The following is a 56,739-nucleotide window of genomic DNA, read 5'->3' as shown; positions in this document are numbered from 1 at the left end:
ATCAGGGCCTCGTACGCCGCGCCGGTAGCCAGGGATAGCCCAAACTTCTGGTCCTCGTGGCTGGTGGCGATGTATTCGTGACCGCCGGCGTGTACGCCCGTGGTGACCCGTACCATCACCGGCGCGACCACGGACAGCTCGCCCGCGAGAGCGTCGAGCACCGCGATCTCGGTGAAGGAGTCGACGATGATCCGCCCCACGCCCACCTCGAGGGCCCGACGCAGTTCGGCGTCAGACTTGTTGTTGCCGTGGAGCCCGATGTGCGCGGGGCTCACCCCGCCGCGCAGCGCGATCTCCAGTTCGCCCAGGGAGGCGACGTCAACGCACAGGTCCTCCTCGCGCATCCAATGGGCAACCTGAGAGCTCAGGAACGCCTTGCTGGCGTAGTACACGTCGACCTTGGCGCCCTTGCGCCCGAAGGCCGCGGCGAAGTGGTCGCGAAAGGCCGCGGCACGCGCGCGCATGTCCGCCTCGTCCACCACATAGAGGGGCGTCCCGTACTCGGCCGCGAGGGTGCGCACATCGACGCCGCCCACGGAGATTGCGCCGTCGCGGGACCGCTCTACCGAAGCTGACCAAATGCCCGACATGACTACATCCTTTCCGGTGCGCTCACACCCAGCAGGTGCAATCCGTTGCGCAGTACTTGGCCGGTGGCGTCGTTGAGCCAGAGGCGCGTGTGGTGGAGGTCGGTGACCTCCTCGTCCCCCAGGGGGGTGACACGGGTGCGGTCATACCAACCGTGGAATGCGGCCGCGACGTCCTCAAGGTAGCGGGCGACGCGGTGCTGCTCACGGAACTCCACCGCCTGCGTCACGATCCGCGGGAACTCGCCCAGGATGCCCAGCAGCTTGGCCTCGGCCTCGTGGGTCAGCAGGTCCGGGTTGAAGGCCTTGCGCCGTTCGATGCCGTACTCGGCCGCGTTTCGCGCCACTCCCGCGGTGCGGGCGTGCGCGTACTGCACGTAGAACACGGGGTTGGCGTTCGACTTGGAGGCCAGCAGGTCCAGGTCGATGTCGATCATCGAGTCGGCGCTCGAGCGGGCCAGGGCGTAACGCGCGGCGTCCACCCCGACTACGTCGACCAGGTCCTCCATGGTCACCACCGTGCCCGCACGCTTGGACATCCGTACGGGGGTGCCGTCCTTCACCAAGTTCACCATCTGACCGATGATGACTTCGACGGACTCGGCGTCGTCGCCAAACGCGGCCGCGGCCGCCTTGAGGCGCGCGATGTAGCCGTGGTGGTCCGCCCCCAGCAGGTAGATGCAGAGGTCAGCGCCGCGGTGCCGCTTGTCGCTGAAGTACGCGAGGTCGCCCGCGATGTACGCCGGCTGGCCGTCAGACTTGATGACCACGCGGTCCTTGTCGTCGCCATAGTCGGTGGACCGCAGCCACCACGCCCCGTCCGCCTCGTAGAGCGCGCCGGTGGTCTTCAGGTGCGCGAGGGCCTTGTCCACCGCGCCGGACTTGTGTAGCGAATCCTCGTGGAAGTAGACGTCGAAGTCGACGCCAAAGTCGTGAAGCGACTGCTTGATCTGCGCGAACATGAGCTTCACGCCGCGATCGCGGAAGAACTCCTGCGCCTGGGCGCGGGGCAACTCGAGCGGGTCCTGGTCCTGCGCGGCCACGGCCTCAACCATGACCTCGTTCGCGATGTCCTGGATGTACTGCCCGGCGTAGCCGTTCTCCGGAGTCTCCTCGCCGAGCACCACCGCGAGCAGCGACTTGGCGAAGTTGTCGATCTGGCCGCCGTGGTCATTGAAGTAGTACTCCCGCACCACATCGGCGCCGTGGAACTCGAGCAGGCGCGCGAGCGAGTCGCCGACGGCGGCCCAGCGCGTGCCTCCCAAGTGGATGGGTCCGGTGGGGTTCGCGGAGACGAACTCGATGTTGACGGTCGTGGCGGTCAGCGACTCGCCGCGGCCGTAGTCCTTGCCGTACTCCACGATGCCCTTGGCGAGTTCCCCAGCGGCGCCGGCGGCCAGACGGATGTTGATGAACCCGGGGCCCGCGACCTCGGCGGATTCGATTCCGTCCGCGTCTACCAGGCGTTCAACAAGCGTCGCGGCGAATTCGCGCGGGTTGGTTCCCGCCGTCTTGGCCAGCTGCATCGCGATGTTGGTCGACCAATCACCATGGTCGCGTTGGCGCGGACGATCCACCCGCACCTCGGGCACGTCGAATGGCGACAGCTGGAAGTCGGAGTCGTCGATACCGCTGAGCAGCGCGTCGCGAATGGTCTGAGAAAGTTCTTCTGGAGTCACCCCCTCAGTCTATCGGCGCTGCGCAGCCGCCGCGCTCAGCCAAGTTGGGCCTGGACACGCTTGGGCAGCGACGCGCGGACGATCGCGTAGGCGGATTTCAGCGCCTCCTCGACCAACTCCCGCGGCACTGAACCGTCCTCGATGCGCACCGAGATCCACAGCCGCTTATTCGCGTAGTACCCGGGTGTCACCGCCTCGTACTCCTGGACGAGGGCGGCGTTGTCGTCGGGGTCCCCTTTGAGAGTCAGGATGCGCTGCCCCTGGGGGTCGCTACCCACCCGCCCAAAGTGCTTACCCGCGACCTGAAGCGTCTGCGAGCCCCACTCCGGATACGCGATCACCTCCGCTCCGGGCAGCTCACTCACTAACGCCGCAATCCACGGCTCCACTGGCCCCAGCTGATCTTCTGTCATCACCTCACCATAGGCGCCGGGGCCGACAAGAGCGGGGCCGGCGACAGCACCGCCTAGGGAACCAGGAGCTGCTGTCCTCTTTGCGCCATGGCCAGGCGCGAGACGGGTGCGAAGCGAACCCACTGTGCGAGGAAGGCCTCACGCGGCTGGGTGAAGTGCGCCCAGTCGTCGATGTGCACGGGCACGATGCTGGCGTCCGGCCACAGCGCGGCCACCTGGGCGGCGCGCTCGGCATCCAGGGTCAGCAGCACGTCGCCGATGCTCGGTGCCTTCGCCCCGCCCGCGAACAGCACCGCCACCGCTACGTCGGGGAACTTCTCTGCCACCTGCGCCGCCTTCTCGACCGAGGCGTTGTCGCCGGAGACGTAGACCGTGGGCCAGTCCTCGGCCTCGAGCACAAAGCCCGTCACCTGACCGGCGAGGTGCTTGACCGCGCTCGAACCGTGCCTGGCCGCCACGGCGGTGATGGTGACCACCGCATCGGCGCCCTCGACGGTCACCGACTCCCACCTGGCCATCCCGCGCGCGTTCTTCACCCGTTCGCCCCCCTCTGGAGTGGTGAGGACGAGTCCCGCGTCCGCGAGCGCCGCGCGGCCGGAAACGTCCAGGTTGTCCTCGTGCTCGTCGTGCGAAAGCAGCACGACGTCCACACTGCCGATGCCGTCGCGAGGGACAGCGGGTCCGGTGAGCTTGGTGAGGTTTCCGCTTGGGCCGGGCTGGTCGAAGGTGGGGTCAGTGAGGAAGCGCAGGCCCGCGTAGTCGAACACGACGGTGGGCCCGCCGACCAGGGTCAAGGAGATGTGGTGAGTCATGCTCCCATCGTGCCAGGCCCCGCCGCTCTCGCGCCTGCGGCACAATCCCGCGCCGGGCTCGCCTAGTTGTCCTCGGATTCGGGCGCGATGCGCGCGAGCGGGTGGTCGCACCTCACCGGCTGCGACTCCTCGCATTCGCCGACCCAGACCTCGATGTGGTCCCCCACAGCGAGGTTGTTCGGATCCGCGGCGAGGCCGTCGGGATCCTCGAGGCCGCCCGCGGTAGACAGGTCGAACGTCGTCTTGTCGAAGTACTCGTAGCCCTGGTCCGCTGTGAAGCCCACCGCCACCGTGGTGGCGTCCTTTGACACTGACGTGACGACGCCGATCGCGTCCGGCGGCTCCTGGCTGCGTACATCGTCGCCACCGTCACCCGACTGACCCACGCACGCCGTGACCAAGATGAGGCTCGGGATGATCGCTAGCGCCCAGGCTGCCCGCCGTTTTCGCTTGATTGCCATACTCGTTCAACGAGCGATGGGGGCAAAGGGTTTCTACCTAAAGTCGCCAATCCGAGCCGCCGGGCCGGCGCCCGCGCGCAGCGGCGCTCGGGACCTCGCGCCACCCTGGTATTCTCGACTGTCGCGGCATCACCGCGTCACGCCCTCGTAGCTCAGCGGATAGAGCACCGGTTTCCGGTACCGAAGGTCGCAGGTTCGACTCCTGTCGAGGGCACTCTCACCGTTTCACCCCCAACTCGCCGAGCAAATCCCCGGCCGGCGACTTGTTCCTAGCGCCCCAGCACCGCGCTCAGCTCGCGGATCTCGCCCGCGCTGAGTTCCAGCTCCGGAGCCTTCGCCGAATCCTGAATCGACTGAGGCCGCGACGCTCCGGGAATCGGGATCACGACGGGCGACAGCGCCAAGTGCCACGCAATGGTCACCTGCTGCGGGCTCGCGCCGTGGGACCGGCCGATCCGCGCGAACACCTCGTGCTTCTGACCCAGCCGCGCCGCGTTGCGGATCCCGCCGAGCGGGCTCCACGGCAGAAAGGCGATACCCATGTCCTCGCAGAGCTCAAGTTCCGAATAACTCGACACGAAGGCTGGCGAGAACTGGTTCTGGACGGACACCAGCCTGCCTCCCAGCACCTTGTCCGCAAGGCGGATCTGGTCGCAGTTCGCGTTCGAGACACCCGCCATCTGAATGACGCCCTCGTCGAGCAGCTCCGCGAGCGCCCCGATGGAGTCCTCGTACGGCACCGATGGGTCCGGGCGGTGGAACTGGTGCAGGCCGATGGCTTCGACGCCCAGTCGCGCCGCGGACGCCTTGACCGCGTGCTTGAGGTAGTCCGGACGCCCGTTCAGGGTCCAGGACCCGTCGCCGGGACGTAGGTGCCCGGACTTGGTCGCCACCAGCACCTCGGACGCATCGCCCTCGTACTGCCGCAGCGCCTTGGCTATCAGTGTCTCGTTGTGGCCCACGTCGGTCGCATCGCGGTGGTAGGCATCCGCAGTATCGATGAGGGTGACGCCCGCGTCGAGCGCGGCGTGGATGGTAGCCAGCGCCTGGTCCTGGTCTGGACGGCCCTCGATCGACAGCGGCATCCCGCCTAACCCCACCGCGCTCACGGTGACCTTGCCGATGCTGCGCTGCTCCATGCGTTTCCTCCGTGTGCGGGGGTGGACGCGGGGGTCTTTCGCCTCAGCCCGCGGGCTTCCGGCAAGACTACGACGCATCCCCGTCATGTGCGAGTGGACGTGCTCATACCGCGCATACGTCGCATTTCTCCCTCCGTGTCTCTACGATGTGAAACATGATCAGGCACGACGACCTCCGCTACGAACCGCACCTCGCCCTCGCGCTGGGCGGCGGGGGCGCCCTGGGCGCCGCGCACGTTGGCGTGCTGCAGGTACTTCACGAGCGCGGCATCACGCCCTCGATCGTGGTCGGCACGTCGATAGGCGCCGTGATCGGAGCCGCGTACGCCTCGGAGCTCGACCCCTACGAGCTCGAGCGGCTCGTGCTGGACGCCGAATGGGGCAACTTCGGAACGTTTTCGATGGCCCCGAGCCTCGGCCTGCTCAACACCGAGGGCCTGCGGGCGAGCATCGAGTCCGTGATCGACGAGGAACTCATCGAGAACCTGCCCATCCGCTTTGGCGCGGTGGCCTCCAACCTCGCAGAAGGCCGGTCGGTGCTGCTCGACCACGGACCGCTGTACCCAGCAGTGGCCGCCTCGATCTCGGTGCCGGGCATCTTCGCGCCGTCCAAACTCGATGGCCACCTGCTGCTGGACGGCGGGATCTACGAGAACCTACCGCTCGAGGCCGCGTTCGAGATGGGCGCGCGCCACGTCATCGGGGTGCGGCTAGCCCCCGAATGGGACGGCCCGGGGACCCAACGCTCGTCTGTCAAGGTTCACGAGCTCGAGATCCGGTCGGACGTCACCCTTGTCAGCCCCAGACTCCAGCACCGCTCGCAGTGGGTAAAGAAGGACATCCCCGGCCTGATCCGTGACGGCCGTGAGGCCGCTGGCCGCGCGCTGAGGGACTACGCCGTCGTCAACCCGCGTCCGACCGACCCGCACCCAACCGACCCACGGCCCGCCGCTGTGGTCTCGCAAGAAACCGCCGCGTCAGATTCCCCAGCGCCGGAAGCCGCAGCCACAATCCCGCCTCTACCCCCGTCATCGCCCACGGGCGTCGAGGGCACCGGCACGGCCAAGCCGGACGATGCCGCGGAACCTGCTCCGGACAGCGGGCTTGCCGCGTTCTTCCGCAAGCGTTAGGGAGCGCCTCGCCCCGCGCTGGATTGCCGGCGTTCCCGCTGGCCGTCAATGTCAGCCAGGGCACCACCGCGGCTAGGTCCCCAACGCCGCTAGGGCGTCAGCACCACGCTGAGCTGCTCGATCTGACCGGGCGTGAGTTCCAAGTCCGCGGCCTTCGCCGAATCAGTGATGGACTCGGGCCGAGAAGAGCCGGGAATCGGCAACACCACGTCGCCGAGCGCCAGTTCCCAGGCGAGGGTGACCTGTTGCGGGGAGACTCCATGCGCATCGGCCACCTCCTGGAACGCAGCCCGCGAACCCAACTTGCTTGCGTTCGATATCCCGCCCAGTGGGCTCCAGGGCAGGAACGCAATTCCCTGCGCCTGGCAGTACTGCAGCTCGTTGTAACTTGACGTGTAGCGCGGCGAGAACTGATTCTGAACGGACACCAGCCTGCCGCCAAGCACCTCCTGAGCGAGCTTGATCATGTCGGCATTCGAGATTCCCGCCATCGCGATCACGCCCTCGTCCAACAGGTCCCGGATCGCGCCCAAGGAGTCGACGTACGCCACCCGCCAGTCCGGGCGGTGCAACTGATACAGCCCGATGGTGTCCACCCCCAGTCGCAGTGCGCTGGCCTTGGCTGCGGCCTTAAGGTGCTCCGGTCGACCGTCCTTGAGCCAGGTGCCGTCGCCCGGCCTGACCAGACCGCCCTTGGTCGCCACCATCACGCCGGAGGTGTCGCCGCCGTACCCCGCGATTGCCTCCGCGATGAGCGCCTCGTTGTGGCCCGTCTCGTTCGCATCCCGGTTGTACGAGTCAGCCGTGTCGATGAGAGTGACTCCGGCATCGAGGGCAGCGTGCACGGTGGCGACGGCCCGGTCCCGGTCCGGACGGCCCTCGATCGACAGCGGCATCCCGCCTAGACCGATAGCCGCGAACGAATGACCGCCAATGGTGCGTTGCTTCATGCCGTTAACTCCTGTGCGTTGTGCGGCACGTGGGCCGCGCCAGTGTTTTCGATGCGACGTTCGCTAAGCGAGGTCGGGGAACGCCTCGATCATCACGGGGTGCACCACGCGACCACCGGTGACGTTGAGGCCGGCCGCGAGCGCAGCGTCGGCGGCGAGCGCAGCGTCGACACCGCCCGCGAGCGCGAGCACATACGGCAGCGTCACGTGGGTGAGCGCCGCGGTAGCCGTCGCGCCCACTGCGCCCGGCATGTTCGCCACGCAATAGAACACCGACCGCTCGACGATGTAGACCGGGTCGTCGTGGGTGGTGGCGTGAGAGTCCTCGAAGCAGCCGCCCTGGTCGATCGCGATGTCGACCAGCACTGATCCGGCTCGCATCCTCGCGACCTGGGAGTGGCTCACGACCTTGGGCGCCTGGTGGCCGGGCACGAGCACCGCGCCCACCACCAGGTCGGCCTCCACGACCACGCGGTCGAGCGCTTCGGGGGTGGAGAGGACCGTCGTCACGCCGGGGAGTCCCCGCGCCTCAATCTGGCGCAGGCGCGGTTCCGAGAGGTCCAGCACCGTCACCTCCGCGCCCATGGCGGACAGGAGCTCCACGGCGTTCGTGCCCGCGACGCCGGCACCGATCACCACAGTGGCGGCACGGGGAACGCCCGCGATCCCGCCCATCAAGATGCCCGGCCCGCCGTGCGAACTCAGCAGGTGATATCCCCCGGCGAGCGCGGCCAGCCGCCCCGCCACCGCGCTCATGGGCGCAAGCAACGGCAGCGAGCCATTCTCGAGCTGCACGGTGTCGTAGGACAACGCGGTAGTTCCCGCCGCCACGAGGGCGTCCGCCAGGGGCCGGTTCGCCGCGAGATGCAGGAACGTGAACAGGGTCTGGTTTCCGAGGCGGCCGTACTCCTCGGGGACGGGCTCCTTGACTTTGAGCACCAACTCCGCTCCCCAAGCCTCGTCTACAGTGCCGATTCGCGCTCCGGCCGCCAGGTAGTCGTCGTCCGGGATCATTGATCCCGCACCCGCTCCGGCCTGGACCACTACGTCGTGGCCCGCGTCCACCAACTCTCGCGCTCCCTGCGCGGTGAGCGCGACTCGCGTCTCACGGTTCTTGATCTCAGTGGGAACCCCAACGAGCATGCGCATCTCCTCGTGTCGCAATCGCGCTACCGGCTGATCTACCTTGGCGTCGAATGAGGACTTGCCGCCATTGGCATGTCCCCTGCTACAAGAGTGTCCCTCCGCCCGGTATCGCGCAAGAGGCCGGGACGCATTCGCCCGCAAATAATTCTGAGATCGACACTTCGTAGGCGCCGCTGACTAGGCGAGCGCTCGCCTACGAAGGACCGGGGGTTCATCGGCCTAGTAGCCGGTGCCCCACATCTCGTTGTAGTAACTGGCGGCGGCTTCGGTGAACTCCCAGTGCCACGGCTCGTACTTACTGGTCTGGGCCCAGACCGGGTTGGCCCAACCGTAGATCCCAGCGTTGTCGTCGAGCCAAGCCTTGGACGCGCCGCTCGAGCTATCCGAGCACAGGTCCACCGCAATGCCCCAACCGTGCATCGAGGTACCAGGCGTCGCGGCCAAGTACCCGCGCGCACGCTTGGTCGCGTACTGGTTGCTGAGCGAACGGTAGCTATCGGACAGGCAAATGTCGTGGCCGAACTCTGACTTGTAATGCTCGTTGAGGGCGGCGAACGCCACTGCAGCGTCGGCACGCAGCTTCTCACCAGGAACCCAGAGGTCACACAGGTCGGAGGAAGAGAGCAGCCCGTTGCTGCCGGAGGAGTGAGATGAACTCACGCAATCGGGAAGTGCCGTGCCCGCGGGCTCCTCGAACGAGGTGAGAATCGCGGAGGCCTGGTCGTCGACCGAAGGAAGCGGAAGGTCGGAAGACAGCAACTGCGGGCCGCCGCCTAGGATCGCTCGCGCAGTCGAGGGCGCGGCGCCGGCGACGACGTCTGGCAGCGCCTCCGCGGCATTGCCGTACGGGGTAATGGTGCCCATCACCGGATAGACGACCATCGCGAGCGCGAATCCGGCGAGGACTCCCAGGCGCGTCAGCACCTTGCGGCGACGGTGGGTGGTGCGGACCTGGTGTTCCTGGGTCCGTTCGATGCGAGCAACCTTGCGCGGACGTTGGCTCTCGACAGCCTGGTCGGGGCGCACGCGGTTACTCACATTCGCCTCCTACCCTGTCGTCGCCTGCTACCTAGGGAAGGCCGGCGGTCTTGAAAATTACGTGTGCCCCCAGATCGGGGGGCACGTCCAATAGTAACCAAATGGTAACGACGATGGCTAGGCCAACCTCATGTCGGATGAATCACAGCACTTGACGGAGGGCTATTTGCCCCGCGTCATTGAGTCCCGCACTTCGCCCACCAGTTCCTCGATAATGTCCTCGAGGAACACGATGCCGACCGCCGCTTCGCCGCGATGAACTGACGCCACGTGGGCGCCCGACCCGCGCATCTGCGCCATGACGCTCTCTATCTCATCGTCCACGGCGACCGTCGGAAGGTCTCTCACTCTCCAACGCTGGATGGGCTCCTCGCGTTCCCCAGGACGCGCATAGAGCCCATCCTTGATGTGGAGGTAGCCCACGAAATGGTCGCCCTCGCGCACCGGGAAGCGCGAGAAGCCCGTGTCGGCGACAGCCGCCTCGAGCCCATCCACCGTGACGCCCATGTCGACGCCCCTCACGTCCGCCAGCGCCACCATCACGTCGGCCGCGGTGTAATCGGAGAATTCGATGGCGCCGGTCAGCAGTCCGTCCGGATCGGACAGCGTGCCCTCGGCGCTGGAGCGCTCGACGATCGACTGCACCTCGTCGGCGGTAAACGCCGACGTGATCTCGGCCTGCGGCTCGAAGCCGATGGCCCGGACCAGGTGGTTCGCGACCCAGTTCAGCGCCACGATGATGGGGCGGACGAAGCGAGCGATCATCACCAGCGGCGGGCCAAAGATTAGCGCGGCGCGGTCGGGACTCGACACGGCGGCGTTCTTGGGCACCATCTCACCAATCACGACGTGCAGACCGACGATGATGGTCAGCGCGATGATGACGGCCACCACGTGCGCGGCGGACTCGGAGAACCCGAGGGCCTGCATCGGCGGCTCGAGTGCGTGCGCGAGAGCGGGCTCAGCCACCACTCCGAGCGACACCGAACACACCGTGATACCCAGTTGCGCGCACGCGAGCATCAGGGAGACGTTCTCCATCGCCCACAGCACGGTCTTGGCGGACTTCGAACCCGCCTGCGCGAGCGGCTCGATGGAACTGCGTCGCGCGGAGATCACCGCGAACTCGGCTCCCACAAAGAAAGCGTTGGCGAGCAGTAGCCCAATAACAAGCAGGGTCATTGACAGCGTCATCGGACGTCACCGCCCTCGGTCGGTTCCGGCGCGATTAGCTCCAGGCGCACACGGTCGATGCGGCGACCCTCCATGCGCTCCACCCTCACCCGCACCGCGCCCGCTTCGACCTGGTCCCCCACCTCTGCGACGCGACCCAGCCGCGCCATCACAAAGCCGCCGAGGGTCTCGTACGCGGGAGACTCGGGAATCTCCAGCTCGGTACGTTCGCGCACCTCATCCGGGCGCAAGACGCCGGGGATGATCCACGCTCCGCCCGCGGTGCGGTGGATGGGCGCGCGACGCCGGTCGTGCTCGTCCGCCACCTCGCCCACGAGTTCCTCGACCACGTCCTCGAGCGTGACTAGGCCTGCGGTCCCGCCGTATTCGTCTACGACGACCGCACACTGGTGTCCGAGTCCGCGCAGCTCGACCAAGAGCGGGAGCATGCGCATGGTCTCGGGGATGCGCGGCGCGTTCACCATCAGCGCGCCGACGCGCACGTCGTCGCGCTCGTGGGCGGGCACGCTGACAGCCTGGCGGAGGTGAACAAGCCCGACGATGTCGTCGGGCCCGTCGCCCACCACTGGGAATCGCGAGTGACCCGTCGCCCGCGCGAGCGACAGGACGTCGGCGGCCACGGCATCGGCCGCGAGGGTTTGTAGCCGGGTGCGGTCGGTCATGACGTCGATAGCGGTCAGGTTGTCGAGCTCGATCGTGTTCTTCAGCAACAGCGCGGTCGAGGGGGCGAGGGTGCCCACCTCCGCGGAACGCCGCACCAGCGCGGCTAGTTCCTGTCGCGAGCGGCCACCAGCGAGCTCCTCCTTGGGCTCCATCCCCAGCGACCGCAGGATCGCGTTAGCAAGCCGGTTGAGCACCACGATCAGGGGTCTTAGGGCGAGCGTGAACCCCATATTGAGGGGCGCGACAAACTTGGCAGTGCGCATCGGCGCCGACAGCGCCGCATTCTTGGGCACCAGTTCCCCGATGATCATCGAGAACGCGTTGACAAGAATGAGCGAGAGGGTTCCGGCGAGACCCGCGACGGCGGCCCGGCTCAGCGTGGTCGACTCGAGGGGGATCCCCAGCAACTCGACCAGCGCGGGCTGCGCGGTGTAGCCGAGCAGGATCGTGGTGAGGGTGATCCCCACCTGCGCGCCAGATAGCTGCGTCGACAGGTGCTTGAGCGCCCGCCGGACACGGCCACTGCGGGGGTCGTCGTCGATGTGCGAGGGATCTAGCGCAACCAGGGAGAATTCCGCGGCGACGAAGATCGCGGTTCCTAGCGTGAGTAGTACACCGACTCCGAGCAGGATCCACGCCATCAGAGGGTGCTGCGACCCTCGTGCCAGCCAACTGAAAGTGGTGCGCGTCTATCGCCGTTCATCATTGGGTAATCATAGCGATGCCACCGTCAGTTCGCGATCGTGCCAAGGTCTCCCCAAGCAACTCACCCTGCTTGGGGTAAGACCAACCATGTTGCGTAACAATTTGTCCAAAACCGGTGACAGCAGGGACCTCGTAACCGTTTAGGCTGGAGAATAGACAAATCAACGCAATGTAGACGCATCAGCGCCAAGAAAGTGAGCGGCCTCAAGTGTCCAACGACACCAGCGCGCCAGACACCGACCGAACGACCGTGACGCGCGCCGCGAGCGCCCCTTCGGTCGCTTCCCTAATCGTGGGTTCGGCTGGGGGTCAGCCACCTCGCGGGCCGGAAAAACAGTCCGCCCCGACATTCGTCATCAAGCCAGCCCCCGGCACTAAGGCGGCTTCACCGACCCCACGCGGCGACCACACGGCAAGTGACACGGCTAACGACGCCGCTAGCGACGCAGGCAAGGCCGATGCCGGAGTCGACACGGATGATGCTGCTCCGCATAACGAGGCGGAGATCGAGTCGCCCTCAAGCGCGCCCGAGATTCGGTCCGCGAGCGCGTCCGAAGTGGCCAAGGGAAAGCGCCCCAACATCACGCAGCCCGCGACCGTGGCCACCCCCGTAGTCACTCCGCACACCCTGGAAGAGGCCCGTACGGAGCAGGCGGTGACGCAGCCAATAGCGACCGCCCAGGCACCGACCGCCGCCTACCTCCAGCGGCCCGACCACGCCGAACGCTCCACCACCGACGTGCACCAGGGCGTCACTCGCCTGCGCGGCCCCGCCGCCCGCGTCGTGAGCAACATGGAGGCCAGCCTCGAGGTCCCCACCGCCACCTCGGTGAGGACCATCCCCGCGAAGTTGCTGATGGACAACCGCGTGGTGCTCAACAACCACCTGGCGCGTACGCGCGGCGGCAAGGTCAGCTTCACCCACCTCATCGGCTACGCGCTCGTCGAGGCGCTCGCCGAGTTCCCGTCGATGAACGTGGCGTACGGACTCGAGGACGGCAAGCCCTCGATGATCACGCCCGCTCACGTCAACTTTGGCCTCGCGATTGACCTCGCCAAGGAGGACGGCACCCGCCAGCTCCTCGTGCCGAGCATCAAGTCCGCGGACGACATGGACTTCGCCCAGTTCTGGACGGCGTACGACGACGTGGTGCGCAAGGCCCGGACCGGCACGCTACAGGCGTCGGACTTCCAGGGCACCACCATCACGCTCACGAACCCGGGGACGTTGGGCACCGTGCACTCCGTGCCGCGCCTCATGACTGGGCAGGGCGCCATCATCGGCGTCGGCGCCATGGACTACCCCGCGGAGTATCAGGGTGCATCCGAGGAAGTCATCTCGCGACTCAGCATCTCCAAGGTGATGACGCTGACCTCGACGTACGACCACCGCGTCATTCAGGGCGCGCAGTCCGGCGAGTTCCTGGCCCTCGTTCACAAGAAGCTGCTGGGCCTCGACGGGTTCTACGACCGCGTGTTCGTCGCGCTGCGCATCCCCTACGAGCCCGTTCGTTGGGTCCAGGACTCCGTGACGACCCCGGAGGCGGAAGCCGCCAAGCCCGCTTCAATCGCCGAACTCATCCACTCCTACCGCTCACGCGGGCACCTGATGGCCGACGTGGACCCGCTGAGCTCGCGGCCGCGCAAGCACTCCGACCTCGACGTTCAGACGCACGGCCTCACGCTGTGGGACCTGGACCGCGTGTACTCCACGGGCGGCTTTGGCGGCCGCGAGCGCTGGAAAATGCGCGAAGTCCTGGGACGCCTACGCGACGCGTATTGCCGCACCATCGGGCTCGAGTACATGCACATCTCGGATCGCAAGCAGCGCACGTGGTTCCAGGCCCGGCTCGAGCAGGGCTACACCAAGCCCGCCCGCGAGGAACACCTGCACGTGCTGAACCGGCTCAACGCCGCGGAGGCCTTCGAGGCCTTCCTGCAGACCAAGTACGTTGGCCAGAAGCGCTTCTCGCTCGAGGGCGGCGAGTCGCTCATCCCGCTGCTCGACGCGATCATGTCCTCGGCGGCGACGGCGGGCATTCAGGAAGTCTGCATCGGCATGGCCCACCGCGGACGCCTCAACGTTCTCGCGAACGTCGCCGGCAAGAAGTACGGACAGATCTTCTCCGAGTTCGACGGCACCGCAGCACCCGGCTCCGTCCAGGGCTCCGGCGACGTGAAGTATCACCTCGGAACCGAGGGCACCTTCACCGCCGAGTCCGGCGCCACCACCAAGGTCTACCTCGCCGCGAACCCGTCGCACCTCGAGGCCTCCGACCCCGTGCTCGAGGGGATAGTGCGCGCGAAGCTCGACGCGCTCGGGGCCGACCCCGCCACCGACGGCTACCCCGTGCTGCCCGTGCTCGTGCACGGCGACGCGGCCTTCGCCGGACAGGGTGTCGTGATGGAGACTCTCAACCTGGCCGCCCTGAAGGGTTACAAGACCGGCGGCACGGTCCACGTCATCATCAACAACCAGGTAGGTTTCACCACCGGCCCGGAGAACTCGCGCTCAACGCGCTACGCCACGGACATCGCCAAGGGATTCCAGATCCCGATCTTCCACGTCAACGGCGACGATCCAGAGGCCTGCGTGCGCGCCGCCCGGCTCGCGTTCGAGTACCGCGAAGAGTTCGGCCGCGACGTCATCGTCGACATGGTCTGCTACCGCCGTCGCGGGCACAACGAGGGCGACGACCCCTCGATGACGCAGCCGCGCATGTACGACCTGATCGAGGCCAAGCGCTCGGTGCGCCACCTCTACACCGAGTCCCTGATCCGCCGCGGCGACATCACCCTTGAGGAGGCGGAGTCCGTCTCCAAGGATTACCTCTCGCAACTCGAGCGCGTCTTCCTCGAAACACGCGAAGGCTTCAAGTCCGGCCCCGACACCGAGTCGATCTCCGGGCTGGAAGTCCCCTCGTCGCAGTCGTCTGACGCCGGCATGATGGTGGGCTGGAAGACGGCCGTCACCGCGGGCCAGATCGAGCGCATCGGGCGCGCACACGTGCGCCCGCCCGCAGGTTTCACCGTTCACTCCAAGCTGCAGAAGTTGCTGGAGCGGCGCGAGGTCATGAGCCGCGAGGGCGGCATCGACTGGGGCTACGGCGAGATTCTGGCTTTTGGCACCCTGTTGCAGGAGGGCGTGCCGATCCGCATGGCGGGCCAGGACAGCCGGCGCGGGACGTTCGTCCAGCGCCACGCCGTCTACCACGATCGCAAGAACGGCTCCGAGTGGACTCCCCTGCTCTACCTGAGCGCGGATCAGGCACGCCTGCACATCTACGATTCTTCGCTGAGCGAGTATGCCTGCTTGGGCTTCGAGTACGGGTACTCGGTCGAGCGCCCGGACTCACTGGTGCTGTGGGAGGCGCAGTTCGGCGACTTCGTCAACGGCGCGCAGACCATCATCGACGAGTTCATCACGTCGGCCGAGCAGAAGTGGGGCCAGTCCTCCTCAGTCGTGTTGCTGTTGCCGCACGGGTACGAAGGCCAGGGTCCCGACCACTCGTCGGCCCGCCCCGAGCGTTTCCTGCAAATGTGCGCCGAGGACAACATGGTGGTCGCGACGCCGTCCACCCCCGCGAGCTACTTCCACCTGCTGCGCCGCCAGGCGTACGCGCACCCGCGCAAGCCGATGATCGTCTTCACTCCCAAGTCGATGCTGCGGCTCAAGGCGGCGCAGTCGGCTGTCGCGGACTTCACCGAGGGCACCTTCCGCGAGGTCATCACCGACCCGATCGATCCCGCCGGGGTGACTCGCGTACTCATGTGCAGCGGCAAGGTGTACTACGACCTGCTGGCGGCGCGAGAGAAGGCGGGCGACACGTCCGTCGCTATCGTGCGGTTCGAGCAGCTGTACCCGTTCGCCCCTGACGCAATCAACGAGGCACTCGCGCCGTTCGGGGACGCCGAACTCATGTGGGTTCAAGAGGAGCCGCGTAACCAGGGCGCCTGGGGTCACATCTCGATGTCGCTGCCGCAGATCGTTAACCGGACGGTGTCCGTCACCTCGCGCACCGCATCGGCCTCCCCCGCATCGGGAATGAGCTCGCGTCACGCGACCGAGCAGGCCGAATTGGTCGAGAAGGCGTTCCGTCAATGAGAAACGTGTTCTTCGTGGGCGACGAGCTGGTCGCGGGTCACGGCGACCCTAAGGCCCTGGGCTGGACAGGTCGCGTAGCTGCCCGTACGTTGCCGCACGCGACTGACCTGGCGTTCCACACGCTGGCCGTCCCGGGCGAAACGACCGGAGAGATGACCAGCAGGTGGGACGACGAGGCGCTGCGCCGCATCGCGCGCCCAGAGGCTGCCGACCAGCCGCGTTACGCGCTATTCGCCGTTGGCCGCGGCGACGTCACGCGCTCGGTGTCCACCACCATGACCCGTCTCAACCTCGCGAACGCGCTCGATCGCGCGGCGGGCCTCGGGTTCGCCACTCTGCTCGTGGGCCCGCCCCCGGGACGCAAAGAGGACAACCAGAAGATTTCAGAGCTGGCGGCCGTGTGCGAGGAGTCTGCCGCGCGCCGCGGAGTTCCGTACGTCGACATGTACGGCCCGCTCGCGCGCCACGACCAGTGGGCCGCGGACATGGACACCGGCCACGAGTCGCTGCCGCTACAGGCCGGCTACGGCCTGATGGCGTGGCTCGTGCTGCACTCGCGTTGGCACGCGTGGCTCGGCATCGACGACGCCGAGGCTCTCAACAACTCCTGATTACCTGCCGCTCGTGGTTGGTGAATTTCAGCATCACCAACCTCGAGCGTCGGGGCCCTCAGGCCCCATTCACAGCGGTATCTAGACGATGACTCCTGCATTGCGCAGCGTGACCGTCAGGTCGTGCGGACGCGACGCGATCGCGACAGCATCCTCGAAGCCGACCTCACCGTCCCTGACCAACTGGAACAGGTGCTGGTCGAACGTCTGCATCTTGTAGTACTCACCCTCCGAGATCAGGTCGATCAGCGGTGGCTGGCTGGGAGGATCGACGATGGCCTCCGCGGTACGCCCGGTGTTGACCATGACCTCCGCCACGAGCGTGCGGCCCTTGCCGTCGCCCTTGCGCACCAGCCGCTGCGACACGATGCCCTTGAGGGTCTGCGCCAGCGTTGCGCGGACCTGACCCTGCTCGTGCGGGGTGAAGAAGTCGACGATGCGGTTAATAGTGTCCTGCGCGTCGACGGTGTGCAGCGTCGCCATCACGAGGTGCCCGGTCTCCGCCGCTGACAGTGCGGCACGCACGGTTTCGATGTCTCGCATCTCGCCGACCATGATGACGTCGGGGTCCTGACGCATCGCCCCGCGCAGCGCATTGGTGAAGTCGAGCGTGTCCGAGCGGACCTCGCGCTGCGAGATGATCGCCTTCTTGTCGTGGTGCAGAACCTCGATCGGGTCCTCGATCGTGATGATGTTGACCTCGCGGTACGTGTTGATCAGGTCGATCATCGACGCTAGCGTGGTGGTCTTTCCCGACCCGGTGGGTCCGGTGACGAGCACCAGCCCGCGAGGCTCGAGCGCCAAATCGCCGACGACCGGAGGCAGACCCAGCTCGTCGAAGCTCTGCGCTCCTACAGCGACGCGGCGGAACACCAGGGAGTCGGTGCCGCGCGCCACGTACGTGTTGACGCGGAAGCGCCCCACCCCTGACAGCGAGAACGCGAAGTCGGCCTCGTGGGTGTCTCGGAACTGCGCGACCAGGTCCTCAGGCAGAACCTGGGCGACCATGTTGCGGGTGTCTTCCGGGCGCAGCAACGGCACCTGCAGCTTGCGCAGGCGGCCGTCCACGCGAATACGCGGAGCGGAACCCACCTTGCAATGCAGGTCAGAACCCCCCGTGCTCGCTAGTGCGTGCAGGAACGGGATGACGGAAACTGGCTGTTCGCTCACGGACTCTCCATCGGCAGTAAAAGTGCTTGCCTTGAGAGGCTACCGGGTGCGGCGCTCTATGCATTAACTTCTGTGGGAAGATAGGTAGTCGAGTTTTGTACGATCTGCGTTAAGAAAGGGGGACCCATGAGCAAGCGAGGCCGCAAGCGCAAGGCGCGTGCCAAGGGCGGAGCCAACCATGGCAAGCGCCCCAACGCATAGTTAGTTCCGGATCTATCCGGGTACAGCAAGGCCGCATCGGGCAATGACCGATGCGGCCTTTTGCTTGCTCCGAAGCCGCAGCGCCGCTCGCATTAGTGCGTAGGGCGGTACGGGGCGGCGCGCACGGCAGGGACTAAGAGTCCCCGCGCGCCGACTTGATGGTGGCGAGCACGCGAGCCCGCAGGACGTCCGGAGCGACCTCGTCGCCACAGTTGCCCACGAGGTTCTTAATCTTCTCGTTGATGCGGTGCTCAGCCTCACATGGCGGGCATTCCTTGAGGTGGTCGCCTATGTGGCGAAGCTCCTCATCGGGCAACTCGTGATCGATGTACTCGAAAATTTGGTCGAGTGCCTGTTCACATTTGGTATTAGGCATCGGGGGACTCTCCTGAATTCTTTGGTGCTTTATTAGCGGCGGGGCGCTTGTCGTAGAAACCGCGCTCCGCTCCGTAATCGCGCAGGTTCTCGCGAAGCAGCTTTCGCCCGCGGTGAAGGCGCGACATCACGGTGCCAACTGGCGTGTCCATGATCTCGGCGATCTCCTTGTACGCAAATCCCTCAACGTCGCTCAGGTATACAGCCATCCGGAAGTCGTCCGGTAGGTCGGCAAGGGCTTGCTTGATGTCGCCGTCGCCCATCTGGTCCAGCGCGTTGTCCTCTGCGGAGGCCAAGCCGGTGGAGGTGTGCTCCGCCGCGGCAGACAGCTGCCAGTCCTCGATCGTGTCCGCGTCCGAGCGCTTGGGCTGGCGCTGCTTCTTGCGGTACGTGTTGATAAACGCGTTGGTCTGGATCCGGTACAGCCACGCCTTGAGGTTGGTGCCAGGGGTGTACTTGTCCTGAGCCGCGAACGCCTTGGCGAACGTCTCCTGGACAAGGTCCTCCGCATCGGCGCCGTTACGGGTCATCCGCAGGGCGGCGGCGTAGAGCTGGTCCATGTAGGACAGCGCCTCCGCCTCAAAGGTAAGGGCCGGGGTCTCGTCAATCGTTGTGTCATTCATCACCACCGAGCCTACTCTGCCGCGGGCCGCACGGGGTAGCGGTCGGCGTGTGCGGGCCGACTGCCTGTCCAAGGTGATTGTCATGTATAGGGGAACCATGCCGGCCCTCGGATAATTCCCACGCCTTCGATGCCGCATTCACGGCTCGCGCTACACAGCCGCCGCCCACTATTGGTAGCGTAGGTACATGTTCTTTCGCGCAATAGCCCGCCCACTCCTTGCCTCCTGGTTCATCTACGGAGGCATCGAATCCGTGCTCACCCCGGAACGACGCGCGGAACGCGCCGCCCCCGTGGTCTCCCCCCTGCTCGTCGAGGCGGGACTCGAGGACGTCAAGGTCACCGACATGGTGAAGGTGCACGGCGCCGCGACTATCGTCGCCGCCTCAATCCTCGCCCTCTCGCGCACGCCCAAGACCGCAGGTTTCGCGCTCGCCGGCCTGGCCGCTGTGACGGTGGCTGCCGGGCGCCCGTTCTGGCGCGAGGAGGATGAGGAGACGCGCCTGCGCGAACGAGAGCGTTTCATGATGAACCTCTCGCTGTTCGGCGCGACGGTTCTCGCGGCCACCTCAGGCCACGGTGCGAACCACCGCGCCCGGGTCAAGGCAAAGAAGGCGAAGTCTCGCGACAAGGAACTCGCCGCCAAGGTCTCCCGCAACGAGCAGAAGACGCTGCGCAACAAGAAGTCCATCGCCAAGAACAGCTCGAGCAAGAGTTCAAAGCGGGGCAAGTGAGCCAGTCGTTTCCCGCCGGAGTCGGAGTAGGCGAGGTATGGGACGCTCCCACCGCTGACGCCCCGCTCGACGCCACTGTCGACGTCCCCGGCTCCAAATCCCTCACCAACCGCTTCCTAGTGTTGGCCGCTCTGGCCGATGCTCCGGTGCGCATCTCGGGCGGACTCAGGTCCTCCGACTCGGATCACATGATCGGCGCGCTACGTGCGATGGGCGTGGGGATTGACGACTCGGGCGCGGTGTGGACCGTGACGCCCGCCAAGGTCCGTGGCGGCGTGCACGTTGAGTGCGGGCTGGCCGGTACCGTCATGCGCTTTGTCCCCCCTCTTGTGCTGCTCGCGGACCCGGCCGACGGCCCCGTCACCTTCGACGCCGCCCCCAGCGCGAAGGGTCGCCCCATGGCACCGCTCCTCGACGCGCTGCGCGCGCTCGGCGCCAGCGTGTCCAGCTCATCCGACGAGACCTTCCCTTTCACTGTGACCCCGCCCGCGACCGTTCCCACCGAGGTGGTCGTCGACGCGAGCGCATCGTCTCAGTTCGTCACCGCGCTGCTACTGACTGCGCCACGCCTTGCTCGGGGACTGACCGTGCGCCACGTCGGCGACTCCCTGCCCAGCCTGCCGCACATCGACATGACCTGCGAGACTCTGCGAGACGCCGGAATCCAGATCGACCAGCCCGACGAGCGCACCTGGGTGGTCCACCCCGGGCCCATCTCGCTGGGAGACATTCGGGTCGAGCCGGACCTCTCGAACGCGGGCCCCTTCATGGCCGCCGCCGTGGTCGCCGGCGGCACCGTGCGCATCCCCGGCTGGCCGTCGCACACCACCCAACCGGGTGCCTACTACCCGCACATCCTCGAGCAGATGGGCGCCACCTGCAGTCTCGACGACGGCGTCATGACCGTCGTCGGCCCCACCGGAAACCTGTACGGCATCGAGGCCGACCTCGGGCCCGCGGGTGAGATCACGCCGACCATCGCGGCGATCTGCGCGCTGGCAGTCACGCCCTCGCGGCTCACCGGCATCGGCCACCTGCGCGGTCACGAGACGGACCGACTTGCGGCAATCGCCACGGAGATTACCCGACTTGGCGGCCATTGCGTGGCGAGCGCCGATGCGCTCGATATTTCTCCTTCGCCCCAGGGCCTGTCCGGTGCCGTGATGGCGAGCTACCACGACCACCGCATGGCCACCTTCGCGGCCATCCTGGGACTCACCGTGCCTGGCATACAGGTACTCAACGTCGGCACCACCTCCAAGACCATGCCCGACTTCCCGCACATGTGGCAGTCCATGCTCGGACTGTCGGACTAGGCACACCGCGTGCGCGAATACGACGAGTCCGACGCCAAGGTAAGGCCGCAAAAGCGCGGCTCCCGACCGCGCTCGAAGCTGCGACCCGCCCACGCGGACGCCGTGCCCGGCACTGTCGTCGGGGTAGACCGCGGCCGGTTCACCGTGTGGATGTCCGACACCGACACCAAGGTGATCGCCGTCAAGGCACGCGAGCTCGGCCGACGCGGCCTGGTCATCGGCGACATCGTGGGGATGGTCGGCGACTCCACCGGCGACAAGGGAACACTGGCCCGAATTGTGCGCCGCGAGCCGCGCGCGACCGAGCTGCGGCGCACCGCCGACGACACGGACCCCACCGAGCGGGTGATCGTCGCCAACGCCAGCCAACTCGCCATTGTGACCGCCCTCGCCGACCCCGAGCCGAACCCCCGCATGATCGACCGGTGCCTGGTGGCCGCTTTCGCCGCCGGCATGGACGCCCTGCTGGTCCTGACCAAAGCAGACTTGGGGTCCGGAGACGAGCTGCGCGCCACCTACGAGCCGCTGGGCGTCACCGTCCTCGAGACCACAGTGCGCCACGATGCCGACGTCCTCAAGTCGCACGATGGCGCCCCCGACGAACTCGCGGGAGTCGAGGGGCTGCGCGACTACGTCGACGGCGTCTCGACGGTCTTCGTGGGCTACTCCGGCGTCGGCAAGTCCACCCTCGTCAACGTGCTCGTTCCCAACGCGGGCCGCGTGACCGGAATCGTCAACGACGTGACCGGTCGCGGTCGACACACCTCCACGTCCGCGGTGGCTCTTGAGCTCCCCGACGGCGGCTGGATCATCGACACGCCTGGCATCCGTAGCTTTGGGCTGGCGCATGTAGACGTCGAGAATTTCATTGCCGTGTTCCCGGACATTGCCGATGCCGCGGCCGAGTTCTGCCCGCGCGGTTGCGCTCATGCCTCGGCTGAGGATGGGTGCGCGCTCGACAAGTGGGCCACCACGCCGGACCAGCAGTCGCGGGTCAATTCGATTCGCCGGCTCCTGGCCTCCCGCGCGGAGACCGAATCCTGGCAGTAGTGCCTGGCAGTAGTGAGACGGGCGGCCAGCGATGGGCCTCTCCCCTAGCGCCAGTAGGCTGGGCGCATGATTCCGACCGGCGAATACGCAGCTGACCTCAACCTCGCGCTCGCGATGGCCGACGAGGTTGACGCGTTGACCATGCGCAACTCCGATCCCGCGGACCTGACCGTGGAGCTCAAGCCCGACGACACCCCCGTCACCGCGGTCGACCGCGCCGCCGAGCAGCTCATCCGGTCCGCGCTCCAGCAGCAGCGCCCCGCAGACTCGCTCCTGGGCGAGGAGTACGGGTCCTCCGGAGATTCGGCGCGCCGGTGGATTGTCGACCCCATTGACGGCACCAAGAATTTCATTCGCGGCGTACCCGTGTGGGCGACGCTCATCGCGTTGTTCGATGGCGACAAGCCTGCAGTGGGCGTGGTGAGCGCGCCTGCGCTCGGCCGGCGCTGGTTCGCCGCGGCTGGCGACGGCGCGTGGGAGGGGCAGGATGCCGCGACCGCGCGGCGGTTGGCCGTCTCTCAGGTGGCTTCGCTACCGGAGGCGAGCATGTCGTATTCGTCGCTCACGGGTTGGGAGCCCATCGGCCGCCTCGACTCCCTCCTGGACCTTTCCCGCGAGGTCTGGCGGACCAGGGCCTACGGGGACTTTTGGAGCTACATGCTCGTTGCGGAGGGTGCGGTGGACATCGCCGCCGAACCGGAGCTCGAGGTCTACGACATGGCCGCTCTCGTGCCCATCGTCCTGGAGGCCGGAGGCCGGTTTACCTCTCTCGACGGCATCGAGGGACCTTTTGGAGGAAACGCGATCGCCAGCAACGGCGCTCTGCACGATGCCGCGGTCGCGGCGCTCGCCGCGCGTAGTTAACTGCCGCTAGTGCCGCGGCACCGCCGCGAACTCGGTGAAGTCGTACCAGAGCAAGTCGTGATCCTCTAGCCGCTCAAGCGATCCCTCGAGGCCCGCCCTCGCCTGACTGGCGGCGTCCGCGGCTGAAGGCTCGTCGACAAAGGCGCAGGCGATTGCGTCGGCCGGCACGCGACCGGTGAGCACTACCGCCGCGGGATGCGCGTCCGGGACCGGGGTCACGTCCGAGCGCGTGTAGTCGGCGACGATGACCACGCGCAACGTTGCACCGAATTCGACCACCGACTCCAGGGCGGCAGCGTCGCGCGCCTGCTCAGCCATCTCATCGGCGTCGTCGAACGAGGAAATCTCCATCAGCCGTTCGGTGACGGCGAAGCCCATGGTTGGCTCCCATTTTCCGGAGCCGCAGGAGTCGAGGTCATCGATTGTCGCTGGGATGTAGACGCGCATGGCCTCAGTCTGTCAGGGCGGGGGCTCCGGCGCGCGCGGACTCACTCTGAACTACCGATCCAACGCGCCGCTCCTGCGCTGCCGCCAGCGCGGCGAGAGCGACCTCGGCTATCGCTCGGCGCGCGGGTGAGCGGGGAACGCGCTCGCGCAGGGTCTGGCCCGCGAGAGTGGCGGCGTCACAAGACTTGCCGTCGGCAGGAACCATCCACACCCTGTCAACCCCGCTGTAGCGCGCCAGGGCGTCGGCGATTGCCTCCTCCGGGTGACGCCCCGCGACGGATCCGCGCACGCGGTTCGCGACTACGAGGCGAGGGCACGACACCTCGGGGTGCTCACCTAGCTCGGCCAGCGCCTGCACTAACCGTTGGATGCCCAGGGGTTCGGCGGTTCCCACTACCACCACCGCGTCCGCCGCGGCCAGCGCACTCAGGGTCGCCCCGTTGCGCTCCGGCGCGCGAGTGTCGTACAGCGCCTCCTCGTCCTGCGCAATCGAGAATCCGCAGTCCACCACAGTGACCGCGCTATGCCGGCGCAGGAGCGGCCACACCGCGTCGAGCGCGCTGCGCGACAACTCCGGCCAGCGATCAGCGCGTGAGATCCCGGAAAGCACCTTGAGCCCGTCGTCGACCGTGAGCAGGTGGCGCCAGGCGACGTCGTCCGTAAGGTTGCCGTGCAGCGAGGCGCGCGCGAGTGCCGCGATTCCGGGAGCCTCGTCTAGCAGCCCAAGCGCCTGCGCGACCGCGCCGCCATAGGTGTCGACGTCGACCACCAGCGCCTCGGCCTGTGGACCGGCCGCGCACTCCGCCGCCATGTTGACCGCGAGAGTGGTCCTGCCGGGCGCTCCCGTCGGACCCCAGACGGCGATGATCACTCCATTCTCTTCGGGCGCCGACGGGATACCAGCAGGAATGGCAGGAGCGGTCACTACGGTCTCGGCAGCCGATGCCGCGCGGTCCGCCACGATGCCGGGATCCGCTGCGGCGTCAGTCACGTGGACGATCCCTAGCGCGGCGAGATCGGCGCCCGCGGAGGCGGTGGTGGGGACCGCCACCACTACCGCTCCAAGGGCCGCAAGGTCCGCGACCACCATCCGGTTGAGTCGGGGCTGGTCGGACACGATCACCACGGACGCCATGCCCGCTTGCGCTAGGGCGAGCGCCTCCGCCAGGTCGGCGCACCGGCGCACCAAAGTCAGGTCGGGGTGAGCCTCGACCGCGACCGCCACGGCGCTCTCGCGGTCACCTAGCATCGCGACCGCGACGGTCGTCGTCACTGCTGGCCTCCGCCCGCGCGCCCCACAATCGAGATCGCTCCCTCGGTAGCCACCGACCCCAGGAAGTCGCTCATATCCGCCTGCGGCACCAGGACGTAGACGGTCTCGCCGGAGCCAACCGCGAAGGCTCCGTCGTCGCTCTCGACCTGGCTGACGACAACCGACTGCGCGATGAGCGACGACTCTGGCACCCCGGCCGCCTCTTGGGTCAGCCAGATGTCCACCACGCTGCCAGTGCCGATGTCCTTCGCCAGCGGCGTCGCGGTGCGCACGGCCACCGCGCGCAGGTCGACGTCCTTGGCTTGCGCCACAGCCGCGACCGGAAGCAGCTCTCCCTCGCCCACCACCCGCGTCACGACCTCTCCCCAGGGGGCATCGTCGCCCTCCGCGGACACGTAGACGTCCGTCGGAACGCGCACCCGCACCACGACGACGTCCGCCTCGGTGAGCACGGTGCCCGGCGTCAGCACCTGCTTCGCCGCAAAGTAGGGTGCTGTGCTGTCCGATGCTCGCGTCAGCGCTGACACCGCGACCACCGCCACAGCGATGAGCACTAAACCGATGAGCAGCCGCGGATCCCGCCACGACGGGCGCTTCAGGCGTCCCACCGTAGGGCCGGCCGTTCCGATCATGAAGACTCCCTCGTCTCGACTCTTCTCCATCTTGCCGGGTTTGTGCGCAACCGCCAACCGGTTGTGGAAAACCTTGGGCTGTCTCCCCTCCGTGTCACAATGAGAACATGACGCCGCGCTTCCTCACCCTCACTGATGTCCAGGAGGTCCTCAACATCTCCTCCCCGCAGGCATATGCGCTGGTGCGCTCCGGTGACCTACCCGCCATTCAGGTGGGGGGACGCGGCCAGTGGCGCGTCGAGACGAGCGAGTTGGAGAGTTACATCCAGCGCCAGTACGAGGCGACGCGCTCCCGCATCACCACCGACACGTAGGCAATCCGGCGCTCACCATCACTCGCGTAGGCGTCACCGCCATCGGAGGCTCCGCGAGGCGTTAAGCGTCTGCCGCAGCGGAGACGACCCGCAGGATGGACGCGAACGGAATAGCGGTCGGGCCCGGCGCCTCCCGCGCGGCAAGCTCGAGGTAATCCGCGCCTACCTGCCCGATCACGCCGACGTGTTGACCGGCCTGAGTGAAGACCACCACCTGGGCTCGCGCACGGGAAAGTGCGCGCATCGCATGGCCCACGCTAAGGCCCCGCGCGACGGCCGTCACCACCACAGCCCGCTGGGCCAGCCCTCCCACTGTGGCGACGGCGGCGATCGGGATCCAGCATTGTCGCCGCGGCTCGTTCACCAGCACCCAGGTAGCGGCCGAATCGGACAAGGTGCCCGAGACACTTTCGCCGTCCACGAGGGTGATCACCACCGCAGACCCGAGCGCGGCCGCTAGCCGCGCACCTAGCGCGATGCTCGCGCGCTCACCGCGGGTTCGTTCCGCGACGTCCGCAGCGAACTGCGCGTCCGCGGCCGCACCTAGTTGCCCCTCTAGGTCCGAGAAGAGATCACGCCAGCGCATGTGCCCACGCTACGCCCTGCGAGGTTTCCACAGCCGCTAACCACCTCCGATGGACAGTCACGTCGAGTTGAGGTACATCTAGATATACCAAACGTCATCAAACTCGCTCAAAGGAACGCAAGATGCCCTCATCCGATTCATCTGCCCGCTCACGCGGCGCTTGGCCCGCGCGGCTACTGGTCGTCGCGATATGGCCCATCGCGTGGTCGCTGATACAGGCGACGCGAACTGCGTGGGCCGACGTCACCTCCCCACCACTCATGGTCGAGACCGCGATCGCGCTAGCGGTGACAGCGGTCGGTGCGACCGTGGCCGTTTACCTTGCGCTCACCTCAATTCCCCTACTCGTAGCGAGCTTGCCCCACTCGCGCCTCACGGCGGGGTGGGCCACCCGGATCACGCCGGCGGTTTGGCGCAAGATAGTCAGCGCGGCAGTGGGAGGCACACTCGCGGCCTCGATGGCCACCGCCTCGTTCGCGGCAAGCGTGGACGAGCCGCCTCCTGCTGTCGCCGCAGTGACCTCTGCAGGATGGGTGGACACGCCGTCGACGGCGACCTCGCAGCCCACCCCGCACCCCTCCGCATCGGCGCGCCCCTCACCAACTGCTCCCCACGATGCCCCGGGCCCGCCGCCGGAAACCCCGACCGCCACGGCTCCCAGTCAAGGCACACCCCTCCCCCAGCCGGATACGGTGAAGGTGCGGCGCGGCGACTCGCTCTGGGTGATCTGTGCGGGCCTACTGCCCGCCACCGCGACCGAGTCCGACATCGCCAGGGCGTGGCCGCTTCTGTACCGGGCGAACGTCGGGGTGATCGGGGACAACCCCTCCCTGATTTACGCGGGCCAGACCCTCGAGGTGCCCGCGGAGCTCACCTCATGACCGCGATGCGCGCGGTCGGCGCGCCAGCCCGGCTCGCGGTCGGCTCCCAGTCGCCCGCCCTCCTCGTCAGCGCGCAGTCGGACACTGCCACTCCAACGAGAGCGCCGTCGCGAGAGAGCCTGTACGCGCGCGGCCACGAGCCGCTGGGCGATCCCGCTCCGCTTGCCTGCACCGTCGCCAAGGCAGCACTCGAGACCGTCCTTGGCGCTATGACCATCAACCCGCTGGTGCGGTGGCTCGCCCCAGAGGTCCGCGAACGCCTCGCTCAACAGCACTCGCTGGCGCGGCGCGCCGGTAACGTCAGTGCGCCCACGGTATCCATCAAGCGCGCGCGGGTATGCCGAGTGAGCGCGCGTGCCGCGGAAGTCAGCATCGTCGCCTACTGCGACGGCCACGCCCGCGCAATCGCTATGCGACTCGAGGACGTCACCGGACGCTGGCTTATCACCGTTCTCGAGGTGGGTTAGGCCTCGTTCTTGCCGTGGCACATCTTGTACTTCTTGCCTGATCCACAGGGGCACTGCGCATTCTTCGCGGTACCAGGGAACGTGCCGCCGTCAGCCTGAGGCTTTTCCGCGGTCTGCTGCGACTTAGGCTTGGTGACCTTCGCGCTGCCATCCTCCGACGGCGCCGAGTACGTCAATGCACCCATGTTGGCCTGCATCATTCCGCTGGTTCCGGTCCGGGTCGACGCACCGCTTGCGGTTCGACGAGCGGCCGGTGAGCCGGTGGTGCCGCCCACCTCGGTGACAGCTCCCGTAGGGGACGTCGCGCGCATGCTCGGGCCGACTCCCGCCCCAGGCTGGTTTGCCTGGCCGGTGGGCGTGCCCTCGCGCTTTTCGACGCGATACAGAATCTGCAGCGAGTGTTCCTTGATCGAGTCGGTCATCGCCTCGAACAGCTGGAAGCCCTCGCGCTGGTACTCGATGAGCGGGTCGCGCTGACCCATCGCACGCAGGCCGATGCCTTCCTTGAGATAGTCCATCTCGTAGAGGTGCTCGCGCCACTTGAGGTCCAACACCTGCATCACGACCTGACGCTCGACGGTGCGCATGAGGCTTTCGCCGAGTCGCTCCTCGACAGCCTCGTATTGCACCTTCGCGTCAGCCTTGAGCTCGCGCTCCAAGAAGCCGGTGTTGAGCGCTCCTAGGCCGCCCGCCTCGTCGACGATCTCGTCGACCGTAACGGAAACCGGGTAGACCGTGCGTAGTTCCTTCCACAGCGCCTCGAGATCCCAGTCGTCGGGGTTGCCGACGCTGGTGGCGGACTGCACATACTCGCCCGTGACGGTGTCGACGAACTCAAGCATCTGATCGCGGAAGTTCTCGCCGTCGAGCACGCGGCGGCGCTCGGCGAAGATCACGGTGCGCTGTTCGCTCATGACGTCGTCGTACTTGAGCACGTTCTTGCGCTGCTCGTGGTTGCGGCCCTCGATCTGGGCCTGCGCGCTACGCACCCCGCGAGTCAGCACCTTCGACTCGATCGGCATGTCGTCCGGAAGCGCGCTCGAGTTCATCACCTGGGCGGCCAGTCCCGACTGGAACATGCGCATCAGGTCGTCGTCGAGCGACAGGTAGAACCGCGACTCGCCGGGGTCACCCTGACGGCCGGCGCGTCCACGCAACTGGTTGTCGATGCGGCGCGACTCGTGGCGCTCGGTACCGAGCACGTAAAGTCCACCCGCGGCGAGCACTTCGGCGTGCTCTGTCTCTACTGCGGACTGTTCGCGCTCGAGCACCTCATTCCATACCCGCTCGTACTCCTCGGGGTGCTCTACGGCGTCAATCCCACGCTTGTGCATCTCAGCCACCGCGCGGAACTCAGGGTTGCCTCCGAGCATAATGTCGGTACCACGGCCCGCCATGTTGGTAGCGACGGTGACGGCGCCCTTGCGGCCGGCCTCGGCCACCACGGAGGCCTCGCGCTCGTGCTGCTTGGCGTTGAGCACATTGTGCTTAATGCCACGCTTGCGAAGCACCTTGGACAGCGTCTCCGACTTCTCTACCGAGACGGTACCCACGAGCACCGGCTGACCGTTCTTGTTGCGCTCGACGATGTCGTCGATCAGCGCATCGAATTTGGCGGACTCGCTCTTGTAGAGCAAATCGGCCTGATCAATGCGGATCATCGGCTTGTTGGTAGGAATCGGGATGACGCCCAGGCTGTAGGTCGAGTTCAACTCGGCCGCCTCGGTCTGAGCGGTTCCGGTCATGCCGGCCAGTTTCTTGTACTGACGGAAGTAGTTCTGCAGAGTGATGGAGGCGTAGGTCTGGTTCTCTGCCTTGACCTCGACGCCCTCCTTAGCCTCGATCGCCTGGTGCAGCCCCTCGGAGTACCGGCGGCCCTTGAGGAGTCGCCCGGTGTGCTCGTCGACGATGTCGACTTCGCCATCCTGCACGACGTAGTCCTTGTCGCGCTTGAAGAGTTCCTTGGCCTTAATAGCGTTATTGAGGTACCCGATGAGCTGGGTGTTCTCCGGGGAGTAGAGGTTCGCGAGTCCGAGCGCCTGCTCGATCTTGTCGATGCCGGGCTCGAGGATTCCGACGGTCCGCTTGGCCTCTTCCACCTCGTAGTCCTCGTCGAGCGTCATGCTCAAGACAAGGCGGGCAAACTCGCCGTACCACTTGCCGCTGTCGCCCTGGGCCGGACCCGAGATGATGAGCGGCGTGCGCGCCTCATCGATCAGGATCGAGTCGACCTCATCGACGATCGCGTAGTGGTAACCGCGGTGCACGAGCTGGGACGGATCCATCACCATGTTGTCGCGCAGGTGGTCGAAGCCGAACTCGTTATTGGTGCCGTAGGTGATGTCGCAGGCGTACTGCACCTTGCGCTCCGCGGGCGTCTGGCCCGAGAGGATCACACCGGTCTCGAGCCCCAGGAAACGGAACACGCGCCCCATCAGCTCCGACTGGTACTGCGCGAGGTAGTCGTTGACCGTGACGACGTGGACGCCCTCGCCGGTCAGAGCGTTGAGATAGGCGGGGAGGGTGGCGACCAGGGTCTTACCCTCACCGGTCTTCATCTCCGCAATGTTGCCGTTATGAAGCGCTGCGCCACCCATAATCTGGACGTCGAAGTGCCGCATACCGAGCGTCCTGCGCGAAGCCTCGCGCACGGCGGCGAAGGCCTCGGGCATGAGCGAATCGAGCTTCTCACCCTCGGCCAGCCGCTCGCGGAAGGATTCGGTGAGGTCCTTGAGTTCCTCGTCCGACATCTCTTCGTAGATGTGCTCTAGCGAATTAGTCTGCGACACGGCCTTTTCAAGACGACGCAGTTCGCGTCCCTCGCCGATGCGGATAATGCGATCAATAACAGCCACGAAAACTCCAGTCAGGGCGTACGGTTCCGTCACCCATCGTAAGCGCTCGCAGACCAGGCAACGTGTCGTCTCGCTAACGGCGTAGGAGACCGCCCGTGACCGCAGCGCAATGGGGCGCCCAAAACGACGAACGTCGCGCCTGCAAACGCAGGCGCGACGTCGTCGCTAGCAGAAGAGCCTGCCTACGCGCTTTCGCGCCGAGCCGCTCCCGCGTCTGCGCTCTCACGGTCAATAGATGCCGGCTCGGGCGCCGTCGACTCGAGGTGAATCACCCCGTACGTCCATCCGCGTCGACGGTAGACGGCCGAGGCGAGGCCGGACTCGTTGTCGTGGAAAAGGAAGAAGTCGTGGCCGACGAGTTCCATCTGGTCGATGGCCTCCTCGACGGACATCGGCGCACCCTCGTGAGTCTTGGAACGAATCGTGATGGGGGTGCCGTCGATCGGCACCTCACGAGTGCTTCCCTCGGGCGCGCCCTCCCAGCTCTCGACGCTCGAGACCTGGTCGTCGTCTGAGTTCTGGTCGTCCTTTGAGCTGTCAGGCAGGTCCAGCGTGGCCTCGAGGTCCGCAATCGGCACCGCGTGCAATGGCGGCGTGTTCTGGAACCGATGCGCCTTGCGTTCGTGCTGCTTGCGCAGGCGATCGGTGAGGCGTGCGACTGCGGCGTCGAGCGCAACGAGGCGATCGTCTGCGGCCGCTTCAACCCGGACTACGCCGTGGTCGTAAAGCGTGATCTCGACTCGCTCGCGGTCGGAGGAGAGCCGCGGATTCCTCTCGTGCACTACGTGGACATCGGCCCGTGTCGCCTTAGGGGCGAGTGTCTCTATCTTGGTCATTTTTTCGAGGATCTTCTGGCGCACATCTTCAGAAACCTTGGTGTGTCGTCCAACAATCGCGATGTCCATTTGGAAACTCCTTCGTCGATATGAGCTACGTTGCTCAGGGCATGATGTCGGCGGCGCGAACTGCGCCTGTTCAACCACCCCCTCCACGTTCGAAGGTGCCCCACTAATCGTCGGGCTCTTAACCCCACCCTAACCCCACCTGAGAGCTCTTGGTGCGCACCGGCGCCGCGGCCAAGGTGATACCCGCGCACACCACCCACCCCGCGTTCTCGATGCAATCCCGTGCCGCCGCGAGCGTCGCCCCCGTGGTCATCACGTCGTCAATCAGCACCACCGCCCTGCCCCTGCCGAGAGATCTCTCAAGCCGCATCGAGCGCTGCGCCGCGCGCCACCGTTGGCGCGCCGATAGCCCCCGTGACTCGGCGCGGCGCATAGATAGCGCCGTCTGCGCGACCGCGTCGAGGCGGCACTCGCGCCAGCGCTGAGCGCACGCGTCGGCGAGCAGGGCAGGTAGGTCAACTCCGCGGCGCCGCGTCGAGGCTCGCTGCGCCGGGATTGGCACGACCGAGATGGCCGGGACCTCCGCCAGTTCTCCCGCGACGTGCCCCGCCGCTCGCGTCATGGCCGCCACGAAGAACGGGTCTAGGTCCCGCCTGTCCGAGTCCTTCCATGCCTCGATCATCTGCTGCGCTGACCCCTCGAGGTCGGCCACCGACCACACCGCGAGCGCGCCCTCCCCGCGCTGCAGACGGGGCGCGCTGCTGTCGCTACGGAAGGGCGCGTCCCACCATGTCGCCTCGCATTCGTCGCACCAGCGGACGTCGTCGAGCCCGCATCCAGGGCAGCAGACGGGCACGACCAGGCGCGCTACGTCTCGCGCCGCGGCGGCTAAGGCGCGGGCGGCGGGACCATTTGGCTCGGACACTCAGACAGCGTCCAATGCCCGTACCCGGTCGCGCGTAGCCGGACCGGCGGACAGCGCGTCGCAGCGCGTCCCGCCTGGCCTGTGGACATCACGTTCGCGCCCGCGGTCTCGTCAACCCGCGTAGGCGAGATCCGTGACCCCGGCGAGGACCTCTTCCCACCCGGTTCCCACGCGAGCGCGGACGGAGCCGTCGCTACCAACCGTGACGAGCGAACTCTCTCCGTGCCTGGCGGTGACCGACATGGCTCCCACCGTCGCGGACTCGAGCATCGTGTCGCCGCCGACCGTCACGATCCACAGCGACGACGGCACCTCCTCCTGCGCCTCGCCCAGAATCGCGATGGTGAGGTCATCGATCCACTGCGCGTCGATAGCGGTCGTCACGTCGACTCCCACGGGGATGGGCTCTCCCAGCGTGAGCGGAACGCCGGCTTCGGATCGCACGACTGTCGCCACCTCCGCCAGTTGCTGCCCGCCCTCACGCGACAGCACCACCACACGCGTGCCGTCGCGCGAAACCGCGAGCGACTGCACTGATCGACCGTCGAGCCATCGGGCTTCAATCTCCGCGGTGTCTCCGCCTGGCTGCACCGCTACCAATCCGCCACCGTTGGACGTTTCCGCGGTCCATACCCAGCCCTGGCGGTCGAAGGATGGGCCCACTAGGCGCTCACCCTGGTACAGCTCCGCGTAATCGAGTTCGTCCGCGGGGACCTCCATATCGGCCGTCATCGGCACGAGAATTTCTGCGTCGTCGTAAATAGCGTCGGAGAGGCCGAGCGTCCAACCATCCACAAGGAAGGCCGCGGACTGACCCTGATAGGACCACGCGATGTGGCTCGCTGTCACCGGTAGCGCCCCCGCCTCGTCGGGGGTGACCCACATATCTGTGCCGTCCCATGCCCCCAACCGAGACGCGACGATAGCCGCCGCGGTGCCGCCGGGAAGCGGACCGGGCTCGAGCGCGATGCTGCCGTCGCCGCCCAACGCAACCCCGCCCACCGTCACCGTGACGTCAACGACGCCCGGAAGAGTGGTGAGTGTGCGAGTGAGCTGCTCCTGAACTAGGGACCGCTCCGCGGGCGTCCCCGCGGACGCGGTGTTGAGCTTCACCGCGGCGACGCCATCGGTCACCACGACTGAGTCGAGGTCGAGCGCGGACCCGGGAGGGAATCCCGTCCTGACTGCGCTCGCCAGCCACGGCGACGGGCCCGCAATGAGTTCGCGCGCCGCCCAGGTCGGGCCGTTGTTGAGCGGCAGCCACCGCAAGTCCGGCACCACCGTGGTCTCGTCCATCGACGCGAAGGCGAGCGGCACGGGCAGGAACAGACGGTCAAAGTTTGCCTGCGCAATCACCGATCCATCCTCGAGTGCCGAGATGCGGTACTCGCCCTGATCGTCCTCGCTCAACTGGAAATCGATGATCTCGCGCGTTCCGTCGGGCGCCTCGACGAGCGTTCCGGCCGCGTCGATCTCCGCAGCTACCGGCACCGAATACTGAATATTTGACGAGTCCTCGTCCCATTCCGGCGTGAGCGCACCCGAGTTGAACACCACGACCCGCGCCGACGGGTCCCACTCGTTGTTGGCCTCGGGGCTGAGGTACTCGCGCGCTACCGAGAAGTCTGAGGCAAAACCTGCGGCCGATGCGGTGAGGAATCCGCTCACGATCGCCGTCGGGCTGTCCCCGGCCTGCGGTCCCTCCGCGAACGGCAGGATCGGCCTCGCCTCGGGCACCTCGCCGCCGCCCTCCTCGACGGGTCCGGAGTCCGGGATGGAGGCGCAGCCTGCCAACGCGAAGACGGTGGCTGCGGCGATTGCGGCCACTCGTCCCATCGCACTTCGCACGCGATTCGCACGCGTCGCGGAATTGAACTGACTGTGCTGGCTCATTGCGGTTTCGCCACCCTGCGGATATCGACCGACAGCGGCACTCGTTTGCCAACCGTCCCAAACTCCGCTTCGCGCATGACGAGCGGCATCACTGGTTGTTGGCCGAGGCCCCGCGACGTGCGCGGAAGCATCAGCCTGAAGCTTGCACCGTTGCCGGGCGATCCCCAGGCCTCGAGCTTGCCATCGTGGAGCTTCGCGTCCTCGCGTGCGATGGAGAGCCCGAGCCCGGTGCCGCCCATGGTTCTTGCCCGCGCCGCATCGGCCCGCCAGAATCGGTCGAATACCCGCTCAGCCTGCTGCGGGGTCAGGCCCACGCCGTAGTCGCGCACCACCACCGCCACCCCGAGCTTTCCGGCTACAACGGCGACGTCGATGGGCTTGCCTTCCGCGTGCTCGACGGCGTTAGACAACAGGTTGCGGACAATCCGGCTGACGCGCGGGCGGTCCATGGACGCGGAGTGCGTGCCGGGCGACATCCACAGGCGAATCGGGACGCCGCGGTCGGCGATAGCCGGCAGGATCGCCTCGATCTCCTCGCGGACCACCTCGCCCAGGTCGATGGGATCGAACTCGAGGCGCGCGGCCCCCGCGTCGATGCGCGAGATCTCGAGCAGGTCTGCGAGTAGCGTCTCGAACCGGTCGAGTTGGTTGTTGAGCAGCTCGGCGGAACGCGACACGTCCGGGGGAAAGGTCTCGCGCGCGTCGAAAAGGATGTCCGAAGCCATCCGCACCGTGGTGAGCGGCGTGCGCAACTCGTGCGAAACATCGGAGACGAACCGGCGCTGGAGGCGCGACAGCCCCTCCATGCGGGTGATCTGGCGCTGGAGAGACTCCGCCATCTCGTTGAACGTGCGCGCCAGGGTGGCCATCTCATCGTTGCCGCGCACCGGCATGCGCTCGCTCAGCCGGCCCTCCGCGAGGCGGGACGCGACGCGCGCGGCGCTGCGGATCGGGCGCACGGCCTGCAGTGCGACCATGAACGCCATGAAGACCACCAAGCCAACGAGCGCGACCGCGCCAAAGGCCAGCACGCGCTGGGTGAGGCTCAGCGTCTGCTGCTCATCCGCCAGCGAATACACAAAGTAGAGCTCGTAATCACCGGCAGATCGGATCTCCAGCGGAGACCCGACCACCACGCCGGGCTCGCCCTCCTGGGAGAGGTCCACGAACTGCCACGGCTGCGTAGCGCCGTCCTGAACGGCGGCGCGCATCTCGGGGCTTACCGCCGAGGCGGGACTCGACGTGAAGGTATTCAGCACCGCGTTGGAGGTGTTGTCCGGGTCGGGCAGCAGCACCAGGCCCCGGCTATCGCCCCCGAGCACCTGCAAAGCGTCGATCATGTCCAGCACCAGCTGCTGTAGTTCGCCGGTGGTCTCCGCCGTCGAGGCATCCATCTGCGCCTGCGCGGCCGCAGAGTCCCGCGCGCTTTCCACGAGGATGCGGTCGACGCTGGTCTCGACTAGACCATCCCTGATCTCTGTAGTCAGGTAGGCACCCAGGATCGCCACTGCGCCCACCCCCACCACGAGGGTGGTCACGACGAGCCGCAGCATCATCGACCGGCTCCACCTGAGCCAGAACTTCTGCAGCGGGCCGGTCAGTGTGGCCCCGATAGAACTCGTCTGGGCCGTCATGGCGCGGCGACGATCAAGACGCGGCGCCGCCCGCCTTGTATCCCACTCCACGGATGGTCAGGACAATCTGCGGGTTCTCTGGGTCGCGTTCAACCTTGGCGCGAAGTCGCTGAATGTGCACATTTACCAGGCGAGTATCCGCGGCGTGCCGGTATCCCCACACGTCCTCTAGCAGCACTTCTCGGGTAAACACCTGACCCGGCGAGCGTGCCAGCGTGACTAGGACGTCGAACTCCAGTGGCGTGAGGGGGATCATCTCCCCGTCCCGGGTGACGCGGTGTCCGGTCACGTCTATCTCGAGGTCACCGACCCGCACCGTGCCCGCCGCGGCGTTGTCATTGCGTCGAAGCCTGGCACGCACTCGCGCGATGAGCTCGCGTGGCTTGAACGGCTTGGGTACATAGTCGTCCGCACCCGACTCCAAGCCGAGCACCACGTCGACGGTGTCGGACTTCGCGGTCAGCATGATGATGGGCACCCCTGACTCGGCCCGAATCTCGCGGCAGATGTCGATGCCGCTCTTGCCGGGCAGCATGAGGTCGAGCAGGACCACGTCGGGATTCTCAGCGTGGAAGATGTCGAGGGCGCGGTCGCCGTGGTCACAGAAGACCGTGTCGAAGCCATCGGCGCGCAACACAATGCCGATCATTTCCGCGACGGCGGGGTCATCATCGACCACCAGGATTCTTGGAGTCATACTGCCATTATGCCGGGAGTTACCCCTGAGGCCGTGGCCCCCCGCGTGTTGCCTCCTGCGTCATGGCAGGATAGGCGTCGTCAGGGAGGACTACCGAGTGAATGAAAAGCTGCCCCCGGGGCCCGATGTGCCACCGGCATCGTCATGGCACCCGCACGCACCCGAGTGGGCACCGCCCACGCCGGGTGACTCCGTCCCCGCCCCTTGGGCTACGCCGGAGGCGCCGCTAACTCCCGGACTTCAGCCCCCGCCGGCTCAGTCCCAACAGCACGCCCCCGCGACTTACGCACCCGTCCCGGCCACGACTCCGGCGCCAACGTTCCGCTCGTGGCAGCCGGGAATCATCGCGCTGCGCCCCCTCAACTTTGGCGACTTCCTGGCCGCGCCGTTCAAGGCGATGCGATTCAACCGCGGAGTAGTAGTCGGCGGCCCGCTGCTCTTCACGCTCGCCGCCACCGCGCTGTCCGTGACGGCACTATGGCTGCTCTTCAACGACCCCCAGCTGGGGCTCATGAGCACCACCACGGCGCCCGCAGGGATCAGCCCGGAGACCGTCATCGTCGGCATCCTCGCGTTTATCTCCGTCATGCTCGCCGACGTCCTGTCGAGCACGATCGTCGCGCCCGGCGTGGCTCGCGCGATCCTCGGGGAACGGATCACCCTCCGCACCGCGTGGAGCTCAGTGCGGTCGAAGTTCGGCCACATCCTGCTGCTGTACCTGGTGACCGCCGTAGCCCTGACCGCGGTCATCGTGCTCGCGGCGGTACCCATGATCGCCGCGGTGGCCGCCGGGGAGACCACGTGGATCGTGCTCGGCATGCTGCTGATTTTTGTCGTGCTCGTGCCCGCGGGTTTCATGGTGACGCTCGTGACCGGGCTCGCGCGCCCCATCATCGTGCTCGAGCAAGTGGGCGCGATCGCCGCCCTCGGTCGCGCCTGGCGCCTCATGCGTGGTCGCTTCTGGTGGTCCGTACTGATCGTGTTCGTCACCACCCTGCTCATCAACATCGCGACCTCGTTCCTGCAAACCGGAGGACAGATCGTGGCGGGCCTGTCGGCCCTTGTCGCCCCCAACAACGGCGTGGTCGTCGCCATCGCCTTCTTCGTGATCTACGGCCTCGCGATGGTGATCTCCTTTGTGGTGACCTACTCCTACATGGGGTCGGTCTTCACTTTCATGTACACCGACATGCGGATGCGCCACGAGGGCTTCGACCTCGACCTGGCGCGCGCAGCCGAGGCCAGGAGCCGGCGCTAGCAGATGTGGACCTCAATCCCGGTGGATCCCGACGCCGATACCGCGCGCGAATGGGCGATCGACGAGCTCGCCAAGCGCGAGTACACGCAGGCTGGCGAGAGCTGGCTTGAGGCGATCGCGCGGTGGCTGGCAGACCTGTTTGACAGCATCGGCCGCGTTGGCAACGGGCTGGGCTCGCTTGGGATTCCCGGGGTGGTGATCTTCTCTGTGCTGGGCCTGGGGCTCGCAGCGCTGATCGTGTGGATAGTGGTCGGGCCGCTGCGTCGTTCGCGCCGCACTCGATCCGCCGGCGAGATCTTTGGCGACGACTACAGGGACTCCGCCGCGCTCAGCGCCGACGCGGAGCTCGCAGCCGCCGCGGGCGACTGGACCACCGCGCTGGTGCACCTGTACCGCGCGATGGTGCGCCACCTGGACGAACGCGGCACCATCGACATTTTTGCGGGCATGACCGCGCACGAGGCCGCCGTCGCGGCGGGCAGAGCACTGCCCCTGCTTGAGCGTGACCTCGCGATAGACGCCGATGCGTTCGACGACGCGCGGTACGGCCGTTCGCCCGCCACCGCTGCCACGTATGGACACGCTGCAGCGACCTTCGCCGCCATTCGCGCGACGCGCCGCCGCAAGGTGGCGACCGCATGAGCGTCGACGCGCGCGAGTACGTGAGCGCCACCGCGGGGCCGTCCATCACCTCTCGTGCACGCCGGTCGCCGTTGCTGTTCGTGGGCGTCACACTGTTCGTCATCATCATCGTGCTCCTGGTCACTCAGTCGCGACCCGCCGACTACCGAGAGCTGTCTACGGAGAACGCCTCCCCTAACGGGACGCGCGCCCTCGCGCAGATCCTGCGCGGACAGGGCGTCGACGTGCGCCAGATCAATCTCCTTGGCGACGCTCACATAGCCGACCCCGCCCGTACCACGTTGGTGATCGCGGATCCTGGTTACCTGCTGGAGAACCAGCTCGATTCGGTGGCCGGGTATCCGGGAGACGTCGTGTTCCTCGGCGTCTCGCAACAGGCGCTGGACACCGTCGACGCCCGGCTTTACCTCACGAGCACCTTCTCCGAGGAACAGGTGCTCGCAGGCTGCGGCGACCCGGACGCAACTGCCGCGGAAACGACCACCACCGGTCAGGACGCGATAGCGGGTGACGACCTCAGCGCGCAGGGCGCTCTCGACGCAGCCCTGTGCTTCCCTGACGCCGAAGGCACGTACTCGTACGCGCGAGTCTCGACGGAGCTGGGGACGCGCACGTTCCTCGCCAATCCGGCCATCGCCACCAACGAGCAGTTGGACCAGTTCGGCAATGCCGCGCTTGCCCTTCGCGTCACCGGCGCGCAAGAGAACCTGATCTGGTACGTGGGTGACTACGTAGATTCGACGATCCTCACCTGGGGAGACAACGGCCCCACCGCGACCGAGGTCGAGCTCAGTGCAGATTTCCTCCCGCCGGGCACCACGGAGGTGCTGTTCGCCCTCGCACTTGCCGCGCTGGTGGCGGCGTTTTGGCGGGCGCGGCGCTTCGGCCCCCTGGTCACGGAGCCGCTACCCGTCGTAGTGCGCTCCTCAGAGGCGACACGTGGCCGGGCGCGCCTGTACCGCCGCGCCCGGGCGACCGGTCGCTCAACCGCCGCGATCCGGGGCCTCGTGGCCCTGCGCATCGGCAAGAGGCTTGGCGTGCCGCGCGCGGCTGGCCGGGACGGGCTCGTGCAGGCGATTACCCGCGCCACCGGGCGTGAGGCCGCAGAGATAGACACACTCTTCTACGGCCCGCCCCCGGCTAACGAGACTGACATGATGCTTCTAGTTCAACGACTCGACCAACTCGAAAGTGAGGTTCACCGACCGTGAGCGACACCCCTCAGCACAACCCGGACGCTACCGCCGGACACCCGGTTCCACAGCATGACGCGTCCGGGTCGCCTGCGGCGCCTCCTGCGGCGCCTCCTGCGGCGCCTCCTGCGGCGCCTGCCGTTGCGCCTCCCGCTGCGGAACCCGCCGCACCTGCACCCTCCGCGCCCGCGCCCAGTGAGGCCCGCGAGGCCCTGGTGAGACTCCGAACCGAGGTCGGCAAGGCCGTTGTCGGTCAGGATCAGGTGGTGACTGGCCTGGTCATCGCGCTGCTCTGCAAGGGGCACGTGCTGATGGAGGGAGTGCCGGGCGTCGCAAAGACGCTGCTGGTGCGCACGCTGTCCCACACGCTGGGGATGGAATTCAAGCGAGTCCAGTTCACGCCCGACCTGATGCCGGGAGACGTCACCGGATCGCTGGTCTACGACGCCCGGACGGCGGCCTTCTCGTTCCGCAAGGGACCGGTCTTCACCAACCTGCTACTCGCCGACGAGATCAACCGCACGCCTCCCAAGACGCAGTCCGCGCTACTGGAGGCGATGGAGGATCGCCAGGTGACTGTGGACGGCGACTCGAAGCCTCTGCCCGACCCGTTCCTGGTAATCGCGACCCAGAACCCGGTTGAGTACGAGGGGACCTACCCTCTCCCCGAGGCTCAGCTAGACCGCTTCATGCTGAAGCTGACGGTGCCCATGCCCGACCGCGACTCGGAGCGCGCCGTCGTGGCCCGCCACGCCGCCGGCTTCAACCCCCGCGACCTGGTCGCGGCGGGCGTGCAGAAGGTCGCCAGCATCGAAAACCTCGAGAAGGGCCGTGCCGAGGTCGCCCAGGTCAGCATCTCCGATGACGTGGTCAGCTACATCGTGGACATCTGCCGCGCCACCCGCGAGGCACCATCGGTATCGCTGGGCGTCTCGCCTCGCGGGGCTACCGCGCTGATGGCTACCTCTCGCGCCTGGGCCTGGATGCGCGGGCGCGACTTCGTGTCGCCTGACGACGTCAAGGCGCTGGCCGGCTGGACGCTGAGCCACCGCATGCAGATGCGGGCCGAGGCCGAGCTCGAGGGCGTCACCACGGCGGCCGTGCTCGCGTCAGTCCTCGCCTCCGTACCGGTCCCCCGCTAGAGAGTCTCATGTACATCACAGGTTGGACGGTCGTTCTCGCGGTGCTCGGCGTAGTCCCCGCCGCGCTCGTGCAGGACCGCACCGTTGCCTGGGTGTGGATACTCGGCGTGGTCGCGCTGGCGCTCCTCGACTCGGGGCTCGCGCCAAAACCCTCAACCATTGGCGTCCGACGCTCGGTGCCTGGGTCAGTGCGCCTCACGGAGTCCACCAGCGGCACGCTGAGCGTGATCAACAACGGCAAGCGCAGGGTGCGCGGCGCGGTTCGCGACGCGTGGCAACCCTCGGCGGGTGCCACGCAGACGCGGCATCGTCTCAACCTGGCTGCCGGCGCGCGGGAGAAGTTCACCACTCGCTTCCATCCCACCCGCCGCGGCGACCGCCACTCCGACCGCATCACCCTGCGGGTGCAGGGGCCACTGCGCCTCGCGGGGCGCCAGCAATCCGTCGAGGTGCACGACACTCTTCGCGTGCTGCCCGAGTTCGCGTCTCGCCGTCACCTACCCTCGCGCCTGCAGCGACTTCGCGAGATCGACGGCCAAAGCGCTGTGCAACTCAAGGGAGCCGGTTCCGAGTTCGACTCGCTTCGCGAGTACGTGATCGGCGACGACGTCCGGTCAATCGATTGGCGCGGAACCGCCCGCCGGGCCGACGTGGTGGTACGCACCTACCGTCCTGAACGCGACCGGCGCGTCTTCATCGCGCTCGACACGTCCCGGCTCTCTGCGGCGCGCATCGGCGACGCTCCGCGGCTAGACGCGTCGATCGAGGCCACGCTCCTGCTCACGGCACTGGCCACTCGCGCGGGCGACCGCGTCCAGGTCACCGCCTACGACCGCACCGAGCGAGCACGCGCCTTGGGGACCACCGGGGCGGGAGTGATGCCCCAGCTGGCGACCGCGCTCGCGGGCGTCGAGCCGGAGCTGCTGGAGCCTGATTGGCCCGGCATCGTCAGGCTCGTGCAGGGTCGGCTCTCACAGCGCTCGCTGGTGGTGCTGTTGACCACCATCGACACGTCCACAGTAGACAGCGGGTTGCTCGAGGCCGTCGCGGCACTGTCCCAGTCCCACGTGGTGATGGTCGCTTCAGTGGATGACCCCGAGGTCGACCAGATGCTCGCGGGCCGCGAGGACGTGCACGAGCTCTACGCCGCCGGCGCGGCCGCCCGCGGGGTGCTGGAACGCGACACTGTCGCGACCCGGCTGCGTCAACTCAGAGCCGAGGTGGTCACGGCCGCGCCGGACGCGCTGGCTCCCGCGGTCGCGGACCGGTATCTGGCACTCAAGGCCGCCGGACGACTCTAGGAGCAGCCGGAGCGCCAACCGATCGTGCCGCTAGGTAATGGGCCTAGCCGGCGGTGGCCGCGGTAGCGACGGCGAAGTCGCCGTCGGTATCCCCGGTGATCCCGTGCTGAGTCGCGATTCGCCCGATCACGAAGATGTACAGCCAGAACGCGACAAAGGCGACGGCTCCGACGGCGATCTTGATCGTCCACGGCATGCTCGAGCCCGTGATGAACCCCTCGATGAGCCCCGACACGAAGAGCGTGACTACCAGGCCGATCGCGACGGCGAAGGCGGCGCGCCCCTCCTCCGCGAGGGCCTGCCCACGAGTGCGCGCACCAGGTGAGAGCATGACCCAAAACAGCCGCAGGCCCGTCGCGGCCGCGACGAACACCGCGCTCAACTCGAGCAGTCCGTGGGGAATGATCAGCTGGAAGAAGACGTCCAGGTGGTTTGCCTCGGCCATCACGGCGGCGGCGGTCCCCAATTGCAGGGAGGTGTTGTACATCAGGATGAGCGGGTAGATGCCCGTCAGCCCAAAGGCGATGCACTGAAACGCGATAAAGCCGTTGTTGGTCCACACTGTCGCGGCGAACGACGTCGAGTCGTACTCGGTGTAATAGCTCGCAAACTCGTGTTCCGCTATCTGGGCACGGTCCGCGGAGTTCCCAATGAGCGCGAGCGCGTCCGGATGAGTCAACGTCCACCACGCGCTGATCGCGCCCAGCACCACGACCGAGGCGAAGACCACCACCGACCACCAGCGCACCCGGTACATCGCCGCGGCGATCCCGTACGTGGCGAACCGGCGCAACTCGTGAGTGGAGACCTGGTGCGCGCCGGTCAGCCAGACCCGCGCGGTGGCGAGCGTCATGGACAGCCGCGTCACGAGCGAGGGCTCGGGAGCCGCGGATCGGATCGCGGATAGGTCACCGGCCGTCGACTGATAGAGACGCGTCAGCTCGTCGGCCTCGGCCCCATTGAGCCGCCGGGCGCCGGCCAGTTCCTTAAGTCGGTTCCACCGCGGCTCACGCACGGCTTGGAACGAATCGATGTCCACACGGCTACGATGCCATATCAGGAGCGGAAAGGTGGCAGCGGTGACCATAGTCGAAGACGAACTTCTCATTGGCGAGGGAGTGGTGCTCGACGCGGGCGCTGCCCCCGTGACCATGCGCATGCTGTCTGGTGCGATCGACGTCCTCACCTACGGCGTGACGTTCATCGTCACGATGACGTTCTTGACCCGTGCGGCGGGCTCGCTCAACGATGCCGCCTTCCGCGCCATCCTGATCGCCTGGTTGGTCACCTGGCTGATCCTGCTTCCCGCCGGAATCGAGACCCTGACCCGCGGACGCTCACTGGGCCGCATCGCGGTGGGGTTGCGCATCGTGCGGGACGACGGCGGGCCAGTATCGTTCCGCTTCGCGCTCGCCCGCTCCACCGCGGGTCTGCTCGAGGAGTACCTCACTCTGGGCATCATCGCGGTGAGCACCTCGATGTTCAGTCGACGAGGCAAGCGCATGGGCGACCACATGGCGGGGACGTACGCGATGCGCACGCGTGGCGGAACACGCGCGCTGCCGCCGCTCAATATGCCGTACGGGCTCGAGGGCTGGGCGACCACCGCGGACTTCCGCCGGCTACCGGACGGACTCGCCCTGACGGCGAGAATGTTCCTGGGTCGCGCCGCGAGCATGCACGTGGAATCCCGTATGCGCCTGGGGCAGCAGATCGCAGCTCAGATGAGCGACTACGTCGCCCCCGGCCCCCCGGCCGGGACCCACCCCGAGACGTTCATCGCGGGAGTCCTGGCGGCTCGCCGCGACCGCGAATACGCCATCGAGACCACCCGGATGCGCAGGCGCGACGCCGACTCGGCGCTAGTGCGCTCACTCCCCTTTGACGTTCCCGACGTGGAGAACTAGCGCCTCTTACTAGGAGTGCGAGGCCTCCGCGTCGCCCTGGGACGCCACGGCGTCGGTCGCACCCCCATTGGCCACCCTGCCCGCCGTACCCGCGTGCCGCAGGTCGGGCTCGATGAAGATCAGCCGGGCGGCGGGCACCGCCTCGCGAATGCGGCGCTCGGCATCGTCTACGTGCTCGGCGATGGACTCGATAGTCGAGCCCGGCAGCACCGCAACCTTGCACGCCACGAGGACGTCGTCGGGTCCCAGGTGCATGGTGCGCATGTGGATCACGTCGCCAAGGCCCGATGCGGCGAAGGCCGCGTCGATGCGTTCCTGATCCTCCGGCGTCACGGACTCGCCCATCAGCATGGACTTGGTCTCGCGAGCGAGCACCACGGCGATCACCACCAGCAGCAGCCCGATCATCGCGGTACCGGCCGCGTCCCACAGCCCGTTACCGGTGATGAGGGTCATGGAGACACCGAACAGCGCGAAGAGCAGTCCCAGCAGCGCCCCAAAGTCCTCGAGCAGAATCACCGGGAGCTCGGGAGAGCGAGACTTGCGGATGAATCCGACCCACCCCAACTTGCCGCGGACCTTGTTCGACTCGATCACGGCGGTGCGGAACGAGAAGCCCTCAAGCCCCAGCGCGACTACCAACACGACGATTGGCACCCACTGCCACGAATCGATGGGCTCGGGGTGCTGGAACTTGTGCCACGCCTCGTAGAGCGCGAACAGCCCACCCAGCGAGAACAACACGACCGCGACCAAGAACGCGTAGTAGTACCGGTTGCGCGCGTACCCGAAGGGGTGCTCGGAGTCGGCCTCCTTGCGCGCCTGCTTGCCACCCACCAGCAGCAGAATCTGGTTACCAGAGTCAGCGACGGAGTGGATGGCCTCCGCGAGCATCGACGATGCCCCCGTGAGCGCGAACGCCACAAACTTGGTGACGCCGATGCCGAGGTTGGCGCTGAGCGCCGCGACGATCGCCTTGGTGCTGCCGTCTGTGGACATCTACTCTCCCCGAATAGTCCCAAGCACTGCGTCGCGCACGATGCGCATCGTCTCCGGCGTGGCCGCCTCAACGTTCAGTCGGAGCAGCGGCTCCGTATTCGACGCGCGAACGTTGAACCACCAGCGCTCCGCTGCGGGGGCGGAGTCGTCCCAGTGGGTCACTGTCAGCCCGTCGAACTCGTCGGTCGAGGTCGACTCGTCGACGTGCTCAGCACGGACCCGCGCGAGCGCATCGGCGACAGAGTCCACGCGCGAGTTGATCTCACCCGATGCGGCATAAGGCGTGTAGTCGGCGAGGAGATCGCTGAGCGTCCCGTCGCTCTCGCCCAGGGCCGCGAGCACGTGCATGGCCGCGAGCATGCCGGTATCAGCGTAGAAGAAGTCGCGGAAGTAGAAGTGCGCGCTGTGCTCGCCGCCGAAAACGGCGTTGTGCGAGGCCATGTCCGCCTTGATGTTGCTGTGGCCAACCTTTGCTTTCACGGGCGTCGCCCCGGCCGCTACCAGCAGCTCGCGTACCGCGCGGGAGGAGATCAGGTTGTGAATCACCGTGGGCTGCTCGCCGCGCGCGAGTTCACGCGCACTCTCGCGCAGGCCAACCAGCGCGGTGATCGCCGATGCCGCGACGACGGCGCCGGTCTGGTCAACGGCGAAGCAGCGGTCGGCGTCGCCGTCGAAGGCCAGCCCGATGTCCGCGCCGTGCTCGATGACGGCGGCCTGCAGGTCCACCAGGTTCGCGGGGTCCAGCGGGTTGGCCTCGTGGTTGGGGAACGTGCCGTCCAGCTCGAAGTACAGGGGCACAATCTCCAACGGGAGCTCTGGCAGCCCCGCCCGGGCACCCAGCACCGCGGGGACGGTGTAGCCGCCCATCGCGTTCGCAGCGTCCACCACTACCTTGAGGGGCCGGATGCCGCGCAGGTCGACGAGTTCGCGCAGGAACGCGGAGTACTCGGGAAGCATGTCGTGCTCGCGACCCGAGCCACGCTGCGTTTCCTGAGGGATGCCGTCACCCAGGTAGGCGCTGGCGAGGGAGCGCACGTCGCCCAGCCCGGTGTTCTCCCCCACGGCACGCGCGAGCGCGCGGCACATCTTCATGCCGTTGTACGCGGCGGGGTTGTGGCTCGCGGTGATCATGACGCCCGGCAGGTTCAGCACTCCCGAGGCGTGGTACAGCCCGTCGGTCGAGCACATGCCGATGTCAATGGTGTTGACCCCGCGATCCCGCAGGCCGGCCATGATGGCGGCGGCGAGGCCCGGGCTCGAGTCGCGCATGTCGTGCCCGACGGCCACCTCGCTGGCGCCGTCCGGGATCACCACCGCATCGGCGAAGGCCGCGCCGATGGCGCGCGCGACGGGATCCGTCAGCGACTCGCCGACGATGCCACGCACGTCGTAGGACTTGATGAGTCCAGAGAGGTCGGGGTATTTGCCAGGTTCCACGTTGTCAGTCACTGCAACAGGTTACTAGGCGCGTTGGCGCGTGCGCGCTTCAGCGGCACAGCCGACCTAGCGCGGCCCGGGTGGGCGTGGGTTACGCGCCGCCGCCCACCACGCGCAGGTGGCCGCGACGCGGCTCCGATGCGACTGGCGCCGGTGGCTGGATGGGCTCGGCGGTGCGGGGCCTGCCCGCTTCCCGGACGGCGTTCGCGAGTGCGTCGAGGTCATCCTCGGAAGGGCCCTGCTCGACGAACTCCTGGTGAATGTGCACCACGTCCCAGCCCCGGGGTGCGGTGAACCGCTCGGCGTGCTGCGCGCACAGGTCGTAGGAGTGAGGCTCCGCGTTCGCGGCCAACTGCCCCACGACGACGGTGGAGTCGGCGTAAACGTAGGTCAGCGTCGCTGCGGCGGGTTGCGCGCACGCTGAACGCGAACACTGGCGGGTGGCTCTCACGTGACCAGACGTTACCCCTACGGCGGCGGTGCGTGTGCCTGCCACGCCGACCCGCGCGATAGCCTCGCCGTATGGGACGACGAGATAGGCACGGACGCGGATTACGCGCGCCCCTGCTTCCCCCCGATGCCCCCGGCTACCGGTCGGCCAGCGAGACCTTCGACGGCCACGTCCTCAACGTCGCGTTGGACCTCGAGGAGCGATGGGGAACCCGCTGGGGTCGCGTCGAGTTTGGGACAGAGACCGTGCCGCCGTCCCCCGCCACGCCCTGGGAGAACGGCGTGCCGCTGGGGCGCCTCTTTCCCGCCGATGCGGGTCAACCCGCACGCATCGTCCTCTACCGTCGACCCCTGGAGCAGCGCGCAGACCGGGCCGACCTGGGGCACCTGGTGCGCGATGTGGTGGTTGAGAACGTCGCCCACATGCTGGGACGTCGGCCGGACGAGGTTGACCCGCACTACGGCACGGGCGACTAGGGGCCCTCTAGCGGCCGGCTAAGACTCCGGGACGTAGCCGTCGACCCTGACTGCCACATCCAGGTCGGGAACCTCGGTGGGCGCCGGCGCGACGGCGGTGATGAAGCCGTTGTCCTCGCGCACCACCTGAACCCACTCGATCCCCGCGCCCACGGTCAAGACCTCTCCCGCGCTGGCGTCGGCCGTCACGGTCTGCACCGTTCGCGCGGGAACGTCGACGCTAGCGACAACGGAACCGTCCTGGTTGGTGATCTCCACGCTCTGGTGAGTCGCGGAATACACCGAGAGCACGGGGGAATCCGTCACCGCGACCAGGCTGAGGGGCACGTCGCTGGACGTCTGACCCGCGACCCACATCGAGTCATACGCGACCGACTCGTCGCGACCCGACTGCGAGTCTCGAGGCACGCGGGAGATGCCGGCTGCCACGACCGGCGCGTCGGCGCGGATCTCGACGGCACCCTGCTCGAGCGCTGGCACAGGAATCTCGGTGACGACGCCGGGGTCGAGGACCAGGCCCGCGGTACCGGGCCACTCGACTATCCCCTCGTCGGTCACGAGCGTAAGAGCGACGGTCGCGCCGTCGGGGGCAAGGAGGGACACCGTGGCGCTGGCGCCTGCCACGGTGGGGTCTGACGGCCCCACGGCCGGGATGACGATGCTGGTCGCGGGGTCTGCGGCGCGCGTCACCCAGTCGGTGCCTGCGGGCTCAAAGCCGTCGAGGCGCGAGTCCTGAATCTGCGCGACGATTCCGGTCCCGGAGGACTCGAGGTTGAGCACCAAAGCGGGGTTTTCAGGGATGAGTCCCTCGAGCAGCGTCGACTTCTGAGACTGCGCGCCGACGACGATCACCATCGGGTCCTCGCCGGAGTCGATGGGGCCGTAGGCGGTGACGGTGACCTCGACGGGCGCATCGGCCGGATTGGTGAGCACGAGGCGCGCGCTAGCGCCGAGCGTGGTCGCGCCGCCAACAAGCCACTGGTCCAGGCTCGGACGCACGCAGGCGACAGCTGCCAGGCCCGCGATGTCTCCCCCGCCCACGCGCTCCAGGGTCGAGGCGACCGGCTCCTCGGAGGAGATGCCCTCACCCACTGCGGTGCTGGTACCACGGGTAAACGTCTCGCTGATGACGTCGTCGGAACCCGAGTCGAGGTCCGCGTCTCCCGAGCTGACGTCCCCCACGGGGACCGCGAGCGGCCCGGGGCACGCGACAGCGTGCTGAACCGGGTCAATCTGCTTGTGCGTAACCGTAGCGGGCGCGGGCGTGTGAAGCGGCAACACGTCGGCGAGGAACACCCCTCCCACGAGCAAGACGGCCGCGGCCGCTCCGCTGAGAATCCTGAAGATCATGCGCGTACCCCCCTTAGCCTGCGGTCATGCAGCGGGATCGCCCCGAGGAGCGCCCACGCCACCACGATCGCCGCGGCCCACCACCACCGTTGGTAGGTCGGGTCGTCGTAGTCGATGCTGACGGTGCCCGAGCCAGCCTCCAGGGAGAAGGCGAGGCGGCCGTATGGGTCATCCGTCTGGGTAAGGGCGACACCGTCGAGGGATGCATGCCAGCGCGGATCCGCCGGGACCGCGAGCACGACGCGCCCGCCGTCCGCCGTGTCAGCGTCGCCAAAGCTCTGAGTGCCGTAGGTGGACAACACGGCGACATCGCCGTCAGTAGCCTCCACCCATGCGCGGGATACGGGCGCGTCGGAATCCGGACGATCCACCTGGTATGAGGTTCCGCGCGTGCTGACGCCCATGAGCGACAGCTGGGTGATCTGGGCTAGCGCGCCTTCTAGGCGCGGCGAATCGGGGGCGACCGTGATGATGCCGATGCCCCACGCGGCCAGTTGGACGTCGGCGCCCTCGCCGCCGCCGACCAATGTCGCGACGGCATCACTTAACGACTCCGGTGTGGGAAGCGGCTCGCCGTCGGCGGCCAGCACGTCACCCGAGGCGGACCTGGCAGGCCTTCCGGTGAGCCACACGGTGCCGTCGTCGCTGAGGACCGAGAACGCCACCACCCCGTCTTCGTCGGTGGATAGCGTCAGGACCCGCGGCGCGGTCGCGGAGTTCTCCTGCAGCCCCGCGACCAGGGGCAGCACGTCTGCGCGCGCAGCGGAGACCTCGGTCTCAGGCGCACGGCCCGGCCAGGCGGTCACGGCCACCTGAGAGAAGATCACGAGTCCGACGACGGCTAGCGCGGCCAGCGAGAAACTGCGCCGCACCGCCCGCGTACGGCCGTCGCCCGCGCCCCAGGCGCCGTGAGATGCTGCGGCAGCCGCGACGAGGAAGCCGGCCAACGCCAGAGACGAGCCGGCCCCGGCCCAGCCATTGGCGTCAGCTTGACCGGCGCCATCGGCGAGCGTCACCACACTGCGCTGCGCCGCCACCGCGACCAGGAGGCCCAGGGTCGCGACGACGAAGCCCAGTCGCACCGTCAGGATCGCTCGCCTGGACACGAGGGCGAGGACCGCGGCCATCACCACGATCGCGCCGAGCGCCATCGCCAATGCGCGGTCGCCACTGTCGTCGAGCCCCGGCACGTCCGTATAGAAGCCGGTGAATCCCAGTAACAGCTCCCACGGCTGAGTGAGCGGCGAGAGGAGGCTGGGGCCCGGCTCGCGCGCCAGGACGTGCCAGGCTGCTCCGGAGAACGGGCCCGCGTTCCATGCTGCGACAATCGCGGGGCCCGAGGCGACGAATGCCGGTAGCGGGATGGTCCAGACCCGCCAGCGGCTACGCCCGGCGAACGATCCCACCAGGGCTATCAGCAGGGTGAGGGGAACCAGGAGCACCGGCGACGTCACCGCGATCACTGCCATCATGACGGCGGCACCGAGGGCGGCGCTCGGGGACCCGCGACGCACTCGCCGGAACTCCTCGCCGTCGCCCACGATTTCGCCACGTTGCCAGCCGACCGCGCGCGCAATAGCGAACAGGAACCAGGGCAGGGCGAGGTGGGTGATGACGGCGCCCACCCGGCCGTCACCGATCGCCTGCAAGAACATCGGCCACACCGCGTAAGTGAGCGCGATAAGGACCCGCACCGTCGCGGAGCGAGTCGCGGCCCCCGCGGCGAACCACGCGGACACGGCCGCGAGCGCAACGGCCAGGCTAAGACCAAGCCCGACCCAGAGGCGTGACCCGCCCGGCAGCGCTGCGATGGGCGTCAACAGCGCTGCGAACGAGCCGTCCAGCGTGGGGGCGCCGAATCCTTGCTGGCTCCAGCCGGACCAGGTGCGATTCCAGAGCTCGTGCCAACCGAACTCAGTCACCCCCAGTGCGCGCGAACTCAGCTGGCTCCCCGCGGCGATAGACGGGATCCACGTTCCGAACAGAACCACCGTCGCCGCGAGGGAGAGCGGCACCAGCGTCAGCAGCCCCCTGCGCCTGCGCCGTCGCGCGAGCTCGAGGTCTGCGCGGACCACGTGGCGCGCAGCGGCGACCGCGCTCATCTTTTCCGGCGCCCCAATCTCACGCGCCCTGAGCAGCGCGAAGAACGCCCCAGGGCTCGCGAGAAGCGGCCTGATGACCGCAGGCGCCACCGTGGAGGTTGACTGACTCCGGCGGCGAGTCTCCCGCAATTGGGGGACGCGGCCGAGGACTCGCCAAGGCACGGAGAGTTCGGCGCCGACCATGCGCGTCTGATTCTGAGCGATGCGCAGCGCGGAACGCGCGAGCGAGGACAGGAACATCCAGACCGCTAGCGCGGGTATCGCCCACCACCGGGCCCACACGCAAGCGTGGAACCACTCGGCGGTGCGCCGGGCCGAGTAGCTGGCGTTGCGGCCCTTGGTCGATCCAGCGCGGCGGTCGTACAGCGACTCCTGGGAGTGGCGGACCTTGGCCGTTGGCACGATGACGACGTCGTAGCCGGCCATCCACGCCCGCCTGCAGAACTGCACGCTCTCGCCGAAGCCGCGAAAGCCCGGGTCGAAACCATCGAACTCGGTCCAGACGTCTCGCCGCACCAGCGCGCCTGCGAGGCTCACCGCGAGCACGTCGTCACGAGAGTCGTACTGTCCCTGGTTGATGTCGTCGGTGTCGACCATCGTCACCCGACGTCCGCCCAGCCTCGACACTGTGGCGCCGAGGCTCACCAGCCTGGAGGTGTTATCCCAACGGACCTGCGCCGCACCCACGACGGCGGCCTGCCTGCGCTTGCGAGCGGTCGCGGAGAGGGCGCTCAGCGCGTCGGGCAGCGGGGCGGAGTCGTCGTGTAGCAGCCATAGGTACTCACGCGAGTGCGACGGGAAAGCGTCGAGCACCCCGTTAACCGCGTCGGAGTAGTTGGCCGCGTCGGATTCGCTGACCTCAACAGGGAGGTCGGCGGGGATGGCGGGCGCAATCGCTCCGCCGACGAGCACCACGTGGACGATGTCGGGGCGCACCTCTTGTTGCGCGACGGAAGCAAGCACGGCAGGAAGCTGCCCCGCGCGACCGTCGGTCACGACAATCGCGCGCACAGTCAGGCGCGCAGAACTCATTGCACGCCCACGCAGGCGAGCCGGCTAGACCGCGCGGCGCTTGAGTTTGCGCCGCTCGCGCTCCGACAATCCGCCCCAGATTCCAAAGCGCTCGTCATTGGCCAACGCGTATTCGAGGCATTCTCCCCGCACGTCACACGACGTGCAGACCTTCTTTGCCTCACGCGTCGAACCACCCTTTTCGGGGAAGAACGCTTCGGGGTCAGTCTGGGCGCAAAGCGCGCGCTCTTGCCAAGCAAGCGGACCGTCATCATCGGATCCGCCAAAGATGTCCACCACCGACGCCAGTGTCGAGGCGGGCTTGCCTGCGTCCGAGGGCACTGAACCTTCGTAGATATTCCACATGAGGTTGTCCTCCGATCGCAGCGAGAAGGAATCCCGCATGTACGAATTACACCGTTGTAATCCCCACTAGTCAAGTCGAAACTAGCGGACCCCACGGATGAATCCCAGACCCCACGCCACGTGCATGGTCATCAGCACTCCCGGCATGAGCGCCACGGACCTCCAGCCCGCGCGTGACCACAGTGCCAGAGCGCCCACCAAGACCCCTGCTAGGTACGCCAGCGGTGCAACAAATCCGAGGGCCAGCCACCACACTTGCGAGGCTAATCCGATGACTCCCAGCGCCGTCCCCACGCCGATCGCGGCCACCACCACTGGCGGCGCAAGATAACGAGCCGATGCGGTCTGCGGGTGGGTGCGCACCACCTCGCGTCGCCACGCCCCAGAGTGGAAGAACTGCCGCGCGAGAGAGCGCCACGTTGACCGAGGGTGGTATGGCACCTGCATCGACGGGACGTAGTAAACCTCGTAGCCCGCCTCCCGGAGCCGGAAGTTGAGCTCCCAGTCCTGCGCGCGCCGGAAATGCTCGTCGTAGCCGCCCACCGCGTCGAGGGCGCTGCGGCGGAAGGATCCGAGGAACACTGACTCGGTGGCGCCCTCGCCCCCACCGACACGGTGGCCCGCACTCCCCAGCCCGAACCGCGAGCTCATGGCCACGGCGATCGCGTGGCCGAGCGGGGCATCGGCGCCTGGAACCATGCGTCCCCCGACGTTGCCGGCGCCGGACTGCGCCAGCGCGTCGACCGCGAGCGCGATATACCCGTGCGGCAAAACCGTGTGGCCATCGATACGCACCACGACGTCGTCGCCGCACAGGGCGAGCGCCAGGTTCAGGCCGGCGGGGGTCGCGCCGGTGGGGTTGGCCACCACGCGCACGTTGGGATGCTGGGCCGCAATGGTATCGGCCATCTGCGCCGTGGCGTCCGTCGAGGGGCCGACCGCGATCACCACGTTTACCCCGGGCTCGAAGCCGTTGCCTAGCACCGAGGCGACTGCCGCATCGAGGTGCGCCTGCTCGTTCAGGACCGTCATGATGACGCTGACTGGCGCTTCGCGGTCGACGGGGGCAAGTGTGGGCACCGGTCGAGCGTAACCCAGACAATTCGGTGCGCCGCCGCGGCGCACGGGGAGGACGCCCCGCGCGCCACGCAATAACGCCCGGCACAGGGCGCGCACGTAGAATGGCCCGCATGTCGAGCCCGATACAGATGCGCAACGCGTGAGCGCGCCCCCCTTCGACCGTCGGCGGCACGCCTCGGTCAACGCCGCTCGCCCGTGGTGGCAGTGGGTGCTGATGGTTCTCGCGGCGGCATTGGGCTTTGGCCTCGTGTACGTGCAGACCGTGAGTAATCAGATCGACGGCGCGTTTGACGCCGTGAGCGTGGAATCTATCGTCACCGACCGGCCAGACGCGCCAGCAGACGGCGACGCCGGGAAGCCAGTGAACATCCTGCTGATGGGCTCCGACGTCCGGGACGGCGAGAACGGCGAGATCGGCGGCGTGGTCGAGGGTATGCGTAACGACACCACGATCCTCATGCATGTCTCCGCGGATCGCTCGCGGGTCGAGATGGTGTCGATCCCCCGCGACACGCAGGTGGCTATCTCAGACTGCACCCTGTTTGACGGCACGCCGGTCAAGGGCTGGACCGGCGACTTCAACATCGCCTTCTCGAACGGCGGGATTCAGGGCGACCCCGCCGAGGCCGCCGCGTGCGTCATCAACACCGTCGAGGACCTGACCGGGATCTACATCGATCACTACGCGGTAGTTGACTTCAGCGGATTTGCGAACATGGTGGACGCGCTGGGCGGCGTCCCGATGTGCATCACCGAGCCGATCTCCTCGAAGAAGGCCAAGCTAGACATCGCGGCCGGCCCGCAGGTGCTCGACGGCGCCACCGCCCTCGCGTTCGCGCGTCTGCGCACCGCCGAGACCGGCGACGTGTCCGGGTCCGACCTGCAGCGCATCACCCGTCAGCAGGAACTGCTCGACCAGGTAGCCGCGACCGCGCTCTCCAAGAACCTGCTGACGGACGTCGGCGCGCTCACCCAGTTTGTGCGGGCGGGCGCCGAGTCCATGACGATGGACCCGGAGCTGGCGGACACCAAGTACCTCCTGGGCCTCGCGTACAGCCTGAGCGGCATCGACCGCGAGGCGATTGTTTTCGCCACCGTGCCGTGGCAGTACACCGAGGACAACCTGAACGTCGAACTGCTTCCGGAGGCCGAGCTGACCTGGGAACAACTCCGAACGGACACCCCGTTGTCTACAGTGTCCGCCGGGGATGCCTCGTCTAACTGGGACGACGGAAAGAGCGACTCGGCCGTCGTCGCCGCAACGGAACCCACCCCCGCATCGGAGCCCGCCGCGGCGCCAACCCAGACGGCAGCCGAATCACTGCTGGCGGACTGCGCGTCGTAAACTGCGACCATCCTCGGTATCACGCGGGAACCGTTTGGTGCCGATAACCGTTATGTGCACGACAGGCTTGGCGCGCCCGAGCGCATACAGCCGGGGCTCAGCGCCCGCCGAGGAACTTCACGACGACCTAAGGTTCAGAATTGATGCCGTTTGACTCCGCGAGCACGATCGCGCATGGCTAAGCGCAGCAAGGGCGCACGCCACGGCACTACCGCGCCCCGCCACCGCGTCCTGACGGGCCTGGCGTGGGCGACCGCTGCCATCGGGGGCTTCGCCGTCGCCTACGCGGGCACCAATCTCTACCTCCTGCAGAACTCGGTTAACACGCGCGACGTCGCCACGCTCTACCAGCCGGCACCCGCGGTCACCACTGATGTCGACGCCGCCCCCCTGGACGGCTCCGCGGGCGAGGACATCAACATCCTGCTGATGGGCTCCGACGTTCGCGACGGCGAGAACGGCGAGATCGGCGGCGTGGTCGAGGGCATGCGCTCCGACACCGTGATCGTGATGCACATCTCAGCTGACCGCGAGCGGATCGAATTCATGTCGATCCCCCGCGACTCCCGCGTGCAAATCTCCGACTGCACGATGTTTGACGGCTCCACCGTGCGCGGCTGGACCGGCAAGTTCAACATCGCCTTCGCGAATGGCGGCCAGAACGGCGATGCGGCCGAGGCCGCCGCGTGCACGATGCAGACAGTCACCGACCTCACCGGGATCCAGCTCGACCACTACGCGGTCGTCGACTTCACCGGTTTCGAGGACATGATCGACGCGATCGACGGCGTGCCCATGTGCATCCCCAACGACATCTCGTCGCCGAAGGCAAACCTCTACCTGGACGCGGGCCCCCAGGTGCTCGACGGCACCACCGCCCTCGCCTACGCCCGCGCCCGTACTGGAGAGGGCCTGCCAGGGGGCACCGACCTGAACCGCATTGACAATCAGCAAGAACTCCTCATGAACGTCCTGCGCAAGGCGCTCGGGATGAACCTCCTGACCGACGTTGGCGGCATGACCAAGTTCGTCAAGGCCGGCGCCGAGGCGCTCACCACGGATCCCGACCTGGGCAACATCACGTACCTGCTCGGAGTCGCGTACAGCCTGCGCGGACTCGACACCGCGAACATCACGTTCGCGACCGTGCCGTGGGCCTACGCGGCCGACAACAACGGCGACGTGGTCTGGACCCCTGAGGCCGACATCATGTTCGCGAGCATCGTCGCCGACGAGCCCCTCGTGGATCCCGCGGCGGAGCCCTCCGCGACTCCGTCTCCTTCCCCGTCCGCGACGACGGGTGACGGAGCCGTGCCCTCGTCCGAGCCGGACGTGCTCGCCGGCACCGAATCGGGCGCTCCGGAGCCATCCGTGACGCCCTCGCCGGTGCGCGAGACCGAGGCGGACATCCTCGCCTCCTGCGGCTAAGAGTCCTCACCGAAGCGCTCACGGCCCGTCTCATCGATTGATGAGGCGGGCCGTGAGCGTTTTCAGGGTGCACTAGGCGTCGCGTAGGGCCTTGCCCTTGGCGTAAGCGGCCTCGCGCAACGAGTCCTGAAACTGCGCCATCAGATCGCGTAGCTGGGCCGCACGCTCACCCTCGCCCGCGGCCAGGATGCGCGCCGCCAATAGGCCCGCGTTGCGCGCGCCGCCGATGGACACCGTCGCCACGGGCACGCCCGCCGGCATCTGGACGATGCTGAGGAGCGAGTCCATCCCGTCGAGGTACTTGAGCGGCACCGGCACCCCGATCACGGGCAGCGTCGTGACGGACGCGAGCATGCCCGGCAGATGGGCGGCGCCCCCGGCCCCCGCAATAATCACTCGCACCCCGCGTGCGGCGGCCTCACGGCCATACGCGATCATCTCCTCCGGCATGCGGTGCGCGGAGAGGACGTCCTTCTCGAAGGGGATATCAAACTCGGCGAGCGACTGCGCCGCCGCCTCCATCACTGGCCAGTCGGAGTCCGACCCCATCACTATTCCCACCACTGGGTTGACGGTCATTGCTGCACTCCTTCACGCACGATGGCTGCGGCCGCGACGGCCCTGTCATAAACCTGTTGCCTGGCATCACCGGACACGTTCACGTGCCCCACCTTGCGGCCCGGCCGCACTTCCTTGCCGTAGAGATGGATCTTGGCCCCGGGATCCACGAGGTCCGCGAGCGCGGACGGCAGGTCCTGTCGCGCCCCGCCAAGGACATTCGCCATCACGGTCCAGTCCGAATGCGCGGCGGTCTCACCCAGCGGTAGGTCGGCCACC

General features: G+C 67.5%; 54 protein-coding genes and 1 tRNA gene (2 of these 55 running past the window's edge). 21 read left to right on the top strand and 34 right to left on the bottom strand.

Going from position 1 to position 56,739, the window contains the following annotated elements; all coding sequences use genetic code 11:
- From lysA to ACQU6B_RS03025, 5 genes are all read right to left on the bottom strand, one after another.
- Positions 1–590, bottom strand: the 5' portion of a protein-coding gene (gene lysA, locus ACQU6B_RS03045; RefSeq protein WP_430868573.1) for a diaminopimelate decarboxylase. 748 nt of this gene lie to the left of the window's left edge; the window shows 590 of its 1,338 coding nt (coding positions 1–590); it begins with the start codon at positions 588–590; its stop codon lies beyond the left edge, outside the window.
- 2 nt (positions 591–592) lie between these two features.
- Positions 593–2,266, bottom strand: coding sequence for an arginine--tRNA ligase (argS, locus tag ACQU6B_RS03040; protein WP_430868572.1), 1,674 nt, complete (start codon positions 2,264–2,266; stop codon positions 593–595).
- Positions 2,267–2,301: 35 nt separating this feature from the next.
- Complete coding sequence (locus ACQU6B_RS03035; protein ID WP_430868571.1) at positions 2,302–2,679, bottom strand: MmcQ/YjbR family DNA-binding protein; 378 nt, start codon at positions 2,677–2,679, stop codon at positions 2,302–2,304.
- A gap of 53 nt (positions 2,680–2,732) precedes the next feature.
- A complete protein-coding gene (locus ACQU6B_RS03030) occupies positions 2,733–3,491 on the bottom strand; it encodes an MBL fold metallo-hydrolase (protein ID WP_430868570.1) in 759 nt (252 codons plus the stop codon).
- A gap of 62 nt (positions 3,492–3,553) precedes the next feature.
- Positions 3,554–3,952, bottom strand: a complete 399-nt coding sequence (locus ACQU6B_RS03025; RefSeq protein WP_430868569.1) for a hypothetical protein — start codon at positions 3,950–3,952, stop codon at positions 3,554–3,556.
- 141 nt (positions 3,953–4,093) lie between these two features.
- Between ACQU6B_RS03025 and ACQU6B_RS03020 the strand changes: the two genes are divergently transcribed.
- Positions 4,094–4,166: transfer RNA gene (locus ACQU6B_RS03020), tRNA-Arg, on the top strand.
- A gap of 55 nt (positions 4,167–4,221) precedes the next feature.
- On the opposite strand, the gene ACQU6B_RS03015 is transcribed toward ACQU6B_RS03020, so the two are convergent.
- Positions 4,222–5,091: an aldo/keto reductase gene (locus ACQU6B_RS03015; protein ID WP_430868568.1), complete on the bottom strand. Its 870-nt coding sequence runs from the start codon at positions 5,089–5,091 to the stop codon at positions 4,222–4,224.
- A 155-nt stretch (positions 5,092–5,246) separates the two neighbouring features.
- Between ACQU6B_RS03015 and ACQU6B_RS03010 the strand changes: the two genes are divergently transcribed.
- On the top strand, positions 5,247–6,221 hold the full coding sequence (locus ACQU6B_RS03010; protein ID WP_430868567.1) for a patatin-like phospholipase family protein: 975 nt from the start codon (positions 5,247–5,249) through the stop codon (positions 6,219–6,221).
- A gap of 89 nt (positions 6,222–6,310) precedes the next feature.
- Here ACQU6B_RS03010 and ACQU6B_RS03005 read toward each other — a convergent pair whose 3' ends face one another.
- The 5 genes from ACQU6B_RS03005 to ACQU6B_RS02985 all read right to left on the bottom strand — a co-directional run bounded on the left by ACQU6B_RS03005 (position 6,311) and on the right by ACQU6B_RS02985 (position 11,853).
- Positions 6,311–7,171, bottom strand: a complete 861-nt coding sequence (locus ACQU6B_RS03005; RefSeq protein ID WP_430868566.1) for an aldo/keto reductase — start codon at positions 7,169–7,171, stop codon at positions 6,311–6,313.
- A gap of 63 nt (positions 7,172–7,234) precedes the next feature.
- Positions 7,235–8,314 carry an alanine dehydrogenase gene (gene ald, locus ACQU6B_RS03000; RefSeq protein WP_430868565.1) on the bottom strand — a complete coding sequence of 360 codons (1,080 nt, stop codon included), beginning with the start codon at positions 8,312–8,314 and terminating at the stop codon, positions 7,235–7,237.
- Between the two features lie 222 nt (positions 8,315–8,536).
- Positions 8,537–9,355 (bottom strand): D-alanyl-D-alanine carboxypeptidase family protein, encoded by an 819-nt coding sequence (locus tag ACQU6B_RS02995; RefSeq protein ID WP_430868564.1) that lies wholly within the window; start codon positions 9,353–9,355, stop codon positions 8,537–8,539.
- Positions 9,356–9,517: 162 nt separating this feature from the next.
- The gene (locus tag ACQU6B_RS02990) at positions 9,518–10,537 is read right to left on the bottom strand and encodes a hemolysin family protein (RefSeq protein WP_430868563.1); all 1,020 of its coding nucleotides are present in this window, start codon (positions 10,535–10,537) and stop codon (positions 9,518–9,520) included.
- Between the two features lie 8 nt (positions 10,538–10,545).
- Positions 10,546–11,853 (bottom strand): hemolysin family protein, encoded by a 1,308-nt coding sequence (locus ACQU6B_RS02985; protein ID WP_430868562.1) that lies wholly within the window; start codon positions 11,851–11,853, stop codon positions 10,546–10,548.
- A 272-nt stretch (positions 11,854–12,125) separates the two neighbouring features.
- On the opposite strand from ACQU6B_RS02985, the gene ACQU6B_RS02980 reads away from it, so the two are divergent.
- Together ACQU6B_RS02980 and ACQU6B_RS02975 are read left to right on the top strand one after the other, a co-directional pair.
- Positions 12,126–16,022, top strand: a complete 3,897-nt coding sequence (locus ACQU6B_RS02980; protein WP_430868561.1) for a multifunctional oxoglutarate decarboxylase/oxoglutarate dehydrogenase thiamine pyrophosphate-binding subunit/dihydrolipoyllysine-residue succinyltransferase subunit — start codon at positions 12,126–12,128, stop codon at positions 16,020–16,022.
- Positions 16,019–16,633: a GDSL-type esterase/lipase family protein gene (locus ACQU6B_RS02975; RefSeq protein WP_430868560.1), complete on the top strand. Its 615-nt coding sequence runs from the start codon at positions 16,019–16,021 to the stop codon at positions 16,631–16,633. Before ACQU6B_RS02980 ends, ACQU6B_RS02975 begins: the two co-directional genes overlap by 4 nt.
- Positions 16,634–16,714: 81 nt before the next feature.
- On the opposite strand, the gene ACQU6B_RS02970 is transcribed toward ACQU6B_RS02975, so the two are convergent.
- Entirely contained in the window at positions 16,715–17,803 is a 1,089-nt protein-coding gene (locus tag ACQU6B_RS02970) for a type IV pilus twitching motility protein PilT (RefSeq protein WP_430868559.1), read from the bottom strand.
- 126 nt (positions 17,804–17,929) lie between these two features.
- Between ACQU6B_RS02970 and ACQU6B_RS02965 the strand changes: the two genes are divergently transcribed.
- Positions 17,930–18,004, top strand: coding sequence for a 50S ribosomal protein bL37 (locus tag ACQU6B_RS02965; RefSeq protein ID WP_371327667.1), 75 nt, complete (start codon positions 17,930–17,932; stop codon positions 18,002–18,004).
- Between the two features lie 133 nt (positions 18,005–18,137).
- Here the strand turns inward: ACQU6B_RS02965 and rsrA are convergent, their stop codons facing one another.
- Together rsrA and ACQU6B_RS02955 are read right to left on the bottom strand one after the other, a co-directional pair.
- On the bottom strand, positions 18,138–18,380 hold the full coding sequence (rsrA, locus tag ACQU6B_RS02960; protein ID WP_430868558.1) for a mycothiol system anti-sigma-R factor: 243 nt from the start codon (positions 18,378–18,380) through the stop codon (positions 18,138–18,140).
- On the bottom strand, positions 18,373–19,002 hold the full coding sequence (locus ACQU6B_RS02955; RefSeq protein ID WP_430868557.1) for a sigma-70 family RNA polymerase sigma factor: 630 nt from the start codon (positions 19,000–19,002) through the stop codon (positions 18,373–18,375). The genes rsrA and ACQU6B_RS02955 overlap by 8 nt, the downstream gene beginning before the upstream one ends.
- A 187-nt stretch (positions 19,003–19,189) precedes the next feature.
- On the opposite strand from ACQU6B_RS02955, the gene ACQU6B_RS02950 reads away from it, so the two are divergent.
- From ACQU6B_RS02950 to ACQU6B_RS02935, 4 genes are all read left to right on the top strand, one after another.
- Positions 19,190–19,735 carry a hypothetical protein gene (locus tag ACQU6B_RS02950; RefSeq protein WP_430868556.1) on the top strand — a complete coding sequence of 182 codons (546 nt, stop codon included), beginning with the start codon at positions 19,190–19,192 and terminating at the stop codon, positions 19,733–19,735.
- The gene (gene aroA / locus ACQU6B_RS02945; protein ID WP_430868555.1) at positions 19,732–21,051 is read left to right on the top strand and encodes a 3-phosphoshikimate 1-carboxyvinyltransferase; all 1,320 of its coding nucleotides are present in this window, start codon (positions 19,732–19,734) and stop codon (positions 21,049–21,051) included. The genes ACQU6B_RS02950 and aroA overlap by 4 nt, the downstream gene beginning before the upstream one ends.
- Positions 21,052–21,060: 9 nt before the next feature.
- Positions 21,061–22,101 carry a ribosome small subunit-dependent GTPase A gene (gene rsgA, locus ACQU6B_RS02940; RefSeq protein WP_430868554.1) on the top strand — a complete coding sequence of 347 codons (1,041 nt, stop codon included), beginning with the start codon at positions 21,061–21,063 and terminating at the stop codon, positions 22,099–22,101.
- Positions 22,102–22,167: 66 nt separating this feature from the next.
- Positions 22,168–22,965 (top strand): inositol monophosphatase family protein, encoded by a 798-nt coding sequence (locus ACQU6B_RS02935; RefSeq protein ID WP_430868553.1) that lies wholly within the window; start codon positions 22,168–22,170, stop codon positions 22,963–22,965.
- A gap of 6 nt (positions 22,966–22,971) precedes the next feature.
- Here the strand turns inward: ACQU6B_RS02935 and ACQU6B_RS02930 are convergent, their stop codons facing one another.
- Genes ACQU6B_RS02930 through ACQU6B_RS02920 form a run of 3 tightly spaced genes read right to left on the bottom strand, consistent with a single transcriptional unit; the run spans position 22,972 to position 25,347 of the window.
- The gene (locus ACQU6B_RS02930; RefSeq protein WP_430868552.1) at positions 22,972–23,412 is read right to left on the bottom strand and encodes a DUF6912 family protein; all 441 of its coding nucleotides are present in this window, start codon (positions 23,410–23,412) and stop codon (positions 22,972–22,974) included.
- Between the two features lie 4 nt (positions 23,413–23,416).
- Positions 23,417–24,685, bottom strand: a complete 1,269-nt coding sequence (locus ACQU6B_RS02925; protein WP_430868551.1) for an AAA family ATPase — start codon at positions 24,683–24,685, stop codon at positions 23,417–23,419.
- Positions 24,682–25,347 carry a hypothetical protein gene (locus ACQU6B_RS02920; RefSeq protein ID WP_430868550.1) on the bottom strand — a complete coding sequence of 222 codons (666 nt, stop codon included), beginning with the start codon at positions 25,345–25,347 and terminating at the stop codon, positions 24,682–24,684. Before ACQU6B_RS02920 ends, ACQU6B_RS02925 begins: the two co-directional genes overlap by 4 nt.
- Before the next feature lie 77 nt (positions 25,348–25,424).
- Between ACQU6B_RS02920 and ACQU6B_RS02915 the strand changes: the two genes are divergently transcribed.
- Positions 25,425–25,631, top strand: coding sequence for a helix-turn-helix domain-containing protein (locus ACQU6B_RS02915; protein WP_430868549.1), 207 nt, complete (start codon positions 25,425–25,427; stop codon positions 25,629–25,631).
- Positions 25,632–25,692: 61 nt separating this feature from the next.
- Here ACQU6B_RS02915 and ACQU6B_RS02910 read toward each other — a convergent pair whose 3' ends face one another.
- Positions 25,693–26,217 carry a hypothetical protein gene (locus tag ACQU6B_RS02910; protein ID WP_430868548.1) on the bottom strand — a complete coding sequence of 175 codons (525 nt, stop codon included), beginning with the start codon at positions 26,215–26,217 and terminating at the stop codon, positions 25,693–25,695.
- A gap of 122 nt (positions 26,218–26,339) precedes the next feature.
- Here ACQU6B_RS02910 and ACQU6B_RS02905 point away from each other — a divergent pair, with 122 nt between their 5' ends.
- Complete coding sequence (locus ACQU6B_RS02905) at positions 26,340–27,098, top strand: LysM peptidoglycan-binding domain-containing protein (RefSeq protein ID WP_430868547.1); 759 nt, start codon at positions 26,340–26,342, stop codon at positions 27,096–27,098.
- The gene (locus ACQU6B_RS02900) at positions 27,095–27,565 is read left to right on the top strand and encodes an Rv3235 family protein (RefSeq protein WP_430868546.1); all 471 of its coding nucleotides are present in this window, start codon (positions 27,095–27,097) and stop codon (positions 27,563–27,565) included. The genes ACQU6B_RS02905 and ACQU6B_RS02900 overlap by 4 nt, the downstream gene beginning before the upstream one ends.
- Here ACQU6B_RS02900 and secA read toward each other — a convergent pair.
- From secA to mtrA, 6 genes are all read right to left on the bottom strand, one after another.
- Positions 27,562–30,420, bottom strand: coding sequence for a preprotein translocase subunit SecA (gene secA, locus ACQU6B_RS02895; protein ID WP_430868545.1), 2,859 nt, complete (start codon positions 30,418–30,420; stop codon positions 27,562–27,564). The genes ACQU6B_RS02900 and secA overlap by 4 nt on opposite strands.
- 182 nt (positions 30,421–30,602) lie before the next feature.
- On the bottom strand, positions 30,603–31,325 hold the full coding sequence (gene hpf, locus ACQU6B_RS02890; protein ID WP_430868544.1) for a ribosome hibernation-promoting factor, HPF/YfiA family: 723 nt from the start codon (positions 31,323–31,325) through the stop codon (positions 30,603–30,605).
- Positions 31,326–31,443: 118 nt separating this feature from the next.
- Positions 31,444–32,190 (bottom strand): ComF family protein, encoded by a 747-nt coding sequence (locus tag ACQU6B_RS02885; RefSeq protein WP_430868543.1) that lies wholly within the window; start codon positions 32,188–32,190, stop codon positions 31,444–31,446.
- Between the two features lie 111 nt (positions 32,191–32,301).
- Positions 32,302–34,017: an LpqB family beta-propeller domain-containing protein gene (locus ACQU6B_RS02880; protein WP_430868542.1), complete on the bottom strand. Its 1,716-nt coding sequence runs from the start codon at positions 34,015–34,017 to the stop codon at positions 32,302–32,304.
- 62 nt (positions 34,018–34,079) lie between these two features.
- Positions 34,080–35,717, bottom strand: a complete 1,638-nt coding sequence (gene mtrB / locus ACQU6B_RS02875) for an MtrAB system histidine kinase MtrB (protein ID WP_430868541.1) — start codon at positions 35,715–35,717, stop codon at positions 34,080–34,082.
- A 13-nt stretch (positions 35,718–35,730) separates the two neighbouring features.
- Positions 35,731–36,414, bottom strand: coding sequence for an MtrAB system response regulator MtrA (mtrA, locus tag ACQU6B_RS02870; protein ID WP_430868540.1), 684 nt, complete (start codon positions 36,412–36,414; stop codon positions 35,731–35,733).
- A gap of 97 nt (positions 36,415–36,511) precedes the next feature.
- Here mtrA and ACQU6B_RS02865 point away from each other — a divergent pair, with 97 nt between their 5' ends.
- The 5 genes from ACQU6B_RS02865 to ACQU6B_RS02845 are packed head-to-tail and all read left to right on the top strand — an operon-like array spanning position 36,512 to position 41,950.
- Positions 36,512–37,672: a hypothetical protein gene (locus ACQU6B_RS02865; protein WP_430868539.1), complete on the top strand. Its 1,161-nt coding sequence runs from the start codon at positions 36,512–36,514 to the stop codon at positions 37,670–37,672.
- A gap of 3 nt (positions 37,673–37,675) precedes the next feature.
- On the top strand, positions 37,676–38,314 hold the full coding sequence (locus ACQU6B_RS02860; protein ID WP_430868538.1) for a DUF4129 domain-containing protein: 639 nt from the start codon (positions 37,676–37,678) through the stop codon (positions 38,312–38,314).
- A complete protein-coding gene (locus tag ACQU6B_RS02855; protein WP_430868537.1) occupies positions 38,311–39,525 on the top strand; it encodes a DUF4350 domain-containing protein in 1,215 nt (404 codons plus the stop codon). The genes ACQU6B_RS02860 and ACQU6B_RS02855 overlap by 4 nt, the downstream gene beginning before the upstream one ends.
- Positions 39,522–40,649, top strand: coding sequence for an AAA family ATPase (locus ACQU6B_RS02850; protein WP_430868536.1), 1,128 nt, complete (start codon positions 39,522–39,524; stop codon positions 40,647–40,649). The genes ACQU6B_RS02855 and ACQU6B_RS02850 overlap by 4 nt, the downstream gene beginning before the upstream one ends.
- Before the next feature lie 8 nt (positions 40,650–40,657).
- Positions 40,658–41,950 carry a DUF58 domain-containing protein gene (locus ACQU6B_RS02845; protein ID WP_430868535.1) on the top strand — a complete coding sequence of 431 codons (1,293 nt, stop codon included), beginning with the start codon at positions 40,658–40,660 and terminating at the stop codon, positions 41,948–41,950.
- 43 nt (positions 41,951–41,993) lie between these two features.
- Here the strand turns inward: ACQU6B_RS02845 and ACQU6B_RS02840 are convergent, their stop codons facing one another.
- Complete coding sequence (locus tag ACQU6B_RS02840) at positions 41,994–42,989, bottom strand: stage II sporulation protein M (protein WP_430868534.1); 996 nt, start codon at positions 42,987–42,989, stop codon at positions 41,994–41,996.
- A gap of 40 nt (positions 42,990–43,029) precedes the next feature.
- Here ACQU6B_RS02840 and ACQU6B_RS02835 point away from each other — a divergent pair, with 40 nt between their 5' ends.
- Entirely contained in the window at positions 43,030–43,857 is an 828-nt protein-coding gene (locus ACQU6B_RS02835) for an RDD family protein (protein ID WP_430868533.1), read from the top strand.
- Between the two features lie 9 nt (positions 43,858–43,866).
- On the opposite strand, the gene ACQU6B_RS02830 is transcribed toward ACQU6B_RS02835, so the two are convergent.
- The 3 genes from ACQU6B_RS02830 to ACQU6B_RS02820 all read right to left on the bottom strand — a co-directional run bounded on the left by ACQU6B_RS02830 (position 43,867) and on the right by ACQU6B_RS02820 (position 46,744).
- On the bottom strand, positions 43,867–44,856 hold the full coding sequence (locus tag ACQU6B_RS02830; RefSeq protein WP_430868532.1) for a cation diffusion facilitator family transporter: 990 nt from the start codon (positions 44,854–44,856) through the stop codon (positions 43,867–43,869).
- Complete coding sequence (locus tag ACQU6B_RS02825) at positions 44,857–46,305, bottom strand: phosphomannomutase/phosphoglucomutase (protein ID WP_430868531.1); 1,449 nt, start codon at positions 46,303–46,305, stop codon at positions 44,857–44,859.
- A gap of 79 nt (positions 46,306–46,384) precedes the next feature.
- Positions 46,385–46,744 carry a DUF3499 domain-containing protein gene (locus ACQU6B_RS02820; protein WP_430868530.1) on the bottom strand — a complete coding sequence of 120 codons (360 nt, stop codon included), beginning with the start codon at positions 46,742–46,744 and terminating at the stop codon, positions 46,385–46,387.
- 71 nt (positions 46,745–46,815) lie between these two features.
- Here ACQU6B_RS02820 and ACQU6B_RS02815 point away from each other — a divergent pair, with 71 nt between their 5' ends.
- Entirely contained in the window at positions 46,816–47,220 is a 405-nt protein-coding gene (locus tag ACQU6B_RS02815; protein WP_430868529.1) for a metallopeptidase family protein, read from the top strand.
- Between the two features lie 18 nt (positions 47,221–47,238).
- Here ACQU6B_RS02815 and ACQU6B_RS02810 read toward each other — a convergent pair whose 3' ends face one another.
- The 4 genes from ACQU6B_RS02810 to ACQU6B_RS02795 form a co-directional block, all read right to left on the bottom strand.
- Positions 47,239–48,570 carry a DUF5719 family protein gene (locus ACQU6B_RS02810; RefSeq protein ID WP_430868528.1) on the bottom strand — a complete coding sequence of 444 codons (1,332 nt, stop codon included), beginning with the start codon at positions 48,568–48,570 and terminating at the stop codon, positions 47,239–47,241.
- Positions 48,567–51,704: a glycosyltransferase family 2 protein gene (locus ACQU6B_RS02805; RefSeq protein WP_430868527.1), complete on the bottom strand. Its 3,138-nt coding sequence runs from the start codon at positions 51,702–51,704 to the stop codon at positions 48,567–48,569. The genes ACQU6B_RS02810 and ACQU6B_RS02805 overlap by 4 nt, the downstream gene beginning before the upstream one ends.
- Positions 51,705–51,728: 24 nt before the next feature.
- Positions 51,729–52,049 (bottom strand): WhiB family transcriptional regulator, encoded by a 321-nt coding sequence (locus tag ACQU6B_RS02800; protein WP_430868526.1) that lies wholly within the window; start codon positions 52,047–52,049, stop codon positions 51,729–51,731.
- An 81-nt stretch (positions 52,050–52,130) separates the two neighbouring features.
- A complete protein-coding gene (locus tag ACQU6B_RS02795; protein WP_430868525.1) occupies positions 52,131–53,129 on the bottom strand; it encodes a glycosyltransferase family 2 protein in 999 nt (332 codons plus the stop codon).
- A 139-nt stretch (positions 53,130–53,268) separates the two neighbouring features.
- Here ACQU6B_RS02795 and ACQU6B_RS02790 point away from each other — a divergent pair, with 139 nt between their 5' ends.
- The gene (locus ACQU6B_RS02790) at positions 53,269–54,474 is read left to right on the top strand and encodes an LCP family protein (RefSeq protein WP_430868524.1); all 1,206 of its coding nucleotides are present in this window, start codon (positions 53,269–53,271) and stop codon (positions 54,472–54,474) included.
- 174 nt (positions 54,475–54,648) lie between these two features.
- Positions 54,649–55,902 carry an LCP family protein gene (locus ACQU6B_RS02785; RefSeq protein WP_430868523.1) on the top strand — a complete coding sequence of 418 codons (1,254 nt, stop codon included), beginning with the start codon at positions 54,649–54,651 and terminating at the stop codon, positions 55,900–55,902.
- Between the two features lie 72 nt (positions 55,903–55,974).
- On the opposite strand, the gene purE is transcribed toward ACQU6B_RS02785, so the two are convergent.
- Positions 55,975–56,481 (bottom strand): 5-(carboxyamino)imidazole ribonucleotide mutase, encoded by a 507-nt coding sequence (gene purE / locus ACQU6B_RS02780; protein WP_430868522.1) that lies wholly within the window; start codon positions 56,479–56,481, stop codon positions 55,975–55,977.
- Positions 56,478–56,739: the 3' portion of a 5-(carboxyamino)imidazole ribonucleotide synthase gene (locus ACQU6B_RS02775; RefSeq protein ID WP_430868521.1), read on the bottom strand. It continues 884 nt past the right edge of the window; the window shows 262 of its 1,146 coding nt (coding positions 885–1,146); its start codon lies off the right edge, out of view; it ends in the stop codon at positions 56,478–56,480. The genes purE and ACQU6B_RS02775 overlap by 4 nt, the downstream gene beginning before the upstream one ends.

Origin of the sequence: Demequina aurantiaca (assembly GCF_050598105.1) — a bacterium.
Classification (GTDB): Bacteria; Actinomycetota; Actinomycetes; order Actinomycetales; family Demequinaceae; genus Demequina; species Demequina aurantiaca_A.
Note: the sequence above shows the minus strand (reverse complement) of the source record. Positions and strands in the feature narration are given on the sequence as shown.

Bases quoted from the DNA above. Each gene is read 5' to 3' on its own strand.
- ACQU6B_RS03035 (WP_430868571.1), bottom strand. From the start codon at position 2,679: ATGACAGAAGATCAGCTGGGGCCAGTGGAGCCGTGGATTGCGGCGTTA.
- ACQU6B_RS03030 (WP_430868570.1), bottom strand. From the start codon at position 3,491: ATGACTCACCACATCTCCTTGACCCTGGTCGGCGGGCCCACCGTCGTG.
- ACQU6B_RS03025 (WP_430868569.1), bottom strand. From the start codon at position 3,952: ATGGCAATCAAGCGAAAACGGCGGGCAGCCTGGGCGCTAGCGATCATC.
- ACQU6B_RS03015 (WP_430868568.1), bottom strand. From the start codon at position 5,091: ATGGAGCAGCGCAGCATCGGCAAGGTCACCGTGAGCGCGGTGGGGTTA.
- ACQU6B_RS03010 (WP_430868567.1), top strand. From the start codon at position 5,247: ATGATCAGGCACGACGACCTCCGCTACGAACCGCACCTCGCCCTCGCG.
- ACQU6B_RS03005 (WP_430868566.1), bottom strand. From the start codon at position 7,171: ATGAAGCAACGCACCATTGGCGGTCATTCGTTCGCGGCTATCGGTCTA.
- ald (WP_430868565.1), bottom strand. From the start codon at position 8,314: ATGCTCGTTGGGGTTCCCACTGAGATCAAGAACCGTGAGACGCGAGTC.
- ACQU6B_RS02990 (WP_430868563.1), bottom strand. From the start codon at position 10,537: ATGACCCTGCTTGTTATTGGGCTACTGCTCGCCAACGCTTTCTTTGTG.
- ACQU6B_RS02985 (WP_430868562.1), bottom strand. From the start codon at position 11,853: ATGGCGTGGATCCTGCTCGGAGTCGGTGTACTACTCACGCTAGGAACC.
- ACQU6B_RS02975 (WP_430868560.1), top strand. From the start codon at position 16,019: ATGAGAAACGTGTTCTTCGTGGGCGACGAGCTGGTCGCGGGTCACGGC.
- rsrA (WP_430868558.1), bottom strand. From the start codon at position 18,380: ATGCCTAATACCAAATGTGAACAGGCACTCGACCAAATTTTCGAGTAC.
- ACQU6B_RS02955 (WP_430868557.1), bottom strand. From the start codon at position 19,002: ATGAATGACACAACGATTGACGAGACCCCGGCCCTTACCTTTGAGGCG.
- ACQU6B_RS02950 (WP_430868556.1), top strand. From the start codon at position 19,190: ATGTTCTTTCGCGCAATAGCCCGCCCACTCCTTGCCTCCTGGTTCATC.
- ACQU6B_RS02935 (WP_430868553.1), top strand. From the start codon at position 22,168: ATGATTCCGACCGGCGAATACGCAGCTGACCTCAACCTCGCGCTCGCG.
- ACQU6B_RS02930 (WP_430868552.1), bottom strand. From the start codon at position 23,412: ATGCGCGTCTACATCCCAGCGACAATCGATGACCTCGACTCCTGCGGC.
- ACQU6B_RS02920 (WP_430868550.1), bottom strand. From the start codon at position 25,347: ATGGAGAAGAGTCGAGACGAGGGAGTCTTCATGATCGGAACGGCCGGC.
- ACQU6B_RS02915 (WP_430868549.1), top strand. From the start codon at position 25,425: ATGACGCCGCGCTTCCTCACCCTCACTGATGTCCAGGAGGTCCTCAAC.
- ACQU6B_RS02910 (WP_430868548.1), bottom strand. From the start codon at position 26,217: ATGCGCTGGCGTGATCTCTTCTCGGACCTAGAGGGGCAACTAGGTGCG.
- ACQU6B_RS02905 (WP_430868547.1), top strand. From the start codon at position 26,340: ATGCCCTCATCCGATTCATCTGCCCGCTCACGCGGCGCTTGGCCCGCG.
- ACQU6B_RS02900 (WP_430868546.1), top strand. From the start codon at position 27,095: ATGACCGCGATGCGCGCGGTCGGCGCGCCAGCCCGGCTCGCGGTCGGC.
- hpf (WP_430868544.1), bottom strand. From the start codon at position 31,325: ATGGACATCGCGATTGTTGGACGACACACCAAGGTTTCTGAAGATGTG.
- mtrB (WP_430868541.1), bottom strand. From the start codon at position 35,717: ATGACGGCCCAGACGAGTTCTATCGGGGCCACACTGACCGGCCCGCTG.
- mtrA (WP_430868540.1), bottom strand. From the start codon at position 36,414: ATGACTCCAAGAATCCTGGTGGTCGATGATGACCCCGCCGTCGCGGAA.
- ACQU6B_RS02860 (WP_430868538.1), top strand. From the start codon at position 37,676: ATGTGGACCTCAATCCCGGTGGATCCCGACGCCGATACCGCGCGCGAA.
- ACQU6B_RS02855 (WP_430868537.1), top strand. From the start codon at position 38,311: ATGAGCGTCGACGCGCGCGAGTACGTGAGCGCCACCGCGGGGCCGTCC.
- ACQU6B_RS02845 (WP_430868535.1), top strand. From the start codon at position 40,658: ATGTACATCACAGGTTGGACGGTCGTTCTCGCGGTGCTCGGCGTAGTC.
- ACQU6B_RS02830 (WP_430868532.1), bottom strand. From the start codon at position 44,856: ATGTCCACAGACGGCAGCACCAAGGCGATCGTCGCGGCGCTCAGCGCC.
- ACQU6B_RS02815 (WP_430868529.1), top strand. From the start codon at position 46,816: ATGGGACGACGAGATAGGCACGGACGCGGATTACGCGCGCCCCTGCTT.
- ACQU6B_RS02810 (WP_430868528.1), bottom strand. From the start codon at position 48,570: ATGATCTTCAGGATTCTCAGCGGAGCGGCCGCGGCCGTCTTGCTCGTG.
- ACQU6B_RS02805 (WP_430868527.1), bottom strand. From the start codon at position 51,704: ATGAGTTCTGCGCGCCTGACTGTGCGCGCGATTGTCGTGACCGACGGT.
- ACQU6B_RS02800 (WP_430868526.1), bottom strand. From the start codon at position 52,049: ATGTGGAATATCTACGAAGGTTCAGTGCCCTCGGACGCAGGCAAGCCC.
- ACQU6B_RS02785 (WP_430868523.1), top strand. From the start codon at position 54,649: ATGGCTAAGCGCAGCAAGGGCGCACGCCACGGCACTACCGCGCCCCGC.
- purE (WP_430868522.1), bottom strand. From the start codon at position 56,481: ATGACCGTCAACCCAGTGGTGGGAATAGTGATGGGGTCGGACTCCGAC.